Below are 57,671 nucleotides of genomic sequence, written 5' to 3'. Positions count from 1 at the left end.
ATACTGATCGGCATAATTTGAATTAGTACATGATCCCATTGCTATTACAATGTCACGCAAGTTTACATTGTCAGCAATTCCTCCGGCAGTGCCCACTCTGATAATATTATCCACATCATATTCATTAAAAAGTTCATAGGAATAAATACCAATGGACGGAATACCCATTCCGCTTCCCTGTACAGATACTTCAATGCCTTTATATTTACCTGTAAATCCCAGCATTCCCCTTACTTTATTGTAGCAAATCGGATTTTCAAGATAAGTTTTCGCAATAAACTCTGCTCTGAGAGGGTCTCCCGGCATTAATACTGTCTTTGCAATTTCACCTTTTTCAGCGCTGTTATGCGGTGTAGACATAATATATTCCTCCTTAATTTTATTAAAATTAAACCGTACCGATTCACGGTACGGTTTTTATTGAATTGGCAAACAAACAACCCAATACTTACATTTCACTTCTGTTTTCCAAAGCCTTAAAAAGAGTTACTTCATCAGCATACTCCAAATGTCCCCCTACAGGAATACCAAAAGCAAGTCTTGTAACCACAACACCCAACGGTTTTAAAAGCCTTGCGATATACATTGCGGTAGCTTCCCCCTCAACCGTAGGATTTGTCGCCATAATTATTTCCTGAACACTGCCGTTATTTACACGTTCAAGAAGCTCTTTTATTCTGATATCGTCCGGACCAACTCCGTTAATAGGTGAAATAAGTCCGTGAAGGACATGATATCTGCCTCTGTATTCATTTGTGCGTTCAAATGCTGAAACGTCCTTAGGGGTTTCAACAACGCATATGATCGAACCGTCACGATTCGCATCGGAGCAGATAGGACATACTTCAAATTCTGTAAGATTCTGACAAACAGAACAATAACCCACGTCATTTTTTACGGAAATAATAGCGTCTGCAAATTCCTTTGCGTCATTATCGCTCATGGACATAACAGCATAAGCAAGTCTCTGAGCTGTTTTCATACCGATTCCCGGGAGCTTTGCAAACTGCTCTGCCAGTATTACAAGGGGAAGAGCGTTATTATCTGCCATTTTATCAGAATAATCCCGGCAGCGCTACTCCGCCTGTGATCTTATTCATTTCTTCTTCAGTTGTCTTTTCAACATCAGCCATAGCTTCGTTGATTGCACTGATGATCAAGTCCTGAAGCATTTCAACGTCATCCTTGTCAACAACCTCCGGCTTGATTGTCAAAGCCTTGATATTTTTTGCACCTGTAACAACAACTTCAACAGCGCCGCCGCCTGATGTTGCTGAAAAATCTCTTGCTTCAATATCATTTTGCAGTTCTGTGATTTCATCCTGCATTTTCTGAGCCTGTTTTATCATTGAATTCATATTCTGAGCTCCGCCGATATTTTTAGGTACTCTTGACTTCATAATTTTATTCTCCTTTGACTTTATAAATAGTCTGTTATTTTTATTTATTCAACAACGGTTTCAATTCCGCTGCTTACAGCTTTTTCAATAAGTTTTCCGGCTTTTTGCTCGGATTCTGCCGCTGCCGAACACCTTGCCTTGATGACATAAGACTTTCCCATGACTCTTCGTATCGTTTCGGTCAGCAGTGCAAAATTTTCCTTTACTTTAAAAAGCTTAAGGAAAAACTGATTTTTAGTATCTATCAGCATAATATTTGAATACACAAACGCTCTTGAACCAGCCAGCGTTCCCGAAACAGACGGAGAAACCTTTGTAAATTCCGCAAGTATCTCAGACCATTCCGCAAGAGGTTTGAAATCCGAAGCTTTCAGCTGCGACATATTCACTGCCGGCTTAGGACTTGCAGTTTCTTCAGTTTCTGCCGGACGTTCTGTTTTTTCCGGTACTGAAACATTATCCACTTGTTTTATTTTATCATAAATTTCAGTATTGTCAATAGTTTTCTGTTGAATTTGCACTGAACAAAGCTTAATAAGGCACATTTCAAACTCAATACGCTTGTTTAAAGCCTTGCCCATACGCTCGCTGCACTCCTGCAAAACAGTAAGCTTAGCAAGAATTTCCGAAAGTTCAAGTTTTGCGGAAATATTTTTAAGTCTGTCAAGCTCGTCCGGCATACACACTATCAAATCTGTTTTTTCAGGGCATACTTTCAACAGCATCAAATTTCTGAACTGATCTGTAAGCTCACTGCAAAGCTTCGTCATGTCCTTTGACATAGAATAAAGATTGTCGGCAACTGCAAGAGCGTTTCCGGGCTGTTTTGAAACTGCCGCCTCAATAATATCAAATAAATGTCCCCTTCCGGCAATACCGGCAGCTGCGGAAACAGTATCCATTGAAATATTTTCCGAATATGCCGCACATTGATCTAAAAGCGAAAGAGCGTCTCTCATTCCGCCGTCGGAAAGTCTCGCAATAAGAGCCGCGGCATTTTCTTCAATAGAAATATTTTCTTTACTTGCAATATAGCATAACCTTTTAGTTATATCTTCTGTCAGAATACGCCTGAAATCAAACCGCTGACAGCGTGACGTTATAGTTGCAGGCACCTTATGAACCTCCGTTGTTGCAAGTATAAACTTCACATAATCCGGCGGTTCTTCCATAATCTTAAGAAGCGCATTAAACGCATTAGGCGTCAGCATATGTACTTCATCTATGATATAAACCTTATATTTACAGCGTTCAGGAGTATATACCGCACCGTCTCTCAAGTCTCTGATATCATCAACGCCGTTATTTGAAGCGGCGTCAATTTCAATTATATCAGACAAAGCGGCATTGTCCGCATCTCTGCAAACATCGCATTCAAGGCATGGATTACCGTCCTTTTCATTAGGGCAGTTTACCGCCTTTGCAAAAATTCTGGCGCAGGTAGTTTTTCCAGTACCCCTTGAACCGGTAAAAAGATATGCATGAGCAGTTCTGCCGTTTTTTATCTGATTCTGCAAGGTCGTTGTAATATGCGGCTGCGAAATTACGTCGTCAAAGGACAGCGGCCGCCATTTTCTGTATAAAGCTGTATAAATAACGGTCACCTCCATTAAAACACTGAATTATGCTTGTAACAAAAAAATTCCGGAGCATAAGTGTGCAGGCTGACTGCGGCACACAAAACGATCCGCTTAATGCTGCTCGGTTCCCCGCCTGACATGGTTCACGGTGCTTCGTTGCACAGGGCCCGCACACTTATATTCCGGAATATAACCAACTGAAATTTACAGTCACAAATACTTTAATTATTATATCACAATTTTTTTTTTATTTCAAGTACTAATTTTAATTTTTTTTAATTTTTTTAATTCCGGTAAAAAATCGACTATTTTCTTGTTAATATGCAAAAAAAGAATATTAAAATATCTTTATTTTTTTGCTAAAACGCTATAGCCAAGAAAAAAAATATATGATATAATAAAGAAAAGTACATATTTAAAAATAAAGGAGTTGCATTCATATGAAAAAAGTAGTCAAAATCCTTGGAATAGTGCTTATTGCCGTCACTGCTGCTTCAGCAGTCGTCACAATGTTAACAGTATACAATAAAAAATACAAAAAAAATTATATAACGGTCTGTGAATAAATGCAGACTTAAAAAGGGAGTCTTATAAATGGAAATCAAATATGAATTGGCAAAAACTTTAAAGGAAAAGCCTGCTGACGAATCAAAGCTCGGATTCGGTCATATATTTACGGACCATATGTTTATTATGAATTATGATATCGGCGAAGGCTGGCATGACGCTAGGATCGTTCCTTACGGAGATATTTCCCTGTCCCCTGCGGCTATGTGCCTGCATTACGGTCAGGAAATCTTTGAAGGACTTAAAGCTTACCGTACTGCCGAAGGTAAAATTCAGCTTTTCCGTCCTGATGAAAATTTTAAGAGAATGAACGTTTCCAATGAGAGAATGGTCATTCCTAAAATCAACGAACAGGACGCTATGGAAGCTCTTATGGCCTTGCTGAACGTTGAAAAGGACTGGGTTCCTTATTCAGAAGGAGCCTCTTTATACATACGTCCTTTTATTATCGCAACTGATCCTTATGTAGGAGTTCGTCCGGCTGATCATTATATGTTTATGATCATTCTTTCACCATCAGGCGCTTACTACTCTACAGGTCTCAATCCTGTTAAAATTTACGTAGAAAGCAACTATGTAAGAGCTGTAAGAGGCGGGACTGGATTTGCTAAAACAGCCGCAAACTACGCTATTTCCCTTGCGGGTCAGGACGAGGCTCATAAGCAGGATTATGAACAGGTTCTATGGCTGGACGGCGTTGAAAGAAAGTATGTTGAAGAAGTAGGCTCAATGAATATCTTCTTTGTTATTGACGGTGAAATTATAACTCCTGCACTCACAGGCTCTGTTCTGTCGGGTATTACCAGAAAATCCGCAATTGAGATATGCCGCAGCAAAGGCTATACAGTTACTGAAAGAAAGATTACAATTCAGGAAGTAGCAGAAGCCTATGACGCTGGTAAGCTTGACGAGGTTTTCGGAACAGGTACTGCCGCTGTTATTTCTCCTGTAGGACACCTTAAATGGGAAGATAAGATCATGGAGATCAACGACAATAAAATCGGACAAATTTCACAGATGCTTTATGATACAATGACAGGTATTCAGTGGGGTAAAATTCCTGATGAATTCGGCTGGACTGTTGAAGTAAAATAAATTAAATAGTAATTTGACCGGGGTGCTTGTAATACAGGCTGAGAGTAAGCGTAAACGCTTTAACCCGTTAACCTGAATTGGATAATACCAGCGTAGGGAGTTTTAGAAAAAACAATGACTTTCGGCGTATCCTTTTTTGGGTACGCCGTTTTTTAAGAAAGGAAAAAGATGAAAATTTCATCAAAAGCTTTAAGGCTTTATGCCGTTACCGACAGATCATGGCTCAAGGAAAATCAAACGCTTGCCGACGCTGTGGAAAAGGCAATACTTGGAGGAGTCACTATTGTTCAGCTAAGAGAAAAGAATACAGATTTTGAAGAACAGCTTTCCCTTGCTCAGGAACTGAAAACAGTCTGCAAAAAATATAATGTACCGCTTATTATCAATGATTCTGTAGAACTTGCCCTAAAAAGCGGTGCAGACGGCGTTCATCTTGGACAAAGTGACGGCGATATAAAAAAAGCCAGAGAAATTCTGGGAAACAACGCCATAATCGGCGCTACAGCTCATAATGTCAACGAGGCAGTATCTGCATTTAAGTCCGGTGCTGACTACTTAGGCTGCGGAGCTGTATTCGGTTCGTCAACAAAAAATAATACTGTTCCTCTATCCTTTGACGAACTGAAAAAAATCTGTGAAAACGTTTCTATTCCCGTTGCGGCAATCGGAGGAATAAATCAGGAAAATATATCTTTGCTTAAAAATACCGGAATCAGCGGTGTAGCTGTTGTTTCAGCAATATTTGCGAAAAATGACATTCAATGTGCGACGGCGGCTTTGAAAAAATCTATTCTTGAAATCATAGGAGACTAGTTTTATGAAAACTGTACTTACAATAGCGGGCAGCGACAGTATCGGCGGCGCAGGAATACAAGCCGACATCAAAACAATTTCCGCAAGCGGCTGCTATGCGATGAGCGTTATAACCTCTGTTACAGCGCAAAATACCACAGGAGTTACCGGTATTCACGACATTCCACCTGAATTTGTTTTAAAGCAGCTTGAAGCGGTCTTTGACGATATAACTCCTGATGCAGTTAAAATAGGTATGCTTTCAAATACAGAAATAATATACGCAATTTCTGATTTTCTCAGAAAAAGAAAAGCGGTAAATGTTGTTGCAGATACTGTAATGGTGTCAACAAGCGGTCACAGACTTCTGGCAGAAAACGCTGTTTCTGCTCTTACAGAAAGTATTTTTCCCATTGCCTGCATTATAACACCAAATATTCCGGAAGCTGAAATTCTTTCAGAGATGGAAATAAAAAATCCTGACCAAATGGTAAAGTCGGCTGAAATAATTTACGAAAAGTTTGGGGGAAACGTTCTTTTAAAGGGCGGTCATCTGGAAAGTACTGCGGCTGATTTACTTTACGCCGACGGTGTTAAGACATGGTTTGAAACTAAAAAAATAGATAATCCCAATACTCATGGAACAGGCTGTACTCTTTCTTCCGCAATAGCGTCTAATCTAGGTAAGGGAATGAATGTAAAGGAAAGCGTTAAGCTTGCTAAGGAATACGTAACCGGAGCAATTATGGACGGTCTTGATCTTGGAAGAGGACGAGGTCCATTAAATCATATGTATAAAAACATTATATAAAATAAAAATACGGAGGTCATAATGAATTACAAAACTCAAATGGAAGCGGCCAAAAAAGGCATTATTACTAAGGAAATGCAGATTGTTGCCGAAAAGGAATACATGGAACCTGAAATTTTAAGACAAAAAGTCGCAGAGGGAAGTGTGTGTATTCCTGCAAATATAAACCACAAGTCACTTAGTCCGGAGGGAATCGGCTCAGGACTGAAAACAAAGATCAATGTAAATTTAGGTATTTCGGGTGACTGCAAAAACTATGACATGGAAATGTCTAAAGTAAAAATGGCTATCGACTTCGGCTGCGAAGCTATTATGGATCTGAGCAACTACGGTAAAACCAATACATTCCGTAAGGAACTTGTTGAAATGTCTCCCGCCATGATAGGAACTGTACCTATGTATGACGCTATTGGCTATCTTGAAAAGGATCTTCTTGAAATTACTGCTAAAGATTTCCTTAAAGTAGTTGAAGCACACGCCAAGGAAGGCGTTGATTTTCAGACTATTCATGCCGGTATCAATAAAAGAGCTGTTGAAGCGTTTAAACGTCAGGGCAGACTTACCAACATAGTTTCCCGAGGCGGTTCACTGCTTTTTGCTTGGATGGAAATGACTGGAAATGAAAACCCATTCTATGAGTATTATGATGAAGTACTGGAAATTCTTCGTGAATATGACGTAACGATCAGTCTTGGAGACGCTTTAAGACCAGGTTCAATCAACGACAGTACTGATGCAGGACAAATTTCGGAGCTTATTGAGCTGGGTGATCTCACAAAAAGAGCATGGGAAAAGGACGTTCAAGTAATGGTTGAAGGTCCGGGACATATGGCTATGAACGAAATTGCCGCAAATATGACATTGCAAAAGCGTATCTGTCACAACGCTCCTTTCTACGTTTTAGGTCCTTTAGTTACCGATATTGCTCCAGGATACGACCACATTACGTCCGCTATCGGCGGTGCTATTGCAGCTGCCAACGGTGCCGATTTTCTTTGTTATGTTACTCCTGCTGAGCATCTCAGACTTCCTGATGCAGACGATGTAAGAGAGGGTATTGTAGCTTCAAAAATCGCCGCTCATGCCGCTGATATTGCAAAGGGTATTCCTCATGCAAGAGATATTGACAATAAAATGAGCGATGCCAGAAGACGTGTTGAATGGGACGAAATGTTCAAATACGCAATTGATCCTGAAAAAGCAAAAAGATACTTTGAAAGCGTACCGCCAAAGGACAGACATACATGCTCTATGTGCGGAAAAATGTGTGCTATGAGAACCACTAATATGATTTTGGCAGGCGAAAAGGTTGAATTCTGTACGGAAAAGTAAAATTTATGCCGGAGATTTTATAAAGAATCTCCGGCAATTTTAATTATAAACTTTATTACCATAATACAGTAAAAAACAGCTTAAATTATTAGCAATATTATATAAATAATTTTTAAAATTTTGGTAACTCCCAATAATTGACTTAATTTCTTTTTACTGATATAATATCAATATAGTATTTTATATAATAAAAATAATATTTAAAAGAAATTTTAAAGAACAACAACAGTAAGTTTAATCATACATGAAAAGTAAGAGAATATTAACATGAAAAAATTAATACCTATTCTTTTTATAACTTCAATTATTCTCTCCGGCTGTGGTAGCAAAAAAAATAACACAGAAATATCACAAACAGAAACTAATAGTTCATCATCAGAATTAACAACAGAAATAAACGATAATCTGTGCGCTCTCGAAAATGATAAAGTCTCTTTTGAAACCATGACAGCTTTTTTAAACAGCAATAAAACACGTTCATCATATGCTGTACCGGAATATGATGAAGAAAAATATGAATTTTGTCAAGCAGAAACTTATCGAAGCGGATATTCAGTTGCTTTTAAAGAAATCGCTTCCGGTAATACTATAGTCTATTCTGCAACCTGCCGTACTTATTATCATGATTTTGAATCAATGGTAAAAAGCTGTAGATCTAATGTTGAAGAAGAATTTATGCTTGATTATATTGAAGTAAACGCATTTGGTAGACAGGCTCTTTATTCAACCGATGGTATGACTACTGCTTTAGAATTTATGTATGATGAAGATACAAAAATATATTTTCAAGTACCCGGAAACTTATCTGAGGAAGAAATTTTAACTTATGCAGAGGATTTTGTGTTTTAAAACAAAAAGACGGCTTAAGCCGTCTTTTATTTTTATTCAAGTCCATTCATAGCCGCATCCACTATATCCTTAAAGTACCATGAACCGTCTTTTCTGTTAAGCAACCCGAACGCACCTTCGCCGTCCTTTACACCGTTATCCCAGATAAAGCAAGTAATACCTCTTGCCTTTGCCGCACTTACATAATATTCCATGTGCTTAACACGGTCGCTCATATTATCTTTATTTAAAGAGCCGAATTCACCGATTATAACAGGTACTCCCTTATCAATAAATGTGGACTTTAAAAAGTCAAAATTCTTGTCAAGCTCCGATTTATCCGAGTCAGAAAAAGTTGAAGTACCGTTCTGATCAAGTGCAAAGCTATAAGGAGCATAAGCATGAATAGAAACTATAATGTGATCATCATCAGGTACTTTTATACCCTTAACAGCCTTTTCATCAATTGCTGCCGCATGACCTGTGATAATAAGCGAACGTGTCGCATTATTTCCGCCTGATTTTCTTACAGTTTCCACAAATGCAGCAAACAAATTGTTAATAACTTCACGCTCTTCTTCAGTACCGCCTGTCCATTCATCCTGACCGCCTACAATTCTCGGTTCATTCATACCTTCAAAAAGAAGATGTTCATCATAGTCCTTAAAACGTGACGCAATCTGTTCCCAGATTTTTGTCAATCGTGCCTTTACCTTTGATTCGTCAGCCTTAGAAGGATTCAGCCATGTATAATCATCGTGGTGAACATTTAAAATAACATACATACCGTTATCAATAGCATAGTCCACAACTTCATTTACTCTATCCATCCAGGCACTGTCGATCGTATCGCCGTTCATATGATCATTCCAAGATACAGGAATTCTCACCGCATTAAAACCTGCCGCCTTGACTGTATCGATCATGGATTTAGTAGTCTTAGGATTGCCCCACGCAGTTTCGCCGTCGGTGGCATAGTCGGAATAATCATAACAATCCAGAGTATTTCCCAGATTCCAGCCGATTTTCATATCTTTTACTATTTCTGCTGAAGATTTTCCAGCTGAACTGCTGTTGTTGTTTTCCTTAGGTTTATCATTGGTATCCGCATTTGTCTGTACTGCCGGAGAAGAACCGTTATTGCTGTACTTAACAGTAACAGATTTCAGGTTTACAGTATCTTGCTGACTCCACCAGTAACCTAACATAACGTCTCCGCCTGACGAAATATACTCCTTGATTTCATCAGGTACAAGCCAGTAAAGTGTAGCGTTGTTTGAATTAGTCATTACAGCAATATTTCCGCTCTGATACCAGCTTTTATCTGTCTTGTCAGGACAGGAATCGTCAACTGAGATACCAAAAGCGCCGGCATATTTCTGGAGTTCTCCATCGGCTTCAACATTAAATTCAAAGTACTGAGGAATATCTCCATCTGAGATCATATCAGAAAGCGGGATTCTTGCAGTTTTTTCCGCTTCTCTGCCGTAATTCAGCGTCTTATTAGGTTCAATTGTTTTCGTACCGTCTACCGGTATATCTGCGCTTGTAGTGTAATTGCAGATAATGCTTGACAGTCTGAGCTTTTGCAGACCGCCCCACCAATAGCCTACTTCGATACTTCCCTTATCTCCGGTATTTATGTAATCTCTGATTTCTGAGGGAACATCCCATTTAACCTCAAGATATGCACTGTTAACGTCCATTTCAAAATCGTCAGACTGATACCATCCGTCGTCAGTAGCAGCCGGACAGGAATTGTCAACTGAAATTCCGCATGCACCCTTATAGCTGCTTATATTTGAAGAGCCGTCCTCGGCATAGAAAACAAAAATAAATGAATCTATTTTGTCACCCTCTCTGACAAACTCATTTAGCTTTGCCTTATAGGTTTTATTACTGTCATAGTCCATTATTTCGTTTATGTCGCTTTTTTCACTGCCCATTGAAAAGTTCACGTTTTCTATTGGACTTACATGCTCAGTAGTGGTTGTAGCTTCTGTAGTAGGTTCTGTAGGAGCTTCCGTAGTTTCCTCAACAGTTTCCGATTCCGATGCTGAAGTCTCAGAAACCGACGGTTCATCTGATTTTTCCTTACAGCCTGTAAACGATACGCCGGTTGTAAGTATCAATGCAGATACAACAGCGGCAATTATCAAGCGTCTGCTTTTCTTTTTGTTTTTCATTTTCTTATCCTTTCTTAATACCGATTCTTTCACCTATTTTTACAACGGTTTCAAACCCGTCGTTTGTATTTTTTAATATATCACTGTCGGGAATAACTGTATCGGGAGGAAAAATCAGTACGACAGTCGAACCGCCGTATTCAAACATTCCCTTTTCCTCACCTCTTAAAAATTTATATTTTTCATGATGATTTTTTATTCTTCCCACCAGCATTGCGCCTACCTCGGCATGAATCACCTTCCCGAAATTTTTAGTATGCAAAACGGTAAATTCCCTCGTATTTTCCTTGTAAATATCGGCTTTTTCAAGGGCTATGGGGTTTACTGTATGATAAATACCCTGAATATGAATATTTTTTGATTTGCAGCCGTCGTCTATATAAATGTATCTATGATAATCAGAAACGCCAAGACGAAATATCATAAACCAACCGTCCTTATACTTTTCCGCAAGTTTTGCACATCTTAAAAACGACGATACTCCGTATTCAGTGCCTTTTATCATAAAACGGCTGTTTTCGCCGATTTTATACACTGTAAGCTTTGAATCGCATGGACTTATCAAGACGTTTGGATTCATATTTACAGGTCTTGCATCTGTTTTAATTTTTCTTGTAAAGAAATCATTGAAAGAACGATAATAACCGGACTCATATTCAGTTAAATCTATACCCGCTTTTTCAATAAATGAAGGTATCAGTTTCGCAGACAGAATTGAATCGCAGAAACGACCTGCAGCTTTGGAAACTAACGGCGCAGTCAGTCCCTTTAAAGCTATACTTCCGCCGACAGTACGGTAGAGCCGTTCAAGCATATTATCCTGTCCTTTGTCCGACAAAATTATATTTCCTTGCCTGTCCTTTATTTCCATAAAAATCTCCGTTATTTTATCTTGTATTTAAATAGCAGCCATAAAAATTCAAGTCCTCCAACACCGACAAAAATCAGCATGGTTTTCATTTTCGGCTTTTTAAGCTTAATGCGCGTTACAAACGCTATCGCAATAATTAAAAGCAAAAAAGCATATAGATCCGGAAAAATACGGCCTATATCCCTGCGAAAGCTGTAAAACAAAGGCAAGATCAAGGATACGCTTGTAACAGGAAGTCCCTCATAGGTTTTACGGTTTTCTTCAGTTTTACTTTGACGTTCTTCTTCCATTACATTAAAATACGCAAGGCGTATAACTGCCGCAAGAGTAAATAAAATCAGAATTGCAATGTGATAAACTTCTCTCATGCCTATTGCGTACCCGATAGCTCCCGGAAGCAGTCCGAAACATATAAGGTCGCAGAGCGAATCTATCTGTATTCCAAAGCGTTTCTCCGGTTCAGTTCTTTTGCGGGTTCTGGCTATCTTACCGTCAAACATATCGCACAGTCCTGCAATCATCAGAGCAATAACTGAGAAAAGTATATGCCTGCCGTCCATAGCAATGTAAATTCCCGTAATTGCAGAAGCAAGACCTATGTATGTCAAAATTACTGTATAATTATAAAAACCAATCATTTAAATTCCCCTTAAAAATAAAAACATATAATATATATTATAGCAGGTTTTATTTAATTTTTCAACCTTAATCTTATTTAGCTTGGAAAAAGCTGTAGATAAATTTTCAGCTTACTACTTATGGTATTTACCATTATTGTTAATCTGAAAAGCACGATAGATTTGTTCTAACAGCATAACTCTTGCAAGCTGATGAGGAAAAGTCATATCAGACATTGAAAGCTTAAAATCCACTTTTTTCTTTACATTTTCTGCAATACCAAAGGAACTGCCGATAATAAATGAAATATTACTTTGTCCATCAACGGAGATCTGTGAAATTTTCTCCGCAAGCTTAACGCTGGATAGCTGTTTCCCTTCAATACACATAGCTATCAGATAACCTTTAGCCTCTTTTAGTATGTTGTTTCCCTCTATTTCCAAAGCCTTTTCAATTTCCCTATCCGACGGATTATCCGAAAGACGGTATTCGTCCAATTCAATTACCTGAACATTCCCGAATCTTTTAAGCCGTTTAAGATATTCTCCGCAAGCGTCCCTGAGATATTTTTCTTTAAGCCTTCCAACAGTTATTATTTTTATATTAAGCATTAGAATACCACCATTTTTCCGTTTGTTTCAACAGGTGCGACCTCTAATATGTAATCTTTGTTTCTACAGAACTCTTTAAGTCCGGTCTCAACTATCTTATCAGCCATATAAGGCGTATTGTTTTCCTGACTAAGATGACCTAAAATAATATGAGTTGTCCCCTGTCTTATTAATTCAGCCGACTGCATAGAACAATCTGTATTTGAAAGATGTCCACGCTTTGAACGTATTCTTTCTTTTAAGTAATATGGGTATGGTCCTGAAGCCAGCATTTTTTCGTCATAATTTGATTCCAGCAAGACAAGATTACAACCGTTAAGGTTCTCTCTGACAGTATCGGTAACATATCCCAAATCGGTACATACAGCGCATACACGTCCGTCAGAGGTTTTTACACGATAACCGCAGCTTCGGACCGTATCATGAGGAGTATCAAAACAGCTTATTTCCATATCTGCCACCGCTGCGGGACTGTCTAGCTCATATACCTCACAAGCCGGAGCTATCATCTCGCCGGATATCAATTCCTCAAGAGTTTCTCTTTGCCCGAAAACCGGCAGACCGGTTTTTTTAGTCAGCATTTTAAGTCCTTTTACATGGTCGGAATGACTGTGAGTTATAAAAATACCTTTTATTGATGCAAGAGAAAGACCGCTGTCCGCAAGTGCTGCGGTCAGCTTCTTAAATGAAACGCCGGCGTCAATAAGTATGCCGCCGCCGGGTTCTCCGATAAATGTGGAATTACCTTTACTGGAACTGAAAAGAGGATATATCCTAGCCATTTTATTCACCTTTTTCTTCTAAATTAAAAAAGGCGGAAAAATCCGCCCATCAGAACTTGTTTTCATAGGATTTGTGCATAATTTTGTTGAGTACAAGGCGCAAAATTACAAACTTACCTAACAAAAATTTTGCAGCGCTGTAATCAGCAAAATCTGAAGCACAGCAACCTATGCGAACAAATTCTTAACTATAAAGCTTTTTTAACCGACGCTCCCGGAAAATGCTTTTTAACAATATCTGCACCTAACATTTGAAGCTTTTTGTCAAGATTATCATATCCACGTTCAATATGATGAATATCTTCCACTTCAGTAACACCGGTAGCTGCAAGTCCTGCAATAATCAGTGCCGCACCGGCTCTCAAATCACATGCTTTAACAGGTGCGCCTTGTAAACAGCCTGTGCCCTCAATTACTGCAACCTTTCCATCTACTGAAATATCGGCGCCCATTCTTCTGAGTTCGTCAACATAACGGAAACGCTGTTCCCAGACACCTTCTGTAATAATACTGGTTCCTTCAGCAAGAGTAAGCAATGTAGCCATCTGCGGCTGCATATCTGTAGGAAATCCAGGGTGAGGCATGGTTTTAATATTAGTTTTAACCAAAGGTCCATCGACCCATACTCTTACACTGTCATCAAATTCTTCGATATTAACACCGATTTTTTCAAGCTTGTTTGTTATTGATTCAAGATGCTTTGGAATAACGTTTTTTACAAGAATGTCTCCGCCAGTAGCTGCTGCTGCAACCATAAATGTACCCGCTTCGATCTGATCCGGAATTACAGAATAAGTAGTACCTCTCAAATAGTCAACGCCCCTGATTTTAATTACATCAGTTCCGGCACCCATGATGTCTGCTCCCATTGAGTTCAGGAAATTAGCAAGATCGACAATATGCGGTTCTTTTGCTGCGTTTTCAATGATGCTCAGTCCCTTTGCTTTTACAGCGGCAAGCATTGCGTTCATTGTTGCGCCTACAGAAACAACGTCCAGATAGATCTGATTTCCTCTAAGACTGTCGGCAGTTACGTCGATCATACCATGATCAAGATTGCAATTCGCACCCAATGCGGAAAACGCTTTCAGATGCTGATCGATAGGACGATCTCCCAAAGGACATCCTCCCGGCATTGAAACTCTCGCCTTATTGAATTTTCCCAGCAACGCTCCGAGAAAATAATAAGAAGCTCTCATCTGTCTTGCGCTTTCATAAGGCACACAAAAATTATTGATCCTGCTTGCGTCGATTCTGAATGTGTTTCTGCTGATGGTTTGTACCTGCGCGCCCATTTCATAAAGAATTCTCAGACTTATTGAAACGTCACTTATATCCGGTACATTTTCAAGAATACAAGGTTCATCGGACAGTATTACAGCCGGTATAATTCCAACGGCAGCGTTTTTAGCTCCGCTGATTTCGACTTCGCCATGCAGACAGCGACCGCCCTTAACAACAAATTTTTCCAAGATTTTCTCTCCTTAAGATATCCGTGCAGACGAATACCCTCTTCTTTTTCTTCACCTTTTTTATTATAAGCCCGAATCGGAAAAATATCCTTTTATTTATAAAAAAGTACAGATTTTCTTGCAGGCGAAAATTCTGATTTTTTCCGGACGGAAAAATGTTTGTGCACATTTTTAAAATAATAAAAATATTTATTTAATAATTAAATATAAATAACTTACTTATAATCGCTCATATGAAATTTAACGTCCTCGCCGTCATACTTTTCAATGGAGATTTTTTCTATAACAATGTCGGTTTCCGGTTTATCGGAACTGTCTGTAGCAGCTTTCTGAAGCTCAAAAACAATATCAAGACCGTCAAACACCTGACCGAAAACAGTATATCCTCCGTCAAGCCACGGCGTTCCTCCGTCTTCCGTATAAATTTTCTTTGCTTCGTCACTCAGAGTCAAACCATAATACTCCGCCATCTGAGTAAGATCGGCCTCCTCATACTTAGTACCGGTCACTATATAAAACTGACTGCCGTTTGTTGAAGTACTTCCGCTGTTTGCATAAGCCACAGCCCCTGCGGTATGGATAAGATTTTCGGAAGTTCCTCCGTCAAACTTATCGCCCCAAATGGATTCTCCGCCGGTACCGTTTCCCAACGGATCGCCGCCCTGAATCATAAAATCATTTATAACTCTGTGGAATATCAGATTATCGTAATAACCGTCCTTTGCAAGACCTGTAAAGTTCTCAACACCTTTTTCAGCTTCTTCAGGAAAAAGCTTGATCTTGATATCTCCGTAATCCTTGATAGTCAATACGGCAATTTCCTCGCCTTTTTCCGGAGCGGTAAAATTTAAGACCTTACCGGCTTCAGTCTGAGTAGACGAAACTGATGAAGCTTCACTGCCGCTTCCTTTTTCTGAACTTCCTGACGCATCATCGCCGCAGCCTGACGCAAAAGCTGTAAAAAGCACACAGCACACTGCTGCCGCAGTTATCTTTTTAAAATTCAACATATATTTACACCTCTGATAATTTCATATTAACTTTACCATTATAACCTCTTTAACCGAATTTGTAAAGTATTCAAGACATATTGTAATGATTATTGGTAAATTTTAAACCAATTTCACGCTTGATTTTTAATTTATAACTGTCAAATTTAACAAAACATACTTTCTGGAGTTGGGTAATTGCTTTTACATATTTATTTTAAATCGCTCTTGGAACTGTAAGTTCCGATTTCAATTGTTTCGATCATTATATCCTCCACAGGGATTTTAGTACCGTCCTTACTGTCAGTTATTTCCAGAGAAGTAAGCTTATCAATAACATCAAAGCCTTCATATGTCTGCCCGAATACGGTTATTTTCTGGGACAGACTGGGACAGCCTCCGTATTCTATAAAAGCCTCGGCAAGAGTAGTATTTTTATCCGATTCAAGAAGCTCTTTTTTGAGATCCTCGGTAAATTCAACGCTGTTTAACACCGCAAATCTGCTGCCGTTAAGAATCTTTGATTCACCCTTGAATTTTTTCCAGAATCCGCCCTCCTCGCTTGTTGTAAGACTGCAAAGCGCACCCTTAAAGGGCCAGAGATTCTGATGAAGCTCCTGCTCATATTCCAAAGCCGCCTGTTCATTATCCTTATTCAGATCGCCGTTTTTGTTAGGACTTCCCGCACCAAAATACACTCCCGGCTCGGAATTAAAAACATAAGTATTGTCATAATATCCGCTTTCTGCAAGATCTGTAAAATTTTTTACAGCATTCGGAGCGTATTCCGGATACAAAACAACCTTTATATCTCCCAGACTGGTTTTTATTGTAGCTATAGGATCACCGTTTTCAGGTTCCTGAGTCTGAACCAGTTCAAGCGTACTCATGTCTATATAACTTCCCGTACTGCTTGATATATACTGCATACATGATACCCCTGCAAAACTTATCGCTGCACTAGCCACTAATCCCATTAAAATAAATCTGAATTTTCTAGTCATTTACCTTACCTCAGTTGCTCTTAGTAATTTCCGTACCCTGTCTTGTTTCCTTTACCGTATATCCCATAGCGGTAATTTCGTCTCTTATTTTATCCGCCAAAGCAAAATCCTTCGCCTTTCTTGCTTCTTTTCTCTTTTGAACAAGTTCCAGAATTTCCCCGGGAATTTCTTCCTTCTCATTTCTGTTGTAAAGTATTCCCAGAACCCCTGTAAGACAGTCAAATAGCTCTGCGCCTTTCACAAGCTGTTCCTTTGATGTTTCTGGATCGGAGATCATTTTGTTAAGGTCACGAACCAGCTCGAATATTGCCGTCAGACCGTCTGCTGTGTTAAGATCATCGTCCATTGCGGTAATAAACTGATTTTTTCTCTTTTCAAATATCTCCTCCGCTTCAGCCGTAATACTGCCGTTTACTGCCTTTTCTATTGCCTTGTCAAGATTTTCACGGCAATTATATAAACGTTCCAAAGAAGCCTTACACGAATCCAAAAGCTCAGCGGTATAGTTCATAGGCATTCTGTAATGAGCCTGAATCATTAAGTATCTGATAGTCTCATAGCCGTACTTTGCGGCGGCGTCTCTTGTGAGGAAAAAGTTTCCCGCAGACTTGGACATCTTTTTATTATCTATATTAATGTGTCCGTTATGCATCCAGTAATTCGCAAAGTTTTTACCTGTCGCTGCTTCCGACTGTGCAATTTCATTTTCATGATGAGGAAATACTAAATCCTTGCCGCCGCAATGAATATCAATAGTATCTCCTAAACAGTCCTTAGCCATCGCCGAGCATTCAATATGCCAACCGGGTCTGCCCTTGCCCCACGGAGAATCCCAGTGCTGCTCGTCTTCCCCTGCTGACTTCCAAAGTGCAAAATCAAGAGGATCTTCCTTGATATCGCTTACCTCAACTCTTGCACCTGCTATAAGGTCGTCTAGGGACTGCTTTGAAAGCTTTCCATAGCCCTCAAATTTTCTTGTTCTGTAGTATACGTCGCCATTTGATTCATAAGCATACCCGTTATCTACAAGAGTTTGGATCATATCAATAATTTTATCCATATAAAGTGAAACTTTCGGGTGAACATCGGCAGGTCTTACATTCAGACCCTTAGCGTCGGTTTCATATTCATGAATGTATTTCAATGCAGTTTCTTCCGGAGTTGAATTTTCAAGCTTTGCCTGTTTAATAATTTTATCATTTACATCAGTATAATTCTGAATAAACGTCACATCATAGCCCTTGAATTCCAGATATCTTCTGAACACGTCAAACACGCATATAGGACGTGCATTACCGATATGGATAAAATTATAAACAGTAGGGCCGCAAACGTAAATACCCGCTTTTCCTTCTTCAATAGGTTTGAAATCCTCTTTCTGACCGGTTAACGTATTGTATATCTTCATAGTTCAAGATTCCTTTCTTTCCTGTTTATTATCTTGATTTCTTATAATTTTGTTAACAGCTACAGCCGTAAATATACCTGCAACAGTTTCCAGCATACGCTGAAGAGCAAAAAGATAATGATTCTCAAAGTCAAAATGAGATAGAACGATACTTAAAAATACCACACAGGATATATATGCACTGGACTCACGGTTTAATAAAACCGTGAGATAAATGACCGGTGCAATACAAAGCGATATTAAAATATAATATAAAAAAGAAAACGGCACAAGCGGAGTAAAATCGATTATCAGCAGTACCAATACCGCCGCCATTCCTCCGATAAAAGTACCCACGCATCTTACCACGCCTTTTTTAATACTTTCGCTGGTATTTGCCTGCATACATAAAATCGCCGCAATCATACTGTAAAATGGATGGATATTAAAGATCATTCCCAAAACAGCACATATAAATACAGCTATTACCGTTTTCCAGATACGCATTCCTATATGAATCTTCGGAAACTTCCAATCAGCTTTCAGCTTCAAGCTTTTCCACTTCCTTTTGCAGCTTTTCAATCTTCATATACATAGAACACATTTCCTGCGCTACAGGGTCGGGAATATGGATCTGATCAAGCTCCTTGCATACCTTAGCGCCATTGTTTCTTACAACTCTTGCCGGAACTCCCGCTGCGGTACAGTTATCGGGAATAGCTTCAAGCACTACGGCTCCTGCAGCAATTTTAACATTGTTTCCTATTTTAAACGGTCCTAAAACTTTTGCACCTGCCCCTACCATTACATTGTCTCCCAAGGTAGGATGTCTTTTGCCCTTTTCCTTGCCCGTACCTCCAAGGGTCACTCCCTGATATATAAGGCAGTTGTCGCCGATCTCGGCAGTTTCGCCTATTACAACTCCCATACCGTGATCTATAAAAAGTCCTTTTCCTATTTTAGCGCCCGGATGAATTTCTATTCCTGTCCGGAATCTTGCAAACTGCGAAATGATTCTGGCTATTGTAAACATCTTTTTCTTATAGAACCAGTGAGCCCGTCTGTAACTGTGAACAGCATGAAGTCCAGAATAGGTCAGCCATATTTCAAACGAACTTCTTGCCGCAGGATCACGTTCTTTTACGAGAGCAATGTCTTCTCTCAACTGTTTAAACAATATTTGATCACCCCTTTTTATTATTTATCGTATAAAAAAAGCCTCCTGCCCGCAAAGGTCAAGAGGCGGATAGTCCGCGGTTCCACTCTTAATTTATAGCTTGATTTCCGTAACGAGGAAAAACGCAGAGCAATACTCAGAAAGAATTCCGTTCCTGCCCCGAACTGACAGCCGCACTTCACATTTTCTCGCATATTCTGCTCACACCCATACAGAACTCTCTGCAATGCGTCCGAAAAGGCTACTCTGACTGCTACGTCTTTAATTATATAACTATACTATATTATACTCAGATTCTTCCTTTTTGTCAACCGCTTACTTTTTTGAAAAAAAGTAAGCAAAAAACTTTAATATCGTCTTTAGTATGATGATTTGATTTTTATAAGGCTCGACAGGTAAGTAAACAGAGGATTGAAGAAAAAAATTGAAAAAGGCTGGGCGAAAACTTTTATGCCGGATTTCATCAACTTCAAACACTTTCTAAACTCTCGCAAAGTTACTTTGCAGAGAAATGAAGAAAAAATTTTAAAAAAAGTAAGCAAAAAACTTTAATATCGTCTTTAGTATGATAATTTGATTTTTATAAGGCTCGACAGGTAAGTAAACAGAGGATTGAAGAAAAAAATTGAAAAAGGCTGGGCGAAAACTTTTATGCCGGATTTCATCAACTTCAAACACTTTATAAACTCTCGCAAAGTTACTTTGCAGAGAAATGAAGAAAAAATTTTGAAAAAAAGTAAGCAAAAAAACTTTAATTTCGTCTTTAGTATGATGATTTGATTTTTATAAGGCTCGACAGGTAATTATACAGAGGATTGAAGAAAAAATTGAAAAAGGCTGGGCGAAAACTCGCAAAGTCTTTTTAATAAAATTATCATTTTTCATTAAATATCGGATTGTTAGTACGATTCAAAAGATAATCAACGGAAACATTAAAGTAATCTGCCAGAAGAACTAAGGTAGAGTAATCCGCCTGACGTTCTCCGCTTTCATATCTGCTTATACTGTTCTGATTTAAATTCAAGTCTAACGCAAGCTTAATTTGTGTAATACCCCGCTGCTCCCTGAGCTGTTTTAATCTCAGAAAAGGAGACTTAATTTCATTCTTAAAAAAAGTCTGTGGAGTAACATTAAAAAAATCACACAATTTAAAAAAATTTCTCATTGTTGGTAATGTCACTCCGCTTTCAATATTCTTTATATGATTTTCATTACGGTATATCGCTTTCGCCGTTTCAATCTGCGAAGCGCCGCTTTGCATTCTTATTTGTTTAAATCGTCTGGCAAATTCTCTGTTTGTCAACATTTTTCATTCTCCGATCTTATAAAATTAAGCTATTGACGGACTAATCCAATTAATGTTATAATTAAAATCAGGTAAAAAATAGAAATATAATTTAGGTTTTCTTGTCCGTATCAATGACTAACTATAATTATATGCTACATTTTTGTAGATGTCAACGCTTTTGTCTACAAATTATTAGGTTTTGTACAATTTCACAAATTCCGAACTAAATTTATGTAGAATTTTGCTAATAAATGGAGGTTTTAATGTTCTGGAATATCTTTTATGCATTATGTGAATCACATGGTACTACACCAAATGCAGTATGTAAAAAGTTAAAATTATCAAATGCAACAGCTACACATTGGAAAAACGGAACAATCCCCAGGGGAGATATACTGTTAAATATAGCAGATTATTTTAACTGCTCCGTAGATTATTTACTCGGCAGAACCAATCAGTCTCATGTTATAAATGAAAATAATTATATTAATGAAATAGAGCAGCATGACGAACTATTAGCGGAATTTGCAATAGCTTTTAAATCACTGAACCTTTCAGACAAAATAGATATCATGAACATCATACATGAAAAGCTAAAAAATAAATCCTGATTCAGCTATTGACGGTCTGAATCAAATGATGGTATAATTAAAATTAATTGTACATTTTTATGGGATTTTATATTCTTGTAAATATCACTTTATTATATCATACCATAAATTTATCGAATTGTCAACCGAAAGTGATAAATTTATCATTTAATTATGAATTATAAAAAAAGAGGTGATTGATTATAGAAAACGCATATAAATCGAACGATGTTGCCATAAGAATAAAAGAAATTTTAAAAAATAGAAATATAAAACAAAAAGAAATGTATAATACCCTTGGTATATCAGACAGAACTCTTGATAATTATAAAACTTCAATGCCAAAGGCGGATAATTTAGCAAAAATCGCCGATTATCTCGACTGCTCTGTAGATTATTTGCTTGGCAGGACAGACATTCATCATGTAGCACATGAAGCGAAAGACGAAATGGAAATAGAAATGCTCAAAGCATTCAAATCCTTAAATTTTTCAGATAGAATCGAAATCGTGAATACAATAATTGAAAAGACTAAGAAATAATTGCCGCCATTTTACTGGGGTGTGAATTTTAGATGAGAAGTCTTGCCTTTTACTGGGAGACCAATTAGTTCAGTATCAAAATGACGGACAAAGTTTTTCTTTGCTTTACTTTCTTTCACATGAAAGAAAGTAAAGGACGCATTTCTTTGGTTCGTTTCTTGTTGCGAGACAAGAAATGAACATGAAAAGTTTTATAAGCTTTTTTCAAATTTTTCCTTCAATTCTCTGTTTACTTACCTGTCGAGCCTTATACAACATTATATCATCATACTAAAAACGATATTAAAATTTTTTGCCTACTTTTTTTCAAATTTTTTCCTTTAATCCTCTGTTTACTTACCTGTCGGGCCTTATACAACATTATATCATCATACTAAAAACGATATTAAAGTTTTTTGCCTACTTTTTTTCAAATTTTTTCCTTTAATCCTCTGTTTACTTACCTGTCGGGCCTTATACAACATTATATCATCATACTAAAAACGATATTAAAGTTTTTTGCCTACTTTTTTTCAAAAAAGTAGGAGAAAGGAGCAGAATTTGAATTTAAGATCAATATCCGTACTTTTAAAAAGTATATTTTTACAAAGCCGATATCAGCGTATGCTGAAAAAGGAAATAAACAAAGAAACTGCATTGCTGTACGGCGAAAGCGACATTTCAAATGATTGCCTGAAAAATATTACGATTTTCAAAAAAATGTCTCTTAAAAATCTTTCTTCCTGTGAATTTATAATTACCTCCGGAGTTCTTCCGGACTTTTTTATTAAAAAAGACGGTCAAAAAATCATCTGCTTACCCAAATATGAGAGTTCCGTTTTCTTCGGAAAAATGCAGAGAACACTTCTGATGTCGGATTACATTATCTGTCCTGACTGCAAAACAGAAGCGGAAATAATAAAAAACTTTCAGCTTAACGGTATTTATAAAGGTACTGTTATAAACGGCGGTTCGGAAACCGTTAATAAAATTCTCAGCGGCAACAACCCAAAAGGAAAATGTATTTATAAAAATGAAAATCGAACACTTATTTACTCCGGCTCTCTTGCTCAAAACGGTCTTACCGCTTCGCTTCTGAGTCTGCTTTCCGGACTTAAAAACCTTTCAGATAATTTTTATATAACTTACCGTGAAGAGTCGGTTAGAAAAACTCCGGACAATCTCAAAAAGATTCCGAATGAATTTCATTGTATTCCGATGTCGGGAAAAACTCAGTATACAATAAGTGAATTTTTATGCTATATACTTTACTTTAAACTTAATATTTCTAACCGTTTTATTGAAAACCGTATAGACCGCCTTTATAAAAGAGAATGGAAAAGACTTTTCGGAAGTACAGATGTCAGCTGCGCTATTCAGTTTACGGGATATGAATACGGCGTTATAAATATGTTCAGATGTTTTGAGGGAAAACGCATCATATATGTGCACAACAATATGACCGAGGAAATAAATTTAAGAAAAAATCAACATTATAAAACATTGCAAAAAGCGTACCGTGAATACGATACTGTTGCGCTTGTAACAGAGGACATGCGCCGCTCCGCACTGGAAATCAGCGGCGGAAACGGTGAAAATTTCACTGTTGTCCCAAACTGCCACAATTATGAGAGAGTACTGGAAAAATCACGTCTTCCCATAGAATTTCAGCAGGAAACGGAATCAAATGTAACTTTGGAACAGCTTCAGGATTTACTTGCGTCCGAAAAACTGAAATTTATAACAATAGGACGCTTTTCCACAGAAAAAGCACATATACGTCTTATAGACGCCTTTGAGGAATTTTATAAAAGTCATTCAGAAAGCTGTCTTATTATTATCGGCGGCAGAGGAGAGCTTTACGAAGAAACGCTGAAATACGCCGAAAGCTGCAAAGCTGAAATTATTCTTATCAAATCAATGGAAAATCCTATGCCTGTACTGAATAAATGCGATTTATTTATGCTGCCGTCCAGATACGAAGGACTGGGTCTGGTTCTGCTTGAAGCAGACACTTTAGGCATTCCTGTTTTTGCAACAGACATTGACGGTCCGAGAGGATTTATGAAAGAACACGGCGGACTGCTCGTGCCTGACGATATTGAGGGAATACTTTCCGGCATAAACATGTTTGTAAACGGTAAAATAAAGCCGATGAATGTTGATTATGCACAGTATAATGAAGATGCGTTAAATAGATTTATGGAAATATGCAATCTAAAATGATAAAAAACCAGTTTATTTGTTATAATTTTTGTAGATTTTTTCATTTCCTATTGTAAAATGAACAAAAATATTGTATAATAGTTAATATCTATGAATTTCAGCCGTTGGCTGTAAAAAATAAGGAGGAACAAAATGGCTGGTTTATCTACAGCAAAAAATAAACCGTCAGTCCCAAAAGAAAAATTGTCTTTCAAAAACTTTTTCAGCTTTCTGGGCGGCTGGTTTATCCGAAACAAATTATATTTTCTGGCGTTTGCTATACCTGTAATTATAATGTATATCGCATACGCTATGTTTAAAGTTTATCCTTTCGGTGAGGAATCGGTCTTGGTTTTAGACCTTAACGGTCAGTATGTTTATTACTTTGAAGCTCTCCGTGATGCATTCTGGGGAGAAGAAAGTATTCTATACAACTGGTCCAGAAACCTTTCAGGAGGCTATATCGGAATTATCGGTTACTACCTTGCAAGTCCGTTTACTCTTATTGTAATGCTTCTTCCAAGAACTATGCTGTTGGGCAGCTTACAGATAATGATACTTGCAAAACTGGGTACAGCAGGGGTAACTTTCAGTTATTATCTGCAAAAATCAAAGAAAATGCCTCCGCTTCAGACTGTTATATTCTCCACTCTTTATGCACTTTGCGCTTACGGAGTAATTCAGGCTATGAACCCTATGTGGTTAGACGGCGTTTTTCTGCTGCCTCTTATTATACTTGGGGTTGAATATCTTGTAGATGACGGAAGAAAGCTGAATTTCATAATTCCTCTGGCAATTATGTTTATTTCCAACTTCTATATCGGATATATCGTAGGTATTTTCACATTTCTTTATTTTGTTTTCTATATCTTTTCAGGAAGAAATGAAATCGGCAGAAAATTTAAAGCCAATGATTACTGGAAAACTTTCCTGCGCTTTGCCGGAAGTACAGGCGTTGCTCTATTGTGTTCGGCATTCATGATAATCCCGGTTTACAAAGCTCTTCAGCTTGGTAAATTTGAATTCTCAACTCCGGATTTCTCATTTGCAACACAGTTCTCGCCGCTGAACTTCTTACCTCAGCTGCTTCCAGCACAGTATGATACTGTAGATACTGAAGGACTGCCGGAAATTTACTGCGGTATGCTTACCGTTTTACTGCTCCCGATTTTTTATCTGAACAATAAAATTTCACTTAACAAAAAAATCGGATATTCCGCACTTCTTGCAGTACTTTTCTTAAGCATGTACATTCGTCCTCTGGACATTATATGGCACGGTTTTCAGGTTCCTAACTGGCTGCCGTTCCGATACTCCTTTACTTTCTCCTTCGTATTGCTCCTTATGGGTGCGGCGGCGTTTTCAAAGCTTGACGGAATCAAGGCTTCCGGTATCGGAGGTTCGCTGTTCTGTGTTATAGCGTTCCTTGCAATAGCCGTATCCAGAAAATCAGAACATCTCACAACAACTGAAATAGTTATAGCCGGAGTATTGGCTGTGGTTTACTGCCTTATCATAATCGCATTCAGAAACAAGGAAAAACTTATGGCAGTAACCGCCCCTGTTATAATTCTAGCCGTATCAGGCGGGGAACTTATTTACAACAGCTACAATACTTTTAAAGATGAAGATGCCGATCTTATATATTCAACTCATACGTCATGGTATAATTTTATAAATAACGGACGTGAAGTTACCCAGCAGCTCTATAATTATGACCCAAGCTTTTACAGAGCTGAAAAAACCTTCCACAGAACAGTAAACGATAATTCCGCTTTCGGACTCAGAGGCATCAGCCATTCAAGCTCCGTTATGAACGCTCCGCTTCTTAAATTTATAGAAGCCCTTGGATATTCAGCAAGTACATATTATACCAGATATGACGGAAATACACCTATTTCCGATTCTCTTCTCGGTATTAAATACTCCATGGACAGAAATACCGTAGGAGATGATAATGCAGTTCGCCTTACCAATGAATCGTATGAACCTGTTTTCGCCTATAACTATGTTGATGAAAACGGCAAAGATACTGTAATTGACGTTTATCAGAATCCTAATGCGCTGGCGCTGGGTTATATGTCCGATTCAAATATAAGATATGTTGAAAAGCTTGGAAACGGCAATATTTTTACAAGTCAAAATATTTTTATGAGTACAATTGCCGGATATACCGACATAAATCTTAATGAAGGAACATTTGACAGCTACCATGAATACTTCAAAAGAATTGACGTTGACCCCAACTCATTTATTTTAAATAACGTTACAACTTCCCCTTACAACACAGCAACGGCAGAGCAGACAATGTATACTGCCGGCGAGGGAGATCCTACAGTAAATATGCATATTACCGTTCCGTCGGAAGAACCTATTTATATGTTCTTAAATACTGAAGTCCAGAAATCAGTTAACCTGTGGCTAAGTACCGAAAAAGATGAAAACGGTGAATATATTAACCACAGATTCGTAAGTGCATATTTTGAAAATCATGACTATCATACTATTAATCTCAGCTCATATCTGGGAGATGTCGCCCCAGGACAGGAATTTGAACTCAGAATGACTGTCGCAAACGAATATACAGTCGTACAGGATTTCCAGTTCTACACCTTTGACGAGGAACTTTTCCAGCAGGATATAGATAAAATCAAGCAGAATCAGTGGAATTTAACCGAATACGGCGGCCGCCATCTTAAGGGTACAATTACTGCCGGAGAAAATCAGATAATGATGACAAGCATTCCTTACGAGGACGGCTGGACAATAAAGGTCGACGGCAAAAAGGTCGAGCCTATCTGTCTGGTAAAAGCGCTTATAGGTATTGAACTTGAACCGGGAGATCATACTGTTGAAATGACTTATACTCCTCCGGGACTTATTCCCGGATTCGGCGCATTGCTGATCGGTATCATCTGTATTGTATTTGTTTACAGATATGATAAAAAGAACAATAAAATTCTTATTGAAAGATACCGTGCAAAAATGTATCCGACTGTTGTTTCATCAGAAAATAAATCCGAAAATCAAAAATCTGAAATAAAAACAGTAAATAAGGGAACTAATATTAATACTGCTTCTGCAAAAAACAATTCTAAAAATAAAAACGGCAAAAAGAAAAAGAAAAGATAAAAAAGGACGGCTTTATGCCGTCCTTTATCTTAAAACAGAAAGGAAAAAATTATTATGGCTATGACAATAGTATATGAGGTAGGAAATAATTTATACGTTAATCTGACAAACAAATGTCCATGCAGCTGTACCTTTTGTATCAGAAATAACGGCGACGGCGCATACGGCTCAGACAGTCTGTGGCTGGAACATGATCCGTCAGATCAGGAAATTATACAAGCGCTGAAAGAACACAATTTCAAAAATTATAAAGAAATAGTTTTCTGCGGATACGGCGAACCTACTGAAAGACTTGACTCCTTGACTGCCGCAGCGTCATTTATAAAGAAAAACGACGGTCCTCCAATAAGATTAAACACCAACGGCTTAGCCGACCTTATTCACGGCAAACCTGTTGCTTATAAGCTTCAAGGACTTTGCGACATTGTTTCAATAAGCCTGAATGCAGGAACAAAGGAAGAATATTTAAAAGTCACACGTCCTTCATTCGGCGATAAATCCTTTGAAGCAATGCAAAGATTTGCTATCGACTGCAAAAAGTATGTTAAAACAGTTGTTTTTACAGTAGTTGACGTAATCGGCAGCGAAGAAATTGCAGCAGCTCAGGAAATCGCCGATAAACTGAGTATTCCTTTGCGGGTAAGAAAATACGAAAGCTGAAATCAATAAAAATGGAACGCCTTTCAATAAAAAGCGTTCCATTTAATTTTAATACTTTTCAATCCAGAATTTCATCATTCCGCCGTCGTCATAGACATAATAATGAACTATATATGCTCCGTCCTTATTGTAAATCAATTCTGTAGAACCCTGCGATTCGTCACGGTTTGATTCAGACGGTTCCCCCAGTGCCCCTTTGACGTCATCTATTGACGCATTCCATTTTACGTTACCGGGAACTGCAAACTGAGGATAATTTGTCTTATCCTTTATTTCAACCTTTACAGCCCATATCTGACAATCTGCAAGCGGAACCTCTTCCTGACCGACGTTTGCAAATCCAACTGCCAATACGCCCTCGTCAACGCCCTCATGATTCAAATAAACATCGCATGATAATCTAATCTCAGAATTCAAGGTACAATCCTCTAATCCATAATTAGAGGGGTCAAAGGACCAACCTATATCAGTAAGATCCTTGTAATTAAATTCCGGCGTATAAAAAACTGAATCTATACCAAATGTAAGCGTTGACCAATCGGCGGTTTCAGGATAATCAGTATCTGTATTATCATTACTATTCTGCTGAACGCTTGAGCTGTCAGAAGTACTATAGGTAACATAATTTTCTTTTTTCACTTCATTACATCCTGTAAAAGCAGCGGCTACAACGATCGACGCTATAATACCCGTAAAAAATCTTTTCATTTGGAATCTCCTTTAATCAATAATGTATAGAGATATTTTAACATAATAAAAATAATTAGTCAATAGTATAAAAAAGGTCGTTTTAGCACTTTATTCCCAGCAGTCCGGCAGCATTTTTATAAAATATTTTTTCCTTATCCTCCTGAGAAATATCCAAAGCGTTAATCATTTTTATTTCATTTGCCGGATCATCCCACGGACAATCGCTGGCAAATAAGATTCTATCTGTACCATGCTTTTCAATAATTCTTTTCAGAATATCCTGTCCGATTTCTCCTGCAATACAGCTTACATCAAGATAAACATTACCGTCTGTTCCGGCAATAATACGTTCAGTCTGTTCCCAGCGGTACATTCCTCCCAGATGAGCAAGTACCATAGTAAGATCCGGAAATTTCTTATGAATTTCTGCAAATGCTTTAGGACTACCATGAATAACATCGCACATTGGATCATAGCCTCCATGAAAAACGATCATAAGACCAAGATCAGAACATTTTTGATATATGGGAAATGCCTTCTCATCATCAGCAAAAAAATTCTGATAATCCGGATGCAGCTTAACACCGTAAAGCCCCGATTCTTTTATTCTGTCAAGTTCTTCAAGAGCGTCCTCTGCATCAGGATGCACGCTCCCAAAAGCATATATTTTGTCGGACATTATCTCCTTTGCCCAACTATTTACAATCCTCTGCTGAGACGGTTTCGTAGCAATAGGCAGAACTACCGATTTATCAACTCCCGAATTATTCATTATTTCAAGAAGTCCGTTTACTGTTCCGTCTGTATACGGCTTCATACCTGAAGTAGCTGTTAGCTTACTCATTGCCTTCTCTACGATTTTTTCAGAAAACGCATGCGTATGAAAATCTATGATCATTTTATATCACCCTTAACTTTAAAATTACCTTTTTTATAGTATACCTTTATAAAGAATTTGTCAATCATCAATTTTAAAAAAACTCTTGCTTTTTTTTAAAAATATGATAGAATATTAATAGAGAGTAAAGTAATTTGCTCTATTAATCGTTCGGAGGTGTTAATAATGGCATACAAAATTTCAGATGAATGCATCAGCTGCGGCGCTTGTGCTGGTGAATGTCCAGTTGGAGCTATCTCAGAAGGAGATGGCAAGTACGTTATCGATGCTGATACATGTATTGACTGCGGCGCTTGTGCTGGTACATGTCCTGTTTCAGCACCTGCTGCTGAATAATTCTATTTATAAAAAGAACGTCTTTATAAGCGATTATGAAGATGTTCTTTTTTTATTTTAATGTCGAATATTGACATATTTATTAAAATGTGTTAATATAAATATATTAAAATAATGGAGGGATTATTGGTGGTAAATTCAGATTTAAAAAAATTGGCTGTTAAAAAGGGAATGAAAATTTCACATAACATTTGCTACGGCATTTTAAACGGCTATACTGTTACACTGAGGGATATTAACAACGGCAGAATGATAAGGGAACTGTACATTTCAACGGTTATCAACCAAGATGTAAAAAGTAAGATCCTTGAAGCATTAAACAGCGCAAACGCTCAGAAGCAGTACAAAATAGATTTTATAGACGTAAACGACAGTTATATCAGCATAGGATTTGTAGTTTCAATGGGAATAATGAAGCGTCTTGAACCTTTTATTGACTGGTTTATGCCAATAGTAGCAGCTTCTGGTGCACCGGAAAGTATTTGTCCTGAATGCGGTAATCCTATGCAGGGAGACGAAGTAAAAAAACTTCTGGGCGGTCACGCAGTCTGTATGCACAGTGCATGTGCACAGGCACTTATTAACAATGTTAAAGCCGAAGAAGAGGAATTTAAAAATTCTGAATCAAACGCCGGAAAAGGTCTTTTAGGCAGTGTTATTTTCGGATTGGTTTCAGCTATTCCGTGGGCTGTCGTTTACGCTTTGGGCTGGTTCGTAGGCTGGCTGGGTGCACTTATAGGTGCAGCAATAGTTAAAGGGTATACCATGTTTGGCGGAAAAGTAAAAAAATCAGTAATTCCAATTATGGCTTTGCTTGTTATAATATGCGTTGTCTTTGCACAATTCCTCGGCGACGGAATCCAATTGGCATACTATATAAGTAATGGAACGCTTTATGGTGAATGGTCGGATATTCCTGAATATATGTCATTGCTTTTTGAGGATTCGCATTACATAAAAACTTTTGTCGGAAATATTCTTATCGGTATACTGTTTGCAGGTCTGGGCGTCTGGGGTATTTTCAAAACGCTTATTAAAAATGTTTCATCAGTATCAAAGACTATTGTAGATCTTGAATGATTATTTTAAAAAGAACGGTTTTTGCCGTTCTTTTTTCGGAGGTATTATAAATGAAAAAATTAGTTGTTGTTTTAGGAAGTGCCAGACGGGACTCCGTCTCTGAAAAGGCCGCAATGGAGTTTATAAAAGGTGCAGAAGAAGATGGATACAAATCAGTCATTTTCAGAGCAAATGATATGAATATCAAGGGCTGTACCGGCTGCGGAAGCTGCCGCAGAAACGGTACTGACTGCGTTATACAGGATGACATGCAGAAATATTACGGTGAACTGCGTTCATGCTCGGCTTTGCTTGTAACCTCACCTAACTACTATGCAAATATTGCAGGACCTATGATCACATTTATGAACAGGCATTACTGCATGAACAATCCGGACAAGACTTCCCGTCTTCAGCCTGGAATAAAGCTTGCCGGTATTTTTGCACAGGGTGCTCCTGAAAATTATTCGAAATATCCCGCTACCTATGACTGGTACTTGAGTACATTTACAGGTAAAGGTATGGAACTGACTGATAAGCTTATTATCGGCGGTGACAGCAATATTGAAGCCATACTGAACAAGGCTTATGAAATGGGTAAAAATCTGTAATGCTTGACCCCGGCATAAGAGAGGCATTATTTCTCTACCTTGATTACAATTACGGTAAACACCGTACCTTTGAAGAAGTACCGATAAATACATCCAGAGCCGATATTTATGCAGTTACCGAAAGAGGTCTTATCGGATTTGAAATTAAAAGCGACAATGACTCTTATACACGGCTTTCTTCACAGGTGAAAAATTACGATCTCTATTTCGATTGGAATTATGTAGTTGTAGGTAAAAAGCACCGCAAAGGCGTGGAAAAGCATGTCCCTGATTACTGGGGAATCTTCTGCGTATATGAAACTGAAAACGGTACGGAAGTCGAGCTTATTCGCCCTCACGGAATAAATCCTAAATTTAAATTGAAAAAGCAAATGGAACTGCTCTGGAAGCGTGAACTTTCACACATTCTTGCACTCAATTTTATGCCTCGTTATCCTCAGAAAAGCAAGGTATTTATCAGAAACAAGCTTCTTGAAAAAGTACCGGAAGGGTTTTTAAAAAAACAAATCTATGAGGAACTCTTTGAAAGAGATTATACTTTATTGTAAAAAAGCGCTTATGATTATCATAAGCGCTTTAAGTATTTTTATTATTAAGTAAACCGGCTTTTTTCTTTTTTTCATATTCCTTTGCACTGAAAACAATTGAAACAACAGAAATAATAACAATAAATATATTAATCGACGGTTTAACAAAATCATGAGTATAGCCGTCAAATAAATCTGTAATGAATAAAAATCCTTCACAAAAAAATGAAAACATGCTTAATCCTATACATAAACCGTTAATAGCTATATCAACTGGATGTTTAAAAAAATTGGCTAAGAATCCAACTGCAATTACGATAAACGGCAGCCACTGCCATAAAAAGCGGAAAAGAAGTTCTGTCCCTATTTTGCCACTGTAAGTTCCGCTGTAAAATGATTCATACTGTGTACTGTTAAGTATCAAATAAATTCTATATCCCAATACAGCTGCAAGTGATATATTGCAGATTATTCTGTGTTTCACTTTTCTTCCAGTCCTTTCATAACTGACATAAAGCTTCAACTTTTTCTTCATTCTTTAGTTTACTTACCTGTCGAGCCTTATTTTAATTATATTATCTAACTAAAAACAAAAAAGTTTTTTGCCTACTTTTTTTCAAATTTTTCTTCATTTTTCTATTTACTGACCTGTCGAGACTTATTTTAATTATATCATCTAACTAAAAACAATATAAAAGTTTTTTGCCTACTTTTTTTCAAATTTTTTCTTTACTTTTCTTTGTACTTACCTGTCGAGACTTATTTTAATTATATCATCTAACTAAAAACGATATAAAAGTTTTTTGCCTACTTTTTTTCAAAAAAGTAGGTTATTTATCTGCATCAATATACTTCCAGTAGCCTTTAAGATAAACAAGACCGGAAATTACAGTAAGAGCAGTCGAAACCCAGATCAATATCTGAATAATATAATCGCACACATCATTGATTTTATTGGAAATGTTAAGTCCAAACCACTCAAAATCGCCTGAAACAGCAAGATAAATTAAAATAAACACAACAGAAACCATAGTAAACGCAGTTTTCAGCTTGCCCCAGAATCCTGCCGCTACAACAATACCATTACCGGCAGTTACGAGTCTCAGTCCGGAAACCATAAATTCTCTTGCTACTATTATGATAAGCGGTACAGAGCTTATTATTTTCAGATCAACAAATGCCGCAAGTGCCGATACTACCAGTACTTTATCCGCAAGAGGATCAAGAAATTTTCCAAAGCTTGTTACTAAATTGTTTTTTCTTGCAATATGACCGTCCAAAGCATCAGTAATTGACGCCGCCGCAAAAACTGCAAGTGCAATCGTATAATTAAACGGAATACTGTCAATCAATGCAAAAATAAGAAATACAGGAACAAGAACCGTTCTTAAAAGGGTAAGCTTATTTGGAAGATTCATTGGATATCACCTCTCCGATAAGATCATAATCTAAAGTATCTGTAATTTTAACCGTAACATACTGACCTATCTCCAGTTTTTCATCACTGGTAAAGAAAATCTTTCCGTCAATATCCGGAGCGTCTCCCGCAGTTCTTCCGAAATAGCATTCAGCCCACTTATCAAAACCCTCAACAACCGCTTCAAATACGCCGTCCATTTTCTCTGAATTCTTTTCCTCACTGATTAGCTGCTGCTGTTCCATAATAATATCCGCTCTGTGAGTTTTTATTTCCTCATCAAGCTGACCGTCAAAATAAGCAGCCGCAGTCCCCTCCTCTTGTGAATACGCAAAACAACCCAGTCTGTCAAACCTCATATCCTTTACAAACTCTGCAAGCTCTTCAAACTGTTCCTGTGTTTCACCGGGAAAGCCTGTAATAAGCGTTGTCCTGATAACAATATCAGGCACCTTATTTCTTATCTTTTTCATAAGTTCCGTTAGAAACTGACGATCACCTCTGCGGTTCATTCTTTTAAGTATTTCGCCGTTGCAGTGCTGTATAGGAATATCCATATACTTTACTATTTTTTCCTGATTTGCTATTACTTCCAACAGCTCATCGGTAATTCTCTCAGGGTAGCAGTAAAGCACACGAATCCACTTCAGACCGTCTATACCGCAGAGCTTTTCCAAAAGCTCCGGCAGTTTTGATTTGCCGTATAGATCCTCGCCATATCTGGTAGTATCCTGAGCGATAACTATGATTTCCGTTACGCCGTTTTCAGCAAGCCATTTAGCTTCCTTCAGAACTTCCTCCATTGGAACGCTTCTGTAAGGGCCTCTGATTTTCGGAATTGCGCAGTAAGTGCAGCAGTTATTACAGCCTTCTGCAATTTTTAAGTAAGCAAAAAAAGGAAGAGTAGAAATAATGCGTTCACCGGTTACAGGAAGATTTATCTTGTCGTCAAAATGAACAACTCGTTCGTTTGCAAGAACATGATCAAGGATATCAATAATGTCTTTTTGGTCGCCGATACCAACAACAGCGTCGATCTCAGGAAACTCATCTGCCATTTCCTGCTGATAGCGTTCGGAAAGACAACCGGTCACAACGATCTTTTTTATAGTACCCTCTTCCTTAAGCTTAACGAGTTCAAGGATAGTCTCAATTGCCTCCTCCTTTGCAGACTGAATAAACCCGCAGGTATTAACAACTGCAATATCGGAAAGTCCCGGCTCTGTTACCAGTTCGTATCCTCTTTTTCTGAATTTATAAAGCATTCTTTCGGAATCCACCAAATTCTTGGAGCATCCCAAAGAAACCATTCCGATTTTAATAGGCATAAACTGCCCTCCTTATTTTTCCAAAAAATCTTTTATAGCTTTATTAATGTCATCATAGTCATATCCGGCTCTTACAAGTCCGTTTTTAACCTTATTAACTGATTTTAAATCTTCCGAATCTTCAAGATATCCGGCATACTTCTTTTCTATAAGTACTTCCAATCTATCATACAGACCATTATAACAGCTTTCAACAGCCTCATCGGCAACACGTCCTCTTATACCCCTTTTAAAAAGCTCCTGACGAACTCTTTTAGGACCATAAAGCTTACAATGTGCATAATTATAGACCAGTCCCTCAGCAAATCTGCGGTCGTTTACATACCCCTTTGCCGCCATCATATCAGCTACCTTATAGCAGATATCCTCCGGATAGTTTTTGATAAGCTTTTCAAAAAGTCCGATATAAGAATATTCCCTTTCATTTATAAGGTACATGGCTCTCCTTGCCGCACGTCTCAGTTCCGATGCAAACAGTACTTCTGCAAACCTTTCTCTGCTTATTTCCATACCCTCTTGAAGCTGAAATTTGCTTATAATATCCCTGTGAAGATAAGCTCTTTTATTACCGTCTGCTATAACACAGAACATTTCACCCTTATATTTTTCAAGCGTTGTAATTACCATTATATTTTATTCGGCAGGAGTAAATTCTTCAAAATCGTCTTCTGCGTTAACAACGGGATCAATGTCGTCAAAGCTGTCTGTCATACTGCCTACAATTTCGTCTATATCTTCAGTACCTGCTGCATTTTCTGCCGCTTCCTCAAGCTTGCTTTTACTTGAAACAGTACTTGCCGCAGCTTCAAGTGCGTCCTTATTTTCCATGACCTTCTGCTCTATCTCTTTAAGCATTTCAGGATTTTCTTCAAGCGCCTTTTTAACATTATCTCGTCCCTGACCAAGCTTTTTTCCGTCATAGCTGAACCAAGAACCGCTCTTTTTGATTATATCCAGTTCAACTGCAATATCCAGTACCTCGCCCATTCTTGAAATACCCTTACCGAAAATAATATCGAACTCACATTCCTTAAACGGCGGAGCCACCTTATTTTTCTTAACTTTAATCTTAGTACGGTTTCCTATCAGTTCAGTACCGTTCTTTATAGGTTCTCCTTTTCTGACGTCAATAATTACAGATGAGTAGAATTTCAAAGCACGTCCGCCCGGAGTCGTCTCAGGATTACCGTACATTACGCCGATCTTTTCACGAATCTGATTAATAAATACGGCAACGCAGTTTGTTTTTGAAAGAAGCGGAGTAAGCTTTCTCATTGCCTGTGACATAAGTCTTGCAAGCTGACCTACATTGGAGTCCCCCATATTGCCGTCGATTTCAGCTTTTGTAGTAAGAGCCGCAACAGAGTCCAGTACCACAACATCAATAGCACCGGATCTTACAAGTGCTTCCATGATCTCAAGAGCTTCTTCACCGCTGTTAGGCTGTGACACTAAAAGATTGTCAACATCAACGCCCACAGCTGCCGCATATTTAGGATCAAGAGCGTGTTCAACGTCTACAAATGCAACTTCTCCGCCCTGTTTCTGAGCTTCTGCAATAATATGCAGTGCTACAGTTGTTTTACCTGAGCTTTCCGGACCGTAAAGCTCAACAATTCGTCCTCTTGGAACGCCGCCTATACCCAAAGCAAGATCCAATCCCATAGAACCGGTAGGAATAGCGTCAACCTTCATAGTCTGATTAGCACCGAGCTTGATTATAGCTCCTTTTCCGAAATTCTTTTCTATCTGAGCTATGGCACTTTCAAGTGCTTTTTTCTTTTCGTCCTTAGTTACTGGAACAGCTATCGCTTTTACTTTTTTCTTTAAGTCTGATTTTGCCATTTTGTATTCCTCCGTTAAATTTTTTCTCCACGGACAACCCGTATTATTCCGGATAAATCTTCTGTCATTTCTATATTAATAAAATTATTTTCTTCAAGTATTTTCATAACGGCGTCTTCCTGTCCCATACCTATCTCATAGGCAAGAATACCCCCTGATTTAAGACAATCTTTCCAGATTTTTGTAATGCTTCTATAAAAATCAAGACCGTCCTTACCTCCAAACAGAGCAGTTTCAGGTTCAAATGTTACTTCTTTTTGCAGGGATTTCATATCCTCAGCCGTAAGATAAGGCGGATTACAGACTATTGCATCAATTCCGCTGAATATTTCCGCCGTTTTCTCTGACATAACATCGTCCTTGACTATATTTAAGTCAGTATTATTGAGTTCTGCATTTTTCTTTATGTATTCAGCCGCTTTATCTGAAATTTCAACGGCAGTAACATCGGCATTTTTTATATTCAGTGCAAGAGATACCCCAATACAACCGCTGCCGCTGCAAAGATCCAAAATCTTAGGATTTTCAGGCAGTTTGATTTTTAGTACCGTTTCAACAAGAGTTTCAGTATCCTGTCTTGGAATTAAAACTCCCTCCCCTACATAAAAGGGCAAACCGAAAAATTCCCATTTTCCTAAAAGATATTGAAGTGGATATCCGCTGATTCTCCTGTACGCTAAATTATTGACGGTATTTTTCTGCTCCTCTGAAGCGGTTGGTTTTTCCAGAAGAAGTACTGAAAGTTTCTTTCCGAAAACATGTTCCAGAATACACATAGCTTCAAAGGACGCAGATTCAATATTATTGCATTCAAATATTTTTTTTGCATGAAAATAAAGCTCCGGAGCGGTCACCACTTATCCTCCTCAAGATTATCAGGTATACATGGCTTTATAGCGGCAATAGCGCACTCAATTTCCTTATCGTCCGGTTCTTTGGTTGTAAGACGCTGTATATACAGTCCCGGGGCTGAAAGAATTTTTGTAAAAATATTTTCATAACGTCCGGCAATACGTATCAGCTCATAGGATATCCCCACCATAAGCGGCAGAAGAATAACGCTTGAAAGCACACGCTGCCATACCACAGTAAACGGCACAAGACACATTACAAGTATACTGATAATAAGAGTAATAAATATAAAGCTTGTTCCGCATCTGGGGTGAAATCTAACCTGCTTTTTAACATTTTCAACAGTAAGCTCCAGTCCGGCTTCAAAGCATGCTATAGTTTTATGCTCCGCTCCGTGATACTCATATGTACGCTTTACGTCCTTCATCAATGCAGTAGCCGCAAGATAACCTATAAAAATTATAATTTTTATGATACCTTCAGCTAATGAGCGGACAAATCTGTTGACAGTCAGAACATCAGCAAAATTCACTATCCATTTGGGCAGGAACACAAACAGTCCCACAGCGATTACAAGGCTTAAAACCATAACTACGCCCATAATAGCATTCATTGCCTTGTCGCTGAGCTTTTCGTCTTCTTCCGCTTCATCGTCGTCCATCTGTTTTTCAGCAGATTTCATAAGACAGCTATAACCGTCTTTCATAGAAATAACAAAGTTGAAAATTCCTCTTATCAAAGGAGTTTTCCTGTACCATGCGGTAACCGGTTTTTTATCCCATATCTCTACATCGATCTCACCGTTCGGCAGACGGCACGCCATAGCGCCTTTTTTTACCCCGTTCATCATAATACCCTCAATAAGAGCCTGTCCGCCTATTTTTGACTTATGCTGCTGATTTTTCTCACTCATCTGCGTTTGCCTTTCCGTCCATACAGGACTGTTATTTATCCTCCGTCTTCTGCGGAGGAATAGTTATAGTAACTTTGGTACCCTTGCCTTCTTCGCTTTCAAGAGTAAGCGTACCCCCGTGCATTTGAATAATTTCATCTGCGACTGCAAGACCGATACCGGAACCTTTTTTAGTATGGTTTGCTTTATAAAACTTTGTTTTTATTTTCGGCAGATCGGATTTTCTGATCCCACAGCCGTTATCTTCAACGGTAACCCGTATATCTCCCTCAGGAGATGTTCCGGCAACTATTTTTACTGTTCCGCCTCTGTTGGAATATTTTATCGCATTATCAATAATATTGATAAACACTTGACGTATTCTGTTTTTGTCTCCGTAAACTACCGGAAGCATTTCCGGTTCTTCATAGGTCATGGTTATATCTTCGATCTTTGCTCTTTCGGCATAAATCAGGGCAGCCTCCCCTAACTCGGCAAGAACGTCCATAGCAGACTGCTGCAAGGTAAAATGTCCGCTCTGCATTCTTGAAAAGTCAAGAAGTTCCTCCACCATCTGGGAAAGTCTTTCAGTTTCGTTTGTTATGACTCTGATACCTTTTTTGAAAATTACAGGATCTCTTTCTGTCCTGATAGTTTCAGCCCAGCCTCTGATAGCTGTCAGCGGTGTTCTGAGCTCGTGGGAAACAGAAGAAATAAACTCGTTTTTCATAGCGTCCGCATTGGAAAGCTCGTCTGCCATATGATTGATCGCCGTACACAGATCGCCGATCTCATCGTCGCTGTCATGCTTTATTCTTACGGAAAAATCTCCCTTTGCAAATTTTGCCGCTATTTCGCTTATCTGCTGAACCGGTTTTACAATGGAACCGATAAAATAAAATCCGGTAAATGCAAGAAGGAGAAGTATTCCTATACAGGTCGCTGTAAAAATCACAATAAATCCGGTAACGGCAGAGTCAACTTCTGCCAGCGAGACCACCACTCTGACCGCACTGTATTCGGAGTTCATTGAAGAAATTGAATATGTAACAGCCATGATTCTCTCGCCGCTGTCTTGTTTGCCCACGTAATATCCGTATTTATTTTCGGCTTTCATAGCTTCTTCATAATCCGACATATAAACTGCGGCGTCAGGAGAGAATCCGGAGGACGTCATGGAGATTTTCCCTTTTGAATTTATTGCCATAAGTTCCATTCTATCTTTTTCCGAAAAATTTTCAACCATATTTCTCACTTCTGACGAAAAATTAACGGTGCCGTCATCAGCATAAAGTGAAAGAACACTGGTAACAGCATTCAATTTCGAAGTCAGATACTGCTTTGCCGAATTGTAATAATAGTTCTGAACCACATAAATAAGGATCATTTCCAGTACCATCATGATCATAAGGATTATTCCCATATTATTCAGCAGCCAACGTTTTGTTATGCTTTTCTTACCCAATGAACCCGCAACTCCGTTTAAATTATTTCTCATTCCATTTATAGCCGTACCCCCAAATTGTGAGAATATATTTAGGGTTTGAAGGCTCATCCTCTATTTTCATTCTTATTCGTCTTATATTTACATCGACTATCTTATCGTCACCGTAATAATTATCGCCCCAGATATGAGCCAAAATACTTGAACGGTCAAGAGCTGTATTTTTATTATTTAAAAAGTACTCCATTATCTGATATTCCACCTGCGTAAGCTCAATAGGCTTTCCGTTTTTTGACACCGTCCTGCTCTTAAGGTTCAGACTGAAAGGACCGGATTCAAGTACTGTCGATTCGTCCTCTTTAACGAAACTCATGCAGACTCTCCTATAAATAGCGTCTACCCTTGCGGTCAGCTCGGAGGGTGAAAACGGCTTAGTTATATAGTCGTCAGCGCCCATCATAAGTCCGCTTACCTTGTCCATTTCCTGTGCCTTTGCAGTAAGCATTATGATTCCCAGCGTAGAGCTTTTTTCACGAAGCTTTTTGCATACTGTAAATCCGTCTATTCCCGGCATCATTATATCGAGCAGTACTATGTCAAAATTTCCCTTTTCTTCAACAAATAATTTTAATGCATCCTCTCCGCAGTTTACATCATGCACTTCATATCCTGCACGCTTTAAATTGATAACCACAAAGTCACGTATCGTATCCTCGTCTTCACATACCAATATACGTTTCATAAAAGACTCCATTTCCCTTCCGCCGTTAATCCTCAAAAATGAATTTCATCATTATTTCCGCCGGCGAATCCACAAATTCATTTTCCTTATTTACTTTTATAAAAAACATTTTATCGCCTCTTGAATGAAGCAGATCATAGCCGTCATTCCACAGCTTATCAGTCTCTGCACTTTCAGAAACGGTTTTTATTCTTAAAATTTCAACGCAGTCCTCAGGATCTTTATCATAACTGCATATTTTTACTTCATTATCAACCGAGCTGACAATAACGGTTACATGGTCGTACCATTTTTCAGGAATAATAAAAGTATATCCGTCGGTAATAGTCATATAACTCAGATATTTCCGTTCCAACTTTTCGTTTTTTAATTCATACCATTTAGTAAGAAATATCCGATCATCTTCGGATTCGTCATATCCCGGACAGGAAACAGGAACCGGAATTTCCACAAATCCGTCTCCGTCTATATCTGTACTTTCATAAGCAGACGGACGCATAGTCTCCTCCTTTTCAAGATCGGGACTAAAAACAACAGACAGATTGTTTTCACTGTCTACAGAAAGTATTTCAGTTACAATAGTTCCGCTGCTTGTTTCCGCATCAAGATAAACCGCTTTCAAATCATCGGTAAATTCACCGTAGGTCAGATTTCTGTAATTTGTATAGCTTTCGTTCAGCTCAACCGATGAACGCAGATAATTGCCGTTTTCGGCAAGATAGTAAACTGCGGCTGACGCCCTGCGGGAAGCACTCTGGTTCAAGACGGTAAAAAATTCTTTTTTCCCGTCGCCGTTTAAATCTACGGCGTCAAAAAGGGAATAATAATTATTTTCAAATGTAGTATTCAGATTTCCGTCGGAATAATCGTAAATGCTCACAACCTTTTCACTTTGGTTTATAAGGCTGTAACCGACAACTATGTTAACCCTGTCATGCTCTCCCAGTTTTGTGATCATAACCTGTTCAACTTCATTTCCGTCAGCAGCACGGTCGTATACCGACCGCCATACTGAATCCTCCTGGTCAAGAATATTTATGCGCAGGGAATTATCTTCTGTTTTAATGGCGTTTTTCTTGTAAAAAACTATTGCCTCCTCCTGGGAATCGTTATCAATATCGTCTACGATAAAGGCGGAAAGATTCTCGCCTGATCTGGGGTATTTCAAACTGATATTGGGACCGGTATAATTTTTCAGAGCGCTGTAAATCTGTTCTTGCTGAGCGCTCAGCTTAGGAGGCGTCAAAAGAGCGTCTATAGAAGTATTCAGCGAGCACCCCGTAAGCAAAAGAGGGAAAAGCATTATTATAAATTTTATTTTATTCAATTGCATTCTTCCTCCTATGCTTTGAGTTTAAACTACAGTTTTTTATCTGTTTTCAATAGGTACATAGTCTCTTGTTTTAGCTACCGCCTTATATGCCGGACGAATTATCCTTCCGCCTGTAAGGATCTCCTCAATTCTGTGAGCCGCCCAGCCGACTATTCTCGAAACTGCAAAAAGCGGCGTATACAAATCCGGCGGAATACGAAGCATTTTGTAAACAAGACCCGAATACATATCCACATTGGCACATACGACCTTATCGCTTCCTTTTACTTCCTTAAACAGCTCCGGTGTCAGTCTTTCAATAGTATCCAGAAGTCTGAATTCAGCTTCGATATCCTTGCCCTTAGCCAGATTAAAAGCCTTGCGTTTAAGGATAACCGCTCTCGGATCGGAAAGGGTATAAACTGCATGTCCCATACCGTAAATAAGTCCGGAGCCGTCGTTCGCCTCTTTATTAAGTACCTTTCTCATATGGTCGGCAACCTGACCTTCATTTTCCCAGTCTTTTACATTAGATTTAAAATCGTCAAGCATATGCATAACCTTAATATTAGCTCCTCCGTGTCTAGGACCTTTTAAAGAGCCTATTGCAGAAGCATATGCGGAATAAGCGTCAGTACCCGAAGAAGTAAGCACTCTGCATGTAAAAGTAGAATTATTTCCTCCTCCGTGCTCGGCATGCAGCATAAGCATAGTATCAAGAAGCTGCGCTTCTTCCTTTGTAAAACTCCTGTCCATACGCAAAAGAGAAAGAATTGTTTCCGCCGTATTGTAATCCTTGATCAGATGATGCATAATCATGCTTTTATTTTCATAATGACTTTTCTTTACCTGATACGCATTAGTCATAATAACCGGCAGTTTTGCAATAAGATCAATTGCTATGCGCATTTCGTTTTCAATACTGTGATTTTCACATTCATCGTCATAAGAATAAAGGGCAAGCACGCTTCTTCCCAGCTTATTCATAATATTCTTTGAAGGCGCCTTTAGTATCATATCCACTACAAATCCCTGAGGAAGTTCTCTTCTTTCAGCCAGATACGCAGAAAAGCCTTTAAGCGCATTACTTGACGGAAGGCGTCCGGTAAGCAGAAGATAAGCTATTTCTTCAAAACCGAAACGATCTTCCTTTTCAACGTTTGCAACCAATTCCTTAATACTATAGCCGCGATAGATCAGTTCTCCGTCTATAGGCTCTACATCACCCTCATTTACAACATAGCCATGTACATTACAGATATTGGTGATTCCCGCCACGACTCCCGTACCGTCTTTATTCCTGAGACCTCTTTTGACATAAAATTTGTCGTAAAGCTTCGGATCAATTTTGGAATTTTCGGACAAGTCGCTGCATAATCTTTTAATACCGTTATTCTCATTAAAACTATTCACATGCTCACTCCCATTCTATTATATTTAAATTTTATTATAACCGATTTCAGCAAATATGTCAACTTTAACGGCCGAAACATATAATTTCTGATTTTGCTTCATATTTTTAATTAAGACAAAAAAGAAAAGAGGTCATATATATGAAATCATATATTTCCGCAGCAGTTATTTTTGCCGCACTTCTTGTTACCGTTCCCGCTGCTCCGCTTGCAGTATCCGAACTCAGACACACATCGGCAGCCGAACCGACAGCGGCAGTTTACAAATCAAAAAACTCTGAAAAAGAAACTAAAAAACAGACGGAAGCTCAAGAGTCGTCTGAAAATTCAAAAAAAGAAAATGAAAAGGAAAATAAAGCCGCCAGCGACGATCAGGAAAGCTTTAAAGTCCTGGATATCACTACCGGAAAAGTAGAAGAAATCTCAGTGTTTGACTACGTAGTCGGAGCAGTCTGCGCTGAAATGCCGGCTACCTTTGAACCGGAAGCTCTTAAAGCCCAGGCTGTCGCTGCTCATACATATGCGCAGCGTCAGAAAGAAAAGGCGCTGACTTCTCCGGACAAAGAGCTAAACGGTGCTTACTTTTCCAATGACAGCAGTAAATATCAGGCATATTTTACTGAAAATCAGGCAAAACAGTATTATGGCGACAATTATGAACAGTATATAGAAAAAATTAAAAACGCCGTTTCAGACGTTGAAAGCGAAATACTGGTTTATGAAGATGAACCTATTATAGCCGCCTTCCATTCTATGTCTTCCGGAACAACAGAAAGCGCCGAAAACGTATGGGGAAGCAAAGTCGAATATCTTATACCGGTCGAAAGTGATTATGACACAGAAGCTCCCAAATATATGGAAGAATATGAATATACTGCGGACGAAGTAAAAGAACGTCTTGAAAACGCCTTTGACGATATTAAACTGGGAGATAAACCAGAAGAATGGTTTTCAGACGTTTCAAAAAGCAAGTCAAATACAGTTCTGGAAATAAAGGCGGGTAATCTTACAGTTACAGGTCAGGAAATACGTGCGGCTCTTTCACTGCGTTCTGCATCGTTTGATATTGAGTATGACGACGGCTTCAAAATTACCACAAGAGGCTACGGACATTGCGTGGGCATGAGCCAGTACGGAGCAAATGCTATGGCAAAAGAAGGCAAAACATACAAGGAAATTCTGGAACACTATTATCCCAATACAGAACTTAAAACAGCAGATTAAATAAGTTATATTTTTATTCCCTGTCTGCCAAGCCTTAAACTGCCTCATTTCTCATTTATTTGCCTGTCATGCCTCATTTTGTAAAATTTAAAATGAAATTAAAGTTTTTTACTACCTTTTTTACAAAAAGTAAGTGCATTTTACATAAATTTTACGTAAAATTCAAAGAAAATTTATACATTAATTCTTGACGAAATCCGGTATTTATTATATAATATAAGTAATATAACAATTGTACAGCAATCGCAACAACGGAGGTAAAATTATGACAGCAGCAGTTTATGAAAACAGAGAACTATCTTGGCTGAAATTCAATGAACGTGTTCTGGAAGAAGCGCAGGACAAAAGAGTCCCGCTATTGGAAAGACTTAACTTCGCCGCTATTTTTCAAAGTAATTTAGATGAATTTTTTATGGTACGCGTAGGCTCTCTTTACGACCAGATGCTTGTCAATCCGAAAAAGAAAGACAACAAAACCCAAATGACCGCAAAAAAGCAGTTATCGGCCATATTTGACAAGGTCAACGAACTTGAACCTATGAAAGATATAGCCTACAAAAATATAATGCTTGAACTGATGGAGCATGGCGTGGAACAGGTTAATTTCCGTTCAGCTTCAATCGAAGAGCAAAAATACCTCGAAGCATATTTTAAAAAGGAAATAAAACCTCTTATTTCCCCCCTTATTATCGATAAAAAAACTCCCTTTCCTTTCCTCAACAATAAACAAATTTACTGTGCTTTGCAGATTCAGTCCAAATCAAATATAAAAATCGGCATTATCCCTGCAAGCGGACAGTTCAACAGAGTAATTCTGCTTAACGGCGGAAAACGGTTTATTCTGGCGGAAGATCTTATTCTTCACTATGCTCCTAACGTATTCAAAAATTACAAAATAATTGACAAAACACTTTTCAGAATTACCCGAAACGCAGACATAACCGTTGAAGAAGGTCTTTACGATCATGACCTGGACTTCAGAGAAGTTATGGAAGAACTATGTAAAAAAAGAAAAAAACTTCATCCGGTACGTCTTCAGCTATCTGAAACTTTCAGTCAGCCCGCACTGGAATTCCTATGCAAAAAGCTTGAATTAAATGAAGAACATATTTTTTATCTTAAAACTCCTCTTGATTTGTCCTTTGCCGGAGACATTGCAGATATCTGCAACGATCCTTCTCTTAAATTCGACAAGCTGGTACCTCAGAAATCCGAAAGCATAGCCGAAACTATGAATATAATTCCCCAAATAAAAAGACGTGATATTCTCCTGAGCTACCCTTATGAATCTATAAAGCCTTTTATTCAGCTGCTGAACGAAGCGGCAAAGGATCCAAAGGTAACAGATATTAAAATCACCCTTTACCGTCTTGCGAAAAACAGTCAGATCATAGAAGCGCTGTGCGACGCCGCCGAAAACGGCAAAAACGTACTTGTTTTGGTTGAACTCCGCGCCCGTTTTGACGAAGAAAACAATATCGGCTGGTCAAGACGCTTACAGGATTCCGGCTGCAATATCATTTACGGCCCCAGAGATTTAAAGGTACACTCTAAGCTCTTGCTGATCACAAGAAAAATCGGTCAGAAAACTGAATATATCACTCAAATCGGCACGGGTAATTACAACGAAAAAACCTCCGCTCTTTATACCGACCTTTCCCTTATGACTGCCAATCCGGATATAGGAACAGATGCTGAAAGACTGTTTGATGCACTGCTCAACAACCGCTTGATAGAAGAATCCGAACATCTTTTAATTGCACCGCTGGCTCTGCGTGACCCTATTCTCCAAATGATCGATGAAGAAATTGAATTTGCCAGAAACGGTGAACCAGCTTATGTGGGTATAAAAATCAATTCGCTCTGCGACAAAACAATTATAGACAAGCTTATTGAAGCCTCTCAGGCAGGAGTTAAAATTGATATGGTAATCAGAGGCATATGCAGTCTTATTGCAGGTGTTGAAGGATTTACAGAAAATATTACTGTTACAAGTATAGTCGGCAGATATCTGGAACACAGCCGTATTTACATTTTCGGTACTGAAAAAAGGAGAAAAATATATATCAGTTCCGCCGATTATATGACAAGAAATACTATAAGACGTGTTGAAGTAGCTGCTCCCGTTTACAATGAAAAAATAAAAAAACGTCTATGGAATATGTTTGAAATACTTCTCAGGGATAATGTCAAGGCAAGAATTCAGCTGCCAGACGGCGCTTATGTCTATAAAGTAAACGACAATCCGCCTGTCGACGCTCAGCGGTTCTTCTTTGAAGAAGCATACAAAAAAGCTGAAAGAAAAGCTGCCGCTAAGGAAAAAGCCAAGGCAAGAGCTGCCGCTAAAGCAAAAACCAATTCAAGAAAAAAACAAAAAAATAAAGAAAATACTAATATATAGCAAAATAAATGGAACGTCCTTAAGAAAGGGCGTTCCATTCGCTATATTACATAAATTCTCAGGCGTTTCCGAGGCAAGATACCGAATTTATAAAAATCAGGTTGTTTTACTTACAAATTATTGATTTTTTTGTTGAAAAATGTTATAATATTTATTATATTATTTTTATACAAGGAGTGATCTACAGCTAATGAAATTTCTAAAATTTCTTCCGGCAGCAGCGGCAGTAATAATTTCCGCAGGAGCATTATGCTTCAGCGCATATGCCGATGAAACCGTTGTCACACAGGAAGTTACAGAGGCGATTACCGAAGAAACCATACCCGAAGTATCTGAGCCTGCTCAAACAACGGCGGCTGAAACTACCGTTTCAACCGATATTACGGAAGAACCGCAAACCTCAGAAACTACATCTGCATCAGAATCAACCGACGGCTGGAGCTTGCAAAATAACAGGTGGTTCTACTATATTGACGGCGTTCCGGCAAACGGTATCGTTGAAATAGACGGTGAATCCTATCTTTTTGCACCTAACGGCGCATTAAAAACAGGCTGGCAGACAGTAAATTCAATAAGAACATATTTTGACAGCGAAACTCACAGTCCTGTTTACGGCTGGATCTCCTATATGGGAAATACTTATTACAACGACAAACAGTACGGCAAGCTTATCGGCATGCATGAAATAGACGGAAAAACCTACATTTTTAAAGATACCGGTATAATGCAGACAGGATTCGGCAAGTGTCAGGGATACATGTACTGCTGTGACGAAAACGGCGTATTGATTACCGGAGACGATAACCAGACTCCTATTGACATTAACGGAACATGGTACATAATTTCACCAGCCGGAAAAGTACATACAGGCTGGCAGACTATAAAAGGTTTAAGAGTATACTTTGATTATGAAACCGCTGAACCTGTTTACGGCTGGATAAATTATCGCGGAACATATTATTACACCGATAATACTATCGGCAAATATACCGGAGAACAGTATATAGATTCACGTCCTTACAGATTTGATTCAAGCGGAGCTATTAAGACAGGACTTCAGTCCTTCGATAACGGAAAAGCATGCTTTTATTACAATGACGGTACATGGGCTGCGGACAAAATGATAACCGTTGAAAAAGACGTATATTATTTTAACACAGACGGCTATATGGCAACCGGCTGGCAGACTGTCAGCAATAATAAATATTACTTTAATTCCGACGGTAAAATGGTAACCGGTTTCCAAGCTATCAACGGAAGCACATATTATTTCGGCAAAGACGGCGCAATGGTCACCGGTCTTGCTGAAATAGGCGATTATCGGTATTATTTCGGCTCTGACGGTAAAATGAAAACCGGCTGGCAGACCATAAACAACCACAAATATTACTTTTCCGATAACGGCAGAATGCTTACAGGCTGGCTGAAGCTTTCAACGGGCGAATATTATTTCGCTACTAACGGCACAATGTGCACCGGATTTACTGTAATCGGAGAAAATACATACTATTTCAATGACGACGGAAAAAAGCATACCGGCTGGAAAACAATCAACACCACAAAATATTATTTTGATTCAAACGGAATTATGCTTACCTACAGACACAGAATTGACAATGTAGACTATCTTTTTTATTCAAACGGAGCTATGGCAACAGAGGGAAATCATGAAATAGTACTCAAAGCGCTCTCACAGCTCGGAAACGTAGGAGGCGAACCTTACTGGACATGGTACGGCTTCAATTACCGTATTGAATGGTGCGCATGCTTTGTCTCATGGTGTGCATATCAGTGCGGATATGTCCAGAGCGGTAGCGTTCCGTCCTTTATATCCTGCAAGGTGGGAATCGACTGGTTCAAAGCGCATAATCAGTGGAAAGGCAGATCTTATACCCCTAAGTCAGGAGATTATATTTTCTTTGACTGGGAACCGGACGGAGTAGCCGACCATATCGGAATCGTAGACTATTATGAAAACGGTTATGTCTACACAGTAGAAGGCAACAGCAGCGATACATGCAGAACCAAATCTTACAGTATAGATGATTCATGCATCTACGGTTTTGCCGTACCAAACTTTAAAAAATAATGAAAGGCCTGTTAAAATGAAAATTAAAATAATAAAAACACTTTGTTCGATATTATCGTCGGGTACAATTATGCTTACGGGAATATCTGCGGGTGCGGCTGAAAAAATAATAAATCCTGTTACTGACCAGCCTGACAACATCTGCGGAAAAGTAAATATTATCACTACTACAGACAGAGACACTTATGTTTCAATATATAAACGTACTCCCGAATTTCCGACTGAAGGTTATCTTGTGTATGATACAGTTATTCACACCAATGAGGTCCATGTATCAGACACGTTTGTTTTAAATCTGGAATACAACAATTTTAACTACGAATCAGGACAATACGAAGGTGACTACATAGTTAAAATCGGTATTCCTACATACGCCGAGTCCCAACCGGTTTATTATACGGATAAAATAATTATTGAAGACAGCGACTATACGGAACGCAGTACCGAATACACATATAAAATTACTCTTACTGATGAAGAACTTGAAAAACCCCTTAGCACCGTATCCGGTGAAAATAATAATAAAACTATAGATTTAACATTTTCCGCCATTGATTTTATTCCCGGAGACGCTAATTGTGATGGAAAATTAACTGCCATGGATGCTGCCTTTATCGCTAAAATGCTTGCGGAACAAAAAGGAAACGAATTACCGTCCCATGCCGATTTTAACAAAGACGGCAAAATTTCAGCCTTAGACGCTGCGTCAATTGCAAGATATCTTGCAGAACAAAGTATGAATAAATAAAAACTAAAGCGGACGTTAAAAGTCCGCTTTTTTATATATTATCAGTATCCGTACGATTTTGACAGCTGAAAACGCACCCGCAGTAATTCTGTCGATAAATATTATACTCACGGCAAAGCTCAATAGAACGCTTATAGCCGTTTTTCTTTTTAAAATCGGAAACAAGATAAGCAATACCATATTCTTCTGAAAGCTCATTGCCCGTTTTATTTATAAACGGCGCATTTTTATGTGGACTTACCGTAAGAGTAGTTGCAAAATACTCTGCATTATATAGTTTTGCGGCTTTCGCAGCCTCTGCCATTCTCATTTTTATACACACTTCACAGCGTTTCCCACCCTCTGGTTCAGATTCAAGTCCTTTTACTTCACTGAAAAAATCTGCGGAATTGTATTTGCCTTCGATCAGTTCAACGCAGTCTGCAAGCTTCATTCTATCAATGATTTTTTTCTGTTCTTCCAGTCGCTTGTTATATTCCTCAGCCGGCTGAATATTTGGATTATAGAAAAAAAGTTTTATATAAAAATACTGCGTAAGATATTCAAGCACATAACTGCTGCATGGTCCGCAGCAGCTGTGCAGCAGCAAAACAGGCTTTTTTTCATTCTTTTCAATGCGTTTTAATATATCGTCAAGCTCACGCTGATAATTACGCTTATTCTCCATTTTTACTCCTTTCTCTTACTTTTTTGAAAAAAAGTAAGCAAAAAACTTTTATGCCGTATTTTATTGACTTGATTTTCTTTTTAAAGACTCGCAAAGTTAATTTTGCAGTTCGTCTTTAATTTGATGGATATAATTTATATAAGGCTCGACAGAAAACGAACAAAGGGAATGCGCAAGCATTCCCTTAATTTTTCTCAAGATCCTTAAGCGCCTTAAGTTCTTCCTTATTTACTCTTATTTCAGCATCTTTAATAACCTTAACATCTTTTCTGTCGGCATAAATCGGCACGTCTGTTTTTTCCGGTTTGATTTTCAGCTTACCGGTAATCAGATTCACTTCTTCCACATATCCTTTGCATTCCGGAGTTTTTACAAACGCTCCCACCTTAGGAGTTATTTTCAGCAGCTCCTCATATGACGACTGCTCATTTTTTAAACAGCACATAAGACGTCCGCATGTGCCGGAAATCTTGGAAGGATTCAGTGAAAGTCCCTGTTCCTTTGCCATTTTTATAGACACAGGCTGAAATTCTCCCAGATGTCTTTTACAGCAGAATTCCCTGCCGCAGATACCAAGTCCGCCAAGTATTTTCGCTTCGTCCCTTACGCCGATTTGTCTCAGTTCTATTCTTGTTCTGAAAACAGCAGCCAGATCCTTTACAAGTTCACGGAAGTCCACTCTGTTTTCCGCAGTAAAATAAAAAAGGATCTTATTGTTGTCAAAAGTGCACTCAACATCTATAAGATGCATATTTAATTGTCTGTAAGCAATTTTTTCAAGACAAATGTCAAAGGCTTCCTTTTCCTTAACATGATTTTTTTCAACAATTTTCATATCTTCAGCTGTTGATTTGCGAATTATTTCTTTAAGAGGCGGAACTATTTCAGACTCGTCTACGTTACGGTTAGCAATAACAACCTCTCCGCATTCAACGCCTCTCACAGTCTCAACGATTGCATGATCGCCGGCATCAAATTTTATACCCTTTGGAGAAAAATAATAAATTTTTCCCACCTGTTTAAATCTTACACCAATAATTTCAACCATATTAAAATATTTTACAGGGATTTATCCCTCTCCTAACTATTTATTATTTCTCCGCACAATGCGGACATCAGCAAAATTGAATTTACATTAGCTCTTACGTCTGCCGCCGCCGTATTCAGCAAATTATGAATTTTTTCAGCGGACTTTACCGAAATACTGTCTGCAAGCTTCTCTGCTCCCTTTGGATAGCAGCTTATAAGCGATGCGGATTTATTAAACTTCAAAGCAGTACAATCTCTTATGATCCTGTCAAGCATTTCAAGAAATACCGCAGACATATGCCTGTCCTTAAGCTCGGCAGAGGACATAACCGTCAGCAGACTATATTCGTCTCTGCTTATTATACTATCAGCGGCTCTTTTTGTCAATGATGTAATTACTCTTAAGCTCTCATTTTCAAGATATTCCACGCACATTCCGATATTTCCGCCGAAATTCTCCATAGCTTCTGATATACGACTGCTTTCATAGCCTTTTATACCCAGCGCTTGCGCACATTCGTCGAAAGTACATGGAGAAACCCCGACTGAGGTAACTCTTGATATAATTGTCGGAAGAAAAACGTCCTTTGACGACGCAGTAAAAATAAAATAGACAAAATCCGGCGGTTCTTCTACAATTTTAAGCAATGAATTCTGTGCCGGAAGCTGAATATTATCAGCGTCGGTAAAAACGTATACCTTAGCGCTGCCGTTATTCGGAGCGATAAAAGCGTCCGCACATACATGACGGCAGGTTTCAACGGTATATGTATTAAGCTTTCCGCTGTGTTCAGGATAAATTATATCCGGATGAACTCCCTTTTCAGCATTGCGGCATGAACGGCATTCTCCGCATGGAATACCGGTACCCTTTTCACACAGCAGCGCCGCAGACAAATATTCGGCAAGAGCTTTTTTGCCCAGTCCCTTTTCACCGTAAATCAAAAACGAATGTGGCAGGCGTCCGCTTTTAAACATTGCTTCAAAAGTATCAAGCGCAAATTTATTTCCGTAAATTTTATTTTTCATACCTTTTCAAATCGTTCCACATCGGTTACAAATATTGTAGCACCGCCCACAGATACTTCAACCGGAAACGCTGTATATGCTCCGACTCCATATGATGACGCAGACGGTACAAACTGTTTTCTTTTATGACTTTTCTGACTTATTATTTCTATTACTCTGTCTACTTTTTCATTATCCGTACAAATCATAAACGTAGTATTACCTGCGCTTAAAAATCCGCCGGTTGACGCAAGCTTAGTAGCGAAAAATCCATTTTTAGTCAAGGCTTTTGATACTGCCTGACTATCGTCTCCGTTTACAACGGCAAATATAAGTTTCATATTGCAGCACGACCTTTCTTCAGAGCCTGTTCAGTATCTTTTTCAAGTTTAGCGGAAAAAGGCGCTGAACAGGCTCTTACTTATTATATTATTATTTTATCACATTTACCTTTAAAATTCCATAGTTTTTATAAATTTTAATACAATTTTCATTTATAATTTCTCCGCTTACCGCTATAGGTACTGCCGGAGGACACGGAACATTCACAGCAGCACATATACGTCCGGCACTTTTATCCACGTCTATACTTTCAAATTCGGACAGTGCGGCTTCACGAACAGACATAGCCTTTTCCATAACGGGAAAATCTGTGATATAAGTATTTTCGGACTTTTGAGGTACACACTCCATCAGCATATCGGCAATATATTTTATTTCTTCGGGAGTATCCGACGGAGAAAAAAGAAGTACGATAACATTATTATCAGAGTATTCACATTCAATATTCTTTTCCCTCAGCTGATCTGCCAGATCATTACCGTTACATAAAAGCGTCAGATGATAAGGCTCTCCGTTATATACTGTATATTTTCCGTTGATTCTTTTTCTTAAATCTCCGATTGCAGACATAGTAGTATTTATATCTTCGGCAATTTGCTCTGAAATATATCTGTTGCACAAGTCCAGAGAAGCCATAATAAGATAACTGGGACTTGTTGAGCCGAAAAGCGACATTGCAGATTTTGCCCTATCCCCATACCTTTCATTTCCAATATGCAGATATGCCGCTCCTGTCAGTGCAGGTAACATTTTATGGGCAGAATCACAGCACATATCCGCTCCAAGGGCAATCGGATGTGTTCCTGTAAAGGCAGTGTGAGCGCCGTGGGCATTATCCACAAGAAGTACGGCATTATATTTCCTGCATAGCTTTGATATCTCTTTTATATCCGCCGTTTTTCCCAGATAATCCGGAGAAGTCAGATAAACGCAGGAATTTTCAGTACGTTTAAGTTTATCCTCCAGAATATCCATAGGAATCTGACCGGATAAGATTCCTGCTGTATACTTGGGATAAATCCAATCGGGTTCTAATCCAAGCAGCACACATGCGGAAAGAAAGCTTCTGTGTACATTCCTTATAGCTATAACATTTCGTTTTTCTCTCTTCATCATAGCAAGCATTGCCTGTATACACAGCGTCGAACCGCCGGCAGAATAGCATGTCCGTACCGTTTTGAACAGTTTTGCCGCATTTTTCTCACTTTCTTCTATAATACCTGACGAATCAAAAAGACTATCCGCACCATTAATCTCGGTTATATCCATAGCATATGAAAGATCGGCAATGTTTTTTCCTTTATGTCCGGGCATATGAAGTCTGAGAGTATTGCTGTTTATGTAATTTTGAAGAAAATCATATATTGGCGTTTTCACATAAATTCTCCTTATAAAAAATAATATCTCATATATTTAAATATTTTATTTCTTGCAGCTTTTATAGTTCTGGAAACAGATGACGGACAAATTTTAAGTATTTGAGCAATTTCGTTCACTCCCTTTCCATTGTAATAGTATAGCACAATTATTTCTCTTTGTCTTGCAGTAAGATCGTTTTTTATTATCCTTGCCATTATTTTACGTATTTTTTCTCTCTTTTCTGTACATTCCTCTTCATCTTCTGAAAATGCAAGGGTACTTAATTTTGAATCAAACTCCATTGCGTTAAATGAAACACGTCTTGACATTTATCTACCTCCATTGATTTACGTTGTTTAATTTTTCAAGTCATAGAACAAATGTTCTTTATAGCTATTATATACCATTTTTTTCATTTTGTCAATAGGTAAGTTCTAATTTTTTTATTTTTTTCATATTTATTGAAAGAGAACTCTTTTAACAAGCATTTTTATAAATCGTAATTGATGTCAAATCAAAGAAACAAGCTTCTTTGAATTTTCTTATTTGTTCATTTCTTGTTTCGCAACAAGAAACGCACCAAAGAATTATTTACCTGCCGAGCCTTATATAAATTATATCCATCAAATTAGAGACGAACTGCAAAATTAACTTTGCGAGTCTTTAAAAAGAAAATCAAGTCAATAAAATACGGCATAAAAGTTTTTGCCCAGCTTGTTTCAATTTTTCTCCTTAATCCTCAGCTTATTTACCTGTCGAGCCTTATGAAACATGTTTAATTAAACTTAAAAACGATATAAAAGTTTTTGCCCAGCTTGTTTCAATTTTTCTCCTTAATCCTCAGCTTATTTACCTGTCGAGCCTTATGAAACATGTTTAATTAAACTTAAAAACGATATAAAAGTTTTTGCCCAGCTTTTTTCAAAAAGCTGGAGAAAGGAATGATTAAAATGAAATTAATGTTAATCAACAAGGATCACCCACTGCCGGAAAATTACAAACCATGTCTGACTGATCTCATGGAGGGATATCGGTTGGAGCGTAAAACTGCCTGTGCTATGAAAGAGATGATTTGCGCCGCCTTAAAAGACGGCATACATCTGAGGATATTTTCTGCGTACAGAAGTATCTCTTACCAGCAGGGACTATTTAACGAAGATATCCAAAGATACATGAAACAGGGTATGAGTTATGAGGACGCCTTTAACAAAACCGCACAGTCAATAGCAGTTCCGGGGCAAAGCGAGCACAATGCCGGACTGGCTGCGGACATCTCGACCATGGACTGGAAAGGAGAAATAAATCCGGAATTTGAAAATACGGAAGAATTCAGATGGCTTGATAAAAATGCTGCAAAATTTGGATTTATTCTGCGTTATCCTAAAGGAAAAGAGCATATAACTTCTATTACATACGAACCTTGGCACTATCGTTACGTGGGACGTGTTCACGCTGAAAGAATGAAACGAATGGGACTTACTCTTGAAGAATATCTTGATTTACAATGTGCAAAATGTGATTAAACTGTAAATAAATTGTGTAAATTCTGTGAAAACTCTTGATTTTTTCTGTAAATGTATTATACTATATTTAGCACTCTAAGTTAAAGAGTGCTAAATACTATATATGGAGCTGACAAAAATGGAAACTAAAGAATTTAAAGCCGAGTCCAAAAGACTTCTGGACTTAATGATTAATTCAATTTATACACATAAGGAAATCTTTTTAAGAGAACTTATTTCAAATGCAAGCGACGCTATAGACAAGCTTTATTTCAAGTCCCTTACCGATGATAAAGTCGGCATTAAAAAAGACGATTTTGCAATTAACATAAAGCTTGATAAGGACGCCAGAACCATAACAATTTCCGACAACGGCATAGGCATGACAGAAGAAGAACTTGAAAATCATCTTGGTACTATTGCCAACAGCGGCTCATTCAAGTTTAAAAATGAAAACAAGCTTGAAGAGGACGTTGATATTATAGGACAGTTCGGCGTAGGCTTCTATTCTGCATTTATGGTTGCCAAAGAAGTTACTGTACGAAGCAAGGCTTACGGTTCGGATCAGGCGTATGAATGGATCTCAGAAGGCGCTGAGGGATATCAGATCGGCCCGTGCGCAAAGGATACAGTTGGTACTGAAATAATTCTTACTTTGAAAAACAATACTGAAGATGAAAAATATGATGAATTTCTGGAACAGTACAGAATCCAGACCCTCATAAAAAAATATTCCGACTATATCCGCTTCCCTATTAAGATGGACATGACAAAAAGCCGTCTGAAAGAGGGTACGGAAAGCGAATATGAGGACTATACAGAAACCGAAACCCTCAACAGTATGATTCCTATCTGGAGAAAGAACAAGTCCGAGCTTAAAGACGAGGATTACAACAGCTTCTACAAGGAAAAGTTCTTTGACTATACAGATCCTATTCTTCATATCCATACAAAGACTGAGGGTACTGCAACTTATAATGCATTGCTTTATATTCCGTCAAAAGCGCCTTATGACTATTACTCAAAGGAATATGAAAAGGGACTTCAGCTTTATTCAAGCGGCGTACTGATAATGGACAAGTGCGCAGACCTTCTCCCCGACCATTTCAGCTTTGTTAAGGGACTTGTAGATTCTGAGGACTTATCTCTGAACATTTCCAGAGAAATGCTCCAGCATGACAGACAGTTAAAGCTTATTGCAAAAAGCCTTGAAAGAACTATTAAGAACGAACTTACAAAGCTTCTTAAAAATGACAGAGACAAATATGAGGAATTTTACAAGGCATTCGGTCTACAGCTTAAATTCGGCGTTTACAACAACTACGGCATGAACAAGGATTCTGTAAAGGATCTGCTTATGTTCTATTCTTCAAAGGAAAAGAAGCTTGTAACTCTTGACGAATATGTTTCACGTATGACCGAGGAGCAGAAATATATTTACTATGCATGCGGTGAAACTGTTGAAAGAATCGACCATCTGCCTCAGACTGAACTTGTCAAGGACAAGGGTTATGAAATTCTTTACTTTACCGACAATGTTGATGAATTTGCAATCAAAATGCTCATGAATTACAATGAAAAGGAATTCAAGTCTGTTTCCGCCGGCGACCTTGACATTGACACTCCGGAAGAAAAGGAAGAGATAAAGGCAAAGGAAGAAGACGCTAAAGATATGTTCAAATTCATGGAAGAAAAGCTCAGCGGTAAGGTTAAGTCTGTAAAGCTTTCAAAGAGACTAAAAACACACCCTGTATGCTTATCCAGCGAAGGCGAGGTTTCCGTAGAAATGGAAAAGGTTTTTAACGCTATGCCTAACGACCAAAAGGTACAAGCTAACAAGGTACTGGAGATCAATCCTGACCACCCTGTTTTTGAAACACTGAAAAATCTGTATTCTTCTGACAATGACAAGCTTGAAAAGTACAGCAAGCTCTTATACAATCAGGCTCTTATGATAGAGGGTATGCCTGTTGAAGATCCTGTTGAATTTTCAAATCTTGTATGCGAACTTATGGTGTAATTTTATTGCCCCGTGTGTA

Annotated in this window: 56 protein-coding genes, 1 other RNA gene and 1 riboswitch (1 of these 58 only partly in view); of the genes, 21 read left to right on the top strand and 36 right to left on the bottom strand. The window is 38.3% G+C overall.

Going from position 1 to position 57,671, the window contains the following annotated elements:
- The 5 genes from deoD to ffs all read right to left on the bottom strand — a co-directional run.
- Positions 1-360: the 5' portion of a purine-nucleoside phosphorylase gene (gene deoD, locus OCV67_RS02060; RefSeq protein WP_147642200.1), read on the bottom strand. It extends 357 nt beyond the left edge of the window; 360 of the gene's 717 nt are visible here — the first part of the coding sequence; the start codon lies at positions 358-360; its stop codon lies off the left edge, out of view.
- Positions 361-448: 88 nt separating this feature from the next.
- Complete coding sequence (gene recR, locus OCV67_RS02055; protein WP_147642199.1) at positions 449-1,051, bottom strand: recombination mediator RecR; 603 nt, start codon at positions 1,049-1,051, stop codon at positions 449-451.
- Between the two features lie 4 nt (positions 1,052-1,055).
- Complete coding sequence (locus OCV67_RS02050) at positions 1,056-1,400, bottom strand: YbaB/EbfC family nucleoid-associated protein (protein WP_147642198.1); 345 nt, start codon at positions 1,398-1,400, stop codon at positions 1,056-1,058.
- A gap of 44 nt (positions 1,401-1,444) precedes the next feature.
- A complete protein-coding gene (dnaX, locus tag OCV67_RS02045) occupies positions 1,445-3,010 on the bottom strand; it encodes a DNA polymerase III subunit gamma/tau (protein ID WP_262644182.1) in 1,566 nt (521 codons plus the stop codon).
- A gap of 44 nt (positions 3,011-3,054) precedes the next feature.
- An RNA gene (gene ffs, locus OCV67_RS02040) (signal recognition particle sRNA small type) lies at positions 3,055-3,153 on the bottom strand.
- 267 nt (positions 3,154-3,420) lie between these two features.
- On the opposite strand from ffs, the gene OCV67_RS02035 reads away from it, so the two are divergent.
- The 6 genes from OCV67_RS02035 (at position 3,421) to OCV67_RS02010 (ending at position 8,426) form a co-directional block, all read left to right on the top strand.
- On the top strand, positions 3,421-3,546 hold the full coding sequence (locus OCV67_RS02035; RefSeq protein WP_262644180.1) for a hypothetical protein: 126 nt from the start codon (positions 3,421-3,423) through the stop codon (positions 3,544-3,546).
- Positions 3,547-3,574: 28 nt separating this feature from the next.
- Complete coding sequence (locus tag OCV67_RS02030) at positions 3,575-4,642, top strand: branched-chain amino acid aminotransferase (protein WP_147642197.1); 1,068 nt, start codon at positions 3,575-3,577, stop codon at positions 4,640-4,642.
- A gap of 8 nt (positions 4,643-4,650) precedes the next feature.
- Positions 4,651-4,758: riboswitch (TPP riboswitch) on the top strand.
- 52 nt (positions 4,759-4,810) lie between these two features.
- Positions 4,811-5,455, top strand: coding sequence for a thiamine phosphate synthase (gene thiE, locus OCV67_RS02025; RefSeq protein WP_147642196.1), 645 nt, complete (start codon positions 4,811-4,813; stop codon positions 5,453-5,455).
- Positions 5,456-5,459: 4 nt separating this feature from the next.
- Entirely contained in the window at positions 5,460-6,245 is a 786-nt protein-coding gene (gene thiD / locus OCV67_RS02020; protein WP_147642195.1) for a bifunctional hydroxymethylpyrimidine kinase/phosphomethylpyrimidine kinase, read from the top strand.
- Between the two features lie 21 nt (positions 6,246-6,266).
- Positions 6,267-7,577 (top strand): phosphomethylpyrimidine synthase ThiC, encoded by a 1,311-nt coding sequence (gene thiC / locus OCV67_RS02015; protein ID WP_147642194.1) that lies wholly within the window; start codon positions 6,267-6,269, stop codon positions 7,575-7,577.
- A gap of 267 nt (positions 7,578-7,844) precedes the next feature.
- Positions 7,845-8,426 carry a hypothetical protein gene (locus tag OCV67_RS02010; RefSeq protein WP_147642193.1) on the top strand — a complete coding sequence of 194 codons (582 nt, stop codon included), beginning with the start codon at positions 7,845-7,847 and terminating at the stop codon, positions 8,424-8,426.
- 32 nt (positions 8,427-8,458) lie between these two features.
- Here OCV67_RS02010 and OCV67_RS02005 read toward each other — a convergent pair whose 3' ends face one another.
- From OCV67_RS02005 to OCV67_RS01950, 12 genes are all read right to left on the bottom strand, one after another.
- The gene (locus tag OCV67_RS02005) at positions 8,459-10,591 is read right to left on the bottom strand and encodes a cellulase family glycosylhydrolase (protein ID WP_147642192.1); all 2,133 of its coding nucleotides are present in this window, start codon (positions 10,589-10,591) and stop codon (positions 8,459-8,461) included.
- A gap of 4 nt (positions 10,592-10,595) precedes the next feature.
- A complete protein-coding gene (locus OCV67_RS02000) occupies positions 10,596-11,462 on the bottom strand; it encodes a phosphatidylserine decarboxylase (RefSeq protein ID WP_147642191.1) in 867 nt (288 codons plus the stop codon).
- An 11-nt stretch (positions 11,463-11,473) separates the two neighbouring features.
- Positions 11,474-12,100, bottom strand: a complete 627-nt coding sequence (locus OCV67_RS01995; protein WP_147642190.1) for a CDP-alcohol phosphatidyltransferase family protein — start codon at positions 12,098-12,100, stop codon at positions 11,474-11,476.
- A 114-nt stretch (positions 12,101-12,214) separates the two neighbouring features.
- A complete protein-coding gene (rlmH, locus tag OCV67_RS01990) occupies positions 12,215-12,691 on the bottom strand; it encodes a 23S rRNA (pseudouridine(1915)-N(3))-methyltransferase RlmH (RefSeq protein ID WP_147642189.1) in 477 nt (158 codons plus the stop codon).
- Positions 12,691-13,473 (bottom strand): MBL fold metallo-hydrolase, encoded by a 783-nt coding sequence (locus OCV67_RS01985; RefSeq protein ID WP_147642188.1) that lies wholly within the window; start codon positions 13,471-13,473, stop codon positions 12,691-12,693. Before OCV67_RS01985 ends, rlmH begins: the two co-directional genes overlap by 1 nt.
- 188 nt (positions 13,474-13,661) lie before the next feature.
- A complete protein-coding gene (locus tag OCV67_RS01980) occupies positions 13,662-14,945 on the bottom strand; it encodes a UDP-N-acetylglucosamine 1-carboxyvinyltransferase (protein WP_147642187.1) in 1,284 nt (427 codons plus the stop codon).
- Between the two features lie 215 nt (positions 14,946-15,160).
- Complete coding sequence (locus OCV67_RS01975) at positions 15,161-15,955, bottom strand: peptidylprolyl isomerase (protein ID WP_147642186.1); 795 nt, start codon at positions 15,953-15,955, stop codon at positions 15,161-15,163.
- Positions 15,956-16,146: 191 nt separating this feature from the next.
- On the bottom strand, positions 16,147-16,938 hold the full coding sequence (locus OCV67_RS01970) for a peptidylprolyl isomerase (RefSeq protein WP_147642185.1): 792 nt from the start codon (positions 16,936-16,938) through the stop codon (positions 16,147-16,149).
- Positions 16,939-16,948: 10 nt separating this feature from the next.
- The gene (gene cysS / locus OCV67_RS01965) at positions 16,949-18,346 is read right to left on the bottom strand and encodes a cysteine--tRNA ligase (RefSeq protein ID WP_147642184.1); all 1,398 of its coding nucleotides are present in this window, start codon (positions 18,344-18,346) and stop codon (positions 16,949-16,951) included.
- 3 nt (positions 18,347-18,349) lie between these two features.
- Complete coding sequence (locus OCV67_RS01960) at positions 18,350-18,877, bottom strand: FUSC family protein (RefSeq protein ID WP_147642183.1); 528 nt, start codon at positions 18,875-18,877, stop codon at positions 18,350-18,352.
- Positions 18,861-19,502 carry a serine O-acetyltransferase EpsC gene (epsC, locus tag OCV67_RS01955; protein WP_147642182.1) on the bottom strand — a complete coding sequence of 214 codons (642 nt, stop codon included), beginning with the start codon at positions 19,500-19,502 and terminating at the stop codon, positions 18,861-18,863. Before epsC ends, OCV67_RS01960 begins: the two co-directional genes overlap by 17 nt.
- Positions 19,503-20,376: 874 nt before the next feature.
- A complete protein-coding gene (locus OCV67_RS01950) occupies positions 20,377-20,808 on the bottom strand; it encodes a helix-turn-helix domain-containing protein (protein ID WP_147642181.1) in 432 nt (143 codons plus the stop codon).
- Positions 20,809-21,053: 245 nt separating this feature from the next.
- Here OCV67_RS01950 and OCV67_RS01945 point away from each other — a divergent pair, with 245 nt between their 5' ends.
- The 5 genes from OCV67_RS01945 (at position 21,054) to OCV67_RS01925 (ending at position 27,898) form a co-directional block, all read left to right on the top strand.
- Entirely contained in the window at positions 21,054-21,401 is a 348-nt protein-coding gene (locus tag OCV67_RS01945) for a helix-turn-helix domain-containing protein (RefSeq protein WP_147642180.1), read from the top strand.
- Positions 21,402-21,577: 176 nt separating this feature from the next.
- A complete protein-coding gene (locus tag OCV67_RS01940; RefSeq protein ID WP_147642179.1) occupies positions 21,578-21,922 on the top strand; it encodes a helix-turn-helix domain-containing protein in 345 nt (114 codons plus the stop codon).
- 540 nt (positions 21,923-22,462) lie between these two features.
- On the top strand, positions 22,463-24,127 hold the full coding sequence (locus OCV67_RS01935; RefSeq protein ID WP_147642178.1) for a glycosyltransferase: 1,665 nt from the start codon (positions 22,463-22,465) through the stop codon (positions 24,125-24,127).
- A gap of 132 nt (positions 24,128-24,259) precedes the next feature.
- A complete protein-coding gene (locus OCV67_RS01930; RefSeq protein WP_147642177.1) occupies positions 24,260-27,238 on the top strand; it encodes a YfhO family protein in 2,979 nt (992 codons plus the stop codon).
- A gap of 54 nt (positions 27,239-27,292) precedes the next feature.
- The gene (locus OCV67_RS01925) at positions 27,293-27,898 is read left to right on the top strand and encodes a TIGR04100 family radical SAM protein (RefSeq protein WP_337405170.1); all 606 of its coding nucleotides are present in this window, start codon (positions 27,293-27,295) and stop codon (positions 27,896-27,898) included.
- Positions 27,899-27,946: 48 nt separating this feature from the next.
- Here the strand turns inward: OCV67_RS01925 and OCV67_RS01920 are convergent, their stop codons facing one another.
- Together OCV67_RS01920 and OCV67_RS01915 are read right to left on the bottom strand one after the other, a co-directional pair.
- The gene (locus OCV67_RS01920; protein WP_147642176.1) at positions 27,947-28,606 is read right to left on the bottom strand and encodes a hypothetical protein; all 660 of its coding nucleotides are present in this window, start codon (positions 28,604-28,606) and stop codon (positions 27,947-27,949) included.
- Between the two features lie 82 nt (positions 28,607-28,688).
- Positions 28,689-29,486: an amidohydrolase family protein gene (locus OCV67_RS01915; RefSeq protein ID WP_147642175.1), complete on the bottom strand. Its 798-nt coding sequence runs from the start codon at positions 29,484-29,486 to the stop codon at positions 28,689-28,691.
- A gap of 165 nt (positions 29,487-29,651) precedes the next feature.
- Here OCV67_RS01915 and OCV67_RS01910 point away from each other — a divergent pair, with 165 nt between their 5' ends.
- The 4 genes from OCV67_RS01910 (at position 29,652) to OCV67_RS01895 (ending at position 32,040) form a co-directional block, all read left to right on the top strand.
- The gene (locus OCV67_RS01910) at positions 29,652-29,822 is read left to right on the top strand and encodes a DUF362 domain-containing protein (RefSeq protein ID WP_147642174.1); all 171 of its coding nucleotides are present in this window, start codon (positions 29,652-29,654) and stop codon (positions 29,820-29,822) included.
- 129 nt (positions 29,823-29,951) lie between these two features.
- Positions 29,952-30,902 (top strand): hypothetical protein, encoded by a 951-nt coding sequence (locus OCV67_RS01905; RefSeq protein ID WP_147642173.1) that lies wholly within the window; start codon positions 29,952-29,954, stop codon positions 30,900-30,902.
- A 50-nt stretch (positions 30,903-30,952) separates the two neighbouring features.
- On the top strand, positions 30,953-31,492 hold the full coding sequence (locus OCV67_RS01900) for a flavodoxin family protein (protein WP_147642172.1): 540 nt from the start codon (positions 30,953-30,955) through the stop codon (positions 31,490-31,492).
- Positions 31,492-32,040, top strand: a complete 549-nt coding sequence (locus OCV67_RS01895) for a sce7726 family protein (RefSeq protein ID WP_147642171.1) — start codon at positions 31,492-31,494, stop codon at positions 32,038-32,040. The genes OCV67_RS01900 and OCV67_RS01895 overlap by 1 nt, the downstream gene beginning before the upstream one ends.
- A gap of 28 nt (positions 32,041-32,068) precedes the next feature.
- On the opposite strand, the gene OCV67_RS01890 is transcribed toward OCV67_RS01895, so the two are convergent.
- The 11 genes from OCV67_RS01890 to OCV67_RS01840 form a co-directional block, all read right to left on the bottom strand.
- Complete coding sequence (locus tag OCV67_RS01890) at positions 32,069-32,503, bottom strand: hypothetical protein (protein ID WP_147642170.1); 435 nt, start codon at positions 32,501-32,503, stop codon at positions 32,069-32,071.
- Between the two features lie 346 nt (positions 32,504-32,849).
- Complete coding sequence (pgsA, locus tag OCV67_RS01885) at positions 32,850-33,437, bottom strand: CDP-diacylglycerol--glycerol-3-phosphate 3-phosphatidyltransferase (RefSeq protein WP_147642169.1); 588 nt, start codon at positions 33,435-33,437, stop codon at positions 32,850-32,852.
- The gene (gene rimO, locus OCV67_RS01880; protein ID WP_147642168.1) at positions 33,421-34,764 is read right to left on the bottom strand and encodes a 30S ribosomal protein S12 methylthiotransferase RimO; all 1,344 of its coding nucleotides are present in this window, start codon (positions 34,762-34,764) and stop codon (positions 33,421-33,423) included. The genes pgsA and rimO overlap by 17 nt, the downstream gene beginning before the upstream one ends.
- 12 nt (positions 34,765-34,776) lie before the next feature.
- Positions 34,777-35,391, bottom strand: coding sequence for a regulatory protein RecX (locus OCV67_RS01875; protein ID WP_147642167.1), 615 nt, complete (start codon positions 35,389-35,391; stop codon positions 34,777-34,779).
- 6 nt (positions 35,392-35,397) lie between these two features.
- A complete protein-coding gene (gene recA / locus OCV67_RS01870) occupies positions 35,398-36,609 on the bottom strand; it encodes a recombinase RecA (RefSeq protein WP_147642166.1) in 1,212 nt (403 codons plus the stop codon).
- Between the two features lie 14 nt (positions 36,610-36,623).
- On the bottom strand, positions 36,624-37,463 hold the full coding sequence (gene prmC, locus OCV67_RS01865; protein ID WP_262644177.1) for a peptide chain release factor N(5)-glutamine methyltransferase: 840 nt from the start codon (positions 37,461-37,463) through the stop codon (positions 36,624-36,626).
- Positions 37,460-38,374, bottom strand: coding sequence for a DUF1385 domain-containing protein (locus OCV67_RS01860; protein ID WP_147642165.1), 915 nt, complete (start codon positions 38,372-38,374; stop codon positions 37,460-37,462). The genes prmC and OCV67_RS01860 overlap by 4 nt, the downstream gene beginning before the upstream one ends.
- 31 nt (positions 38,375-38,405) lie before the next feature.
- On the bottom strand, positions 38,406-39,851 hold the full coding sequence (locus tag OCV67_RS01855) for a sensor histidine kinase (protein ID WP_262644175.1): 1,446 nt from the start codon (positions 39,849-39,851) through the stop codon (positions 38,406-38,408).
- On the bottom strand, positions 39,841-40,539 hold the full coding sequence (locus tag OCV67_RS01850; RefSeq protein WP_147642164.1) for a response regulator transcription factor: 699 nt from the start codon (positions 40,537-40,539) through the stop codon (positions 39,841-39,843). The genes OCV67_RS01855 and OCV67_RS01850 overlap by 11 nt, the downstream gene beginning before the upstream one ends.
- A 25-nt stretch (positions 40,540-40,564) precedes the next feature.
- Positions 40,565-41,866, bottom strand: coding sequence for a hypothetical protein (locus OCV67_RS01845; protein ID WP_147642163.1), 1,302 nt, complete (start codon positions 41,864-41,866; stop codon positions 40,565-40,567).
- A gap of 42 nt (positions 41,867-41,908) precedes the next feature.
- Positions 41,909-43,264, bottom strand: coding sequence for a citrate/2-methylcitrate synthase (locus tag OCV67_RS01840; protein ID WP_147642162.1), 1,356 nt, complete (start codon positions 43,262-43,264; stop codon positions 41,909-41,911).
- Between the two features lie 140 nt (positions 43,265-43,404).
- Here OCV67_RS01840 and spoIID point away from each other — a divergent pair, with 140 nt between their 5' ends.
- The 4 genes from spoIID to OCV67_RS01820 all read left to right on the top strand — a co-directional run bounded on the left by spoIID (position 43,405) and on the right by OCV67_RS01820 (position 49,725).
- A complete protein-coding gene (spoIID, locus tag OCV67_RS01835) occupies positions 43,405-44,487 on the top strand; it encodes a stage II sporulation protein D (protein WP_147642161.1) in 1,083 nt (360 codons plus the stop codon).
- Between the two features lie 265 nt (positions 44,488-44,752).
- Positions 44,753-46,888 (top strand): polyphosphate kinase 1, encoded by a 2,136-nt coding sequence (gene ppk1 / locus OCV67_RS01830; protein ID WP_147642160.1) that lies wholly within the window; start codon positions 44,753-44,755, stop codon positions 46,886-46,888.
- 190 nt (positions 46,889-47,078) lie between these two features.
- A complete protein-coding gene (locus OCV67_RS01825; RefSeq protein ID WP_147642159.1) occupies positions 47,079-48,977 on the top strand; it encodes a CHAP domain-containing protein in 1,899 nt (632 codons plus the stop codon).
- A 16-nt stretch (positions 48,978-48,993) separates the two neighbouring features.
- Positions 48,994-49,725 (top strand): dockerin type I repeat-containing protein, encoded by a 732-nt coding sequence (locus OCV67_RS01820; protein WP_147642158.1) that lies wholly within the window; start codon positions 48,994-48,996, stop codon positions 49,723-49,725.
- A 31-nt stretch (positions 49,726-49,756) separates the two neighbouring features.
- On the opposite strand, the gene OCV67_RS01815 is transcribed toward OCV67_RS01820, so the two are convergent.
- The 6 genes from OCV67_RS01815 to OCV67_RS01790 form a co-directional block, all read right to left on the bottom strand.
- Positions 49,757-50,392, bottom strand: a complete 636-nt coding sequence (locus tag OCV67_RS01815) for an epoxyqueuosine reductase QueH (RefSeq protein WP_147642157.1) — start codon at positions 50,390-50,392, stop codon at positions 49,757-49,759.
- Positions 50,393-50,576: 184 nt separating this feature from the next.
- Positions 50,577-51,440: a PSP1 domain-containing protein gene (locus OCV67_RS01810; protein ID WP_147642156.1), complete on the bottom strand. Its 864-nt coding sequence runs from the start codon at positions 51,438-51,440 to the stop codon at positions 50,577-50,579.
- Between the two features lie 32 nt (positions 51,441-51,472).
- Entirely contained in the window at positions 51,473-52,450 is a 978-nt protein-coding gene (locus OCV67_RS01805) for a DNA polymerase III subunit (protein WP_147642155.1), read from the bottom strand.
- The gene (locus OCV67_RS01800; RefSeq protein WP_147642154.1) at positions 52,447-52,770 is read right to left on the bottom strand and encodes a cyclic-di-AMP receptor; all 324 of its coding nucleotides are present in this window, start codon (positions 52,768-52,770) and stop codon (positions 52,447-52,449) included. The genes OCV67_RS01805 and OCV67_RS01800 overlap by 4 nt, the downstream gene beginning before the upstream one ends.
- Positions 52,771-52,861: 91 nt before the next feature.
- Complete coding sequence (locus OCV67_RS01795; RefSeq protein WP_147642153.1) at positions 52,862-54,148, bottom strand: aminotransferase class I/II-fold pyridoxal phosphate-dependent enzyme; 1,287 nt, start codon at positions 54,146-54,148, stop codon at positions 52,862-52,864.
- Positions 54,149-54,159: 11 nt separating this feature from the next.
- Positions 54,160-54,459 (bottom strand): RNA polymerase sigma factor, encoded by a 300-nt coding sequence (locus tag OCV67_RS01790; RefSeq protein WP_147642152.1) that lies wholly within the window; start codon positions 54,457-54,459, stop codon positions 54,160-54,162.
- A 621-nt stretch (positions 54,460-55,080) separates the two neighbouring features.
- Between OCV67_RS01790 and OCV67_RS01785 the strand changes: the two genes are divergently transcribed.
- Both OCV67_RS01785 and htpG read left to right on the top strand, forming a co-directional pair.
- Positions 55,081-55,653: a M15 family metallopeptidase gene (locus tag OCV67_RS01785; RefSeq protein WP_178084958.1), complete on the top strand. Its 573-nt coding sequence runs from the start codon at positions 55,081-55,083 to the stop codon at positions 55,651-55,653.
- Between the two features lie 118 nt (positions 55,654-55,771).
- Positions 55,772-57,652, top strand: coding sequence for a molecular chaperone HtpG (gene htpG / locus OCV67_RS01780; protein ID WP_147642150.1), 1,881 nt, complete (start codon positions 55,772-55,774; stop codon positions 57,650-57,652).
- Positions 57,653-57,671: the final 19 nt, after the last annotated feature.

The organism is Porcipelethomonas ammoniilytica (assembly GCF_025567485.1).
In the GTDB taxonomy this organism is placed as follows: domain Bacteria; phylum Bacillota; class Clostridia; order Oscillospirales; family Ruminococcaceae; genus Porcipelethomonas; species Porcipelethomonas ammoniilytica.
The sequence above is the reverse complement of the archived record's forward strand: the minus strand, read 5'-3'. Positions and strand labels throughout refer to the sequence as shown.

Coding starts and splice junctions, on each gene's coding strand:
- recR (WP_147642199.1), bottom strand. CDS start 1,051: ATGGCAGATAATAACGCTCTTCCCCTTGTAATACTGGCAGAGCAGTTT.
- OCV67_RS02050 (WP_147642198.1), bottom strand. CDS start 1,400: ATGAAGTCAAGAGTACCTAAAAATATCGGCGGAGCTCAGAATATGAAT.
- dnaX (WP_262644182.1), bottom strand. CDS start 3,010: ATGGAGGTGACCGTTATTTATACAGCTTTATACAGAAAATGGCGGCCG.
- OCV67_RS02035 (WP_262644180.1), top strand. CDS start 3,421: ATGAAAAAAGTAGTCAAAATCCTTGGAATAGTGCTTATTGCCGTCACT.
- OCV67_RS02030 (WP_147642197.1), top strand. CDS start 3,575: ATGGAAATCAAATATGAATTGGCAAAAACTTTAAAGGAAAAGCCTGCT.
- thiE (WP_147642196.1), top strand. CDS start 4,811: ATGAAAATTTCATCAAAAGCTTTAAGGCTTTATGCCGTTACCGACAGA.
- thiD (WP_147642195.1), top strand. CDS start 5,460: ATGAAAACTGTACTTACAATAGCGGGCAGCGACAGTATCGGCGGCGCA.
- thiC (WP_147642194.1), top strand. CDS start 6,267: ATGAATTACAAAACTCAAATGGAAGCGGCCAAAAAAGGCATTATTACT.
- OCV67_RS02010 (WP_147642193.1), top strand. CDS start 7,845: ATGAAAAAATTAATACCTATTCTTTTTATAACTTCAATTATTCTCTCC.
- OCV67_RS02005 (WP_147642192.1), bottom strand. CDS start 10,591: ATGAAAAACAAAAAGAAAAGCAGACGCTTGATAATTGCCGCTGTTGTA.
- OCV67_RS02000 (WP_147642191.1), bottom strand. CDS start 11,462: ATGGAAATAAAGGACAGGCAAGGAAATATAATTTTGTCGGACAAAGGA.
- OCV67_RS01995 (WP_147642190.1), bottom strand. CDS start 12,100: ATGATTGGTTTTTATAATTATACAGTAATTTTGACATACATAGGTCTT.
- rlmH (WP_147642189.1), bottom strand. CDS start 12,691: ATGCTTAATATAAAAATAATAACTGTTGGAAGGCTTAAAGAAAAATAT.
- OCV67_RS01985 (WP_147642188.1), bottom strand. CDS start 13,473: ATGGCTAGGATATATCCTCTTTTCAGTTCCAGTAAAGGTAATTCCACA.
- OCV67_RS01975 (WP_147642186.1), bottom strand. CDS start 15,955: ATGTTGAATTTTAAAAAGATAACTGCGGCAGCAGTGTGCTGTGTGCTT.
- OCV67_RS01970 (WP_147642185.1), bottom strand. CDS start 16,938: ATGACTAGAAAATTCAGATTTATTTTAATGGGATTAGTGGCTAGTGCA.
- cysS (WP_147642184.1), bottom strand. CDS start 18,346: ATGAAGATATACAATACGTTAACCGGTCAGAAAGAGGATTTCAAACCT.
- OCV67_RS01950 (WP_147642181.1), bottom strand. CDS start 20,808: ATGTTGACAAACAGAGAATTTGCCAGACGATTTAAACAAATAAGAATG.
- OCV67_RS01945 (WP_147642180.1), top strand. CDS start 21,054: ATGTTCTGGAATATCTTTTATGCATTATGTGAATCACATGGTACTACA.
- OCV67_RS01930 (WP_147642177.1), top strand. CDS start 24,260: ATGGCTGGTTTATCTACAGCAAAAAATAAACCGTCAGTCCCAAAAGAA.
- OCV67_RS01925 (WP_337405170.1), top strand. CDS start 27,293: ATGGCTATGACAATAGTATATGAGGTAGGAAATAATTTATACGTTAAT.
- OCV67_RS01920 (WP_147642176.1), bottom strand. CDS start 28,606: ATGAAAAGATTTTTTACGGGTATTATAGCGTCGATCGTTGTAGCCGCT.
- OCV67_RS01915 (WP_147642175.1), bottom strand. CDS start 29,486: ATGATCATAGATTTTCATACGCATGCGTTTTCTGAAAAAATCGTAGAG.
- OCV67_RS01910 (WP_147642174.1), top strand. CDS start 29,652: ATGGCATACAAAATTTCAGATGAATGCATCAGCTGCGGCGCTTGTGCT.
- OCV67_RS01900 (WP_147642172.1), top strand. CDS start 30,953: ATGAAAAAATTAGTTGTTGTTTTAGGAAGTGCCAGACGGGACTCCGTC.
- OCV67_RS01895 (WP_147642171.1), top strand. CDS start 31,492: ATGCTTGACCCCGGCATAAGAGAGGCATTATTTCTCTACCTTGATTAC.
- pgsA (WP_147642169.1), bottom strand. CDS start 33,437: ATGAATCTTCCAAATAAGCTTACCCTTTTAAGAACGGTTCTTGTTCCT.
- rimO (WP_147642168.1), bottom strand. CDS start 34,764: ATGCCTATTAAAATCGGAATGGTTTCTTTGGGATGCTCCAAGAATTTG.
- OCV67_RS01875 (WP_147642167.1), bottom strand. CDS start 35,391: ATGGTAATTACAACGCTTGAAAAATATAAGGGTGAAATGTTCTGTGTT.
- recA (WP_147642166.1), bottom strand. CDS start 36,609: ATGGCAAAATCAGACTTAAAGAAAAAAGTAAAAGCGATAGCTGTTCCA.
- OCV67_RS01860 (WP_147642165.1), bottom strand. CDS start 38,374: ATGAGTGAGAAAAATCAGCAGCATAAGTCAAAAATAGGCGGACAGGCT.
- OCV67_RS01855 (WP_262644175.1), bottom strand. CDS start 39,851: ATGAGAAATAATTTAAACGGAGTTGCGGGTTCATTGGGTAAGAAAAGC.
- OCV67_RS01850 (WP_147642164.1), bottom strand. CDS start 40,539: ATGAAACGTATATTGGTATGTGAAGACGAGGATACGATACGTGACTTT.
- spoIID (WP_147642161.1), top strand. CDS start 43,405: ATGAAATCATATATTTCCGCAGCAGTTATTTTTGCCGCACTTCTTGTT.
- ppk1 (WP_147642160.1), top strand. CDS start 44,753: ATGACAGCAGCAGTTTATGAAAACAGAGAACTATCTTGGCTGAAATTC.
- OCV67_RS01825 (WP_147642159.1), top strand. CDS start 47,079: ATGAAATTTCTAAAATTTCTTCCGGCAGCAGCGGCAGTAATAATTTCC.
- OCV67_RS01820 (WP_147642158.1), top strand. CDS start 48,994: ATGAAAATTAAAATAATAAAAACACTTTGTTCGATATTATCGTCGGGT.
- OCV67_RS01815 (WP_147642157.1), bottom strand. CDS start 50,392: ATGGAGAATAAGCGTAATTATCAGCGTGAGCTTGACGATATATTAAAA.
- OCV67_RS01810 (WP_147642156.1), bottom strand. CDS start 51,440: ATGGTTGAAATTATTGGTGTAAGATTTAAACAGGTGGGAAAAATTTAT.
- OCV67_RS01805 (WP_147642155.1), bottom strand. CDS start 52,450: ATGAAAAATAAAATTTACGGAAATAAATTTGCGCTTGATACTTTTGAA.
- OCV67_RS01800 (WP_147642154.1), bottom strand. CDS start 52,770: ATGAAACTTATATTTGCCGTTGTAAACGGAGACGATAGTCAGGCAGTA.
- OCV67_RS01790 (WP_147642152.1), bottom strand. CDS start 54,459: ATGTCAAGACGTGTTTCATTTAACGCAATGGAGTTTGATTCAAAATTA.
- OCV67_RS01785 (WP_178084958.1), top strand. CDS start 55,081: ATGAAATTAATGTTAATCAACAAGGATCACCCACTGCCGGAAAATTAC.
- htpG (WP_147642150.1), top strand. CDS start 55,772: ATGGAAACTAAAGAATTTAAAGCCGAGTCCAAAAGACTTCTGGACTTA.